The organism is Cohnella fermenti, assembly GCF_004801405.1.
In the GTDB taxonomy this organism is placed as follows: domain Bacteria; phylum Bacillota; class Bacilli; order Paenibacillales; family Paenibacillaceae; genus Cohnella; species Cohnella fermenti.
The window spans coordinates 57,672-115,342 of the sequence record NZ_SSOB01000011.1; the positions used below are offsets into that span (position 1 = coordinate 57,672).

Consider the following 57,671-nt stretch of genomic DNA (forward strand, 5'->3'; position numbering starts at 1 on the left):
GATCAAATCCCATCCCGGCATTGCTTCTTTATTTCTCCGTCTGTCGTTGGATGAGAACGCTTCCGCATCGATCAAGAACAATCCGGAGTGGGTTGCAACGACGCGCGATGCGATCGACGGCATTCACGGCCTCGACCCCCAGGTGTTCCAGCGGGTAACCGTAATAGGCCGATCCGGCGCCTATATCGGCACCGGCTTCAACAATCCCGACGTACCGCCGGAAACGATGCGCAAGCGGATCGACGCCCTGCAATCGTTCTGGTTCGACGATTCGTTTCGACTTGTGCGTTATCCGGCCGAAGATCTGCTGGAGCCGCAGCGGCCTCCGGTCGTTTCCCTCATCCGCAAAATCACGTATTCCGGACTGGCCCATTCCATTGTGGAAATTCAACTGTCGGGCGAGTTCTTCGCCAAGATGGCGGCTGTGGCGCTGCCCGCGAGCAATACGGTCGATCGCTCGTTATACGTATACAGCACGGATAACCGTTGGCACGCGATACAGGGCGATTCCTCCTCCCTCGATTCGCTTCCGCAGCAGCCATCCGATTTGCCGGACCTTTATTTCGCGAAGAAGCGCCATACGCTGCAATTCATCCAGCGTTCGAGCAATACCGGCTGGCTGTACGCGATGACGCTGCCGACTTCGCCGCTGAACGCGTCGCTGCGCGATCTGAGCGTTACCGTGCTTGCGCTGGGGATGCTCGTCTGCGCAATCGGCATGTCGCTCATCTACCTGCTGACGCGGCGCACCCTCCTCCCCCTTCACCGATTGCGCAAGGCGATGGCCCAGATCGACCCGGTCTCGCTCGAATCGAATGTCACCGATTCGCTGCTGCGGTTGCGTCCGGACCAGTTCCAGTTCGATGAGATCCGCGACCTGCACGCTTCGTTCCAGGACATGCTGCAGCGGCTGCAGCAATCGCAACGGGAGACGACGAACGCGAAGGAAGCGGAGCTGCGCGCGCGGCTGCTGGCCTTGCAGAAGCAGGTGGACCCGCATTTTCTGTACAACACGCTGTCGATTATCGGCATGCTGGGCTACGAGCAAGGCGACGAGCACATTCTCGATCTGTGCCGATCGCTCATCAACATGTTCAAATATGTGTCCTACGGGGACTCGTACACCGCCAACCTCGCGGACGAGCTCGACCACCTGCGAGATTACATGCGCATCATGAGCATTCGTTACGACGGCAAACTGACCTTCGATGTCGATGTGCCGGACGATATGCTCGGCCTGCAGGTGCCCAAGCTTCTGCTGCAGCCGCTTGCGGAGAATGCGATCAAGCACGGATTCACGGAACGGCAGGAATGCTGGAAAATTACGGTGCGCGGGGAATGGATGGCCACGGGATGGCGGATCGAGGTCGAAGACAACGGCCGCGGCTTCGGAGCCGACATTCAGGAGCGGCTCGCCGGCTATTGGGAAGCGCTCGACACGAACCTGTCGGCCGAAGCGAACCGCGGACTGATGAACACGATGACCCGGCTGAAGTATTTGTTCGGACCCGGCATGCGGTTCGATTGTACCGCAGGGCCCGCCGGCGGGGCGCTTCTTCGCATGAGCATGACCGTGGAATCGAAAGGAGAGGAACCTCACGTTGCGTATCGTATTGGTGGATGACGAGCCTTTGTTCTTATCGATGCTGGGGCGCATGATCGCGCAGATCGCTCCCGAGCACCGCGTCGTCGGCAGCTACACGGGGGCCGAGACCGCGCTGGCGGCGCTCGTCCGCGACAAGCCGGATTTGCTGATCAGCGACATCGCCATGCAAGGGATGGACGGCCTGCACCTGCTCGAACGGGCGCGCGAGGTTTGGCCGGACGCGCTTCGCGTCGTGCTGAGCGCCTATCCCGACTTCTCCTACGCGCAGCGGGCGCTGCAAAGCTCGACGCTGGACTATCTGCTCAAGCCGCCCAACCCCGGGCAGTTGCGGGAGCTGTTCGACAAAGCGGCAGCAATTGCCGAGCAGAGCAAGTCGGCCCGCCCGGCCGAATCGGGTGCCGCGTTAACGGCGGGTCCAGAGGAGTTGCGCCCGGAGTCGGAGCACCAACGCATCGTCAGGAATGTGACTCGATACCTGGAACAGCATTTTCGCGAATCGATCACCCATCAGACGCTGGAATCCGAATTCGGGCTCGTCGGCTCTTACATTAATAAGCTGTTCAAAAAACAAATGGGCTGCACACTCCTCGACTATCTGGCGCAATACCGGATCGAACAGGCCAAGCTGCTGCTGCGGGAACAGCCGACGATGCTGCTCAAGGTCGTATCGGCGCGTGTCGGCTTCGACGACCCGCTCTACTTCAGCCGCGTCTTCCGCAGAATTGCCGGAGTATCGCCGTCCGAGTTCGCGAAGCGGTAGCTTTCCCGTTATGCTTGGCGCAAATAAAAATCCCCCGCCTAAGCAGGGGAAACGCTCGAATCGTTTAATGCTGCTCTATTCGCCGGTCAGGTAGACGTCGTCGACGTACACGGTCGCCTCGCCCGTCTGTCCGGCGACAGGCTCGATTTTGATGCCGATCGACTGCACGGCGTCCAGATCGTCGATGCCGGCCAGCGGGATCGTCAGCGTCGCGAAGCCATCCGCTCCGATGGCGGAGATCCCGCTGTCGTGCCAGCTCCAGCTAGATCCCGTCTTGATGTACAGCCTCGCGTTCGCCGTCCCTTCCGACAGCTTCACCTTCACGCTGACCGCCTCGACGCCGGACAGATCGAGTGCCGACACCTTCGTGAGCTCGAAGCCCGTTCCCGCGAGGGAGAATGTCGACATCAGCGAATGCGTGCCTTCGGCTGCCGCGTCCTCCGTGATCGTCGGCGCGGTTGCGCCAGCTTCGTTCACCTCAAGCGTCCATCCCGAGACGTCGGACTCGAAGCCGTACAGCGTTCCCGGTTGCTCCTGTGAGCTGCCAGGACCGTCTCCTCCGTTCGCCACGCCGCCTGTTCCGTCATCGATCGCCTTGATGTCGTCGAAGAAGAGCGCGCTGCTTAACGCTGCTCCCTCCACCGAATTCACATAGACGGAGAACTCCTGCACGTTCTTCAGGCTGGTCTTGTTCAGCTTCTTGCCCGCGTTGCCGGTATCCCACGGAGCGACATTAAAGTCGTTGAAGTGAAGACTGACCGTGCCCCCCTCTTCTCCGGACAAGGAGGGATAGGCTTCATAGAAGATGCCGTCAACCTTGAGCTGAATGACGAGCTTCTGGTTCGAGCCGTCCGGAAGGAACCAGAAGCTGAGCCGGTTGAAGTCGGACCAATCGACGACGCCGAGCGTCCTCGTAATGCCCGCGTAGCCGGAGCCGCCGAGCGTGTAATTCAGCTTCATGCCATACGTTCCGCCGCTCTTGTTCTCTCCGTCGAGAACGACGCTCGTCGCATCCCCTCCGGCGTGAATGAACTTCGCGGCGAGCGCCGCATCGCTGCCCTGATAGGACTCGAAGTCATCCACAAGCGCCGGGTCTTGAGGCGCCTCGGCATAGGTGCTATAGAGACGAATGTTGTCCACGTAGATCGTCCCGTCCAGCTCCAGCCCGCTGCCGACGAGGGAGAGCGCCAGCGCCGTCGCCTCCGCCGACTTCGCAGAATCGTTCAGATCGATCGTCGCCGAATACTTCGCATACTCGATGCCGTCGATGGTCTGCCGCTCGAGATCGGCCAGCTTAAGCTGCGAGGTCATGCCGTACTTCGCGCTCCAGTCCGGAGGCAGCATCGCGACGCCGGTCAGGCTGGCGTTGTCGCTCTCGCTTCCGGCGGAAGCCGGCACCCATGCATCGAAGCGAATCCGCTTCACATCCGCGATCGCGACATCCTCCCAGGTCGGGAATTGCAGCTTGAATTCCTGCCAGGTGTCCGTGTAGACGGCGTCCTGAACGCTCAGCCTCAGCGCTCCCTCATCTCCGATCGTCCCGTGATCGATCGACAGGAACATCGTCTCCGGGTACACCCCGTTGTTCTGCATCCCTTCCGTATCCGCATCGAACGTGAGCCGCTTCATGAGAATCTCCGAGACTTTCACAAAGACGGTTGTGTGCTCCTCCAGAACGGTGCCGTTCGGAAGATACGCCTTCACCGTCAGCTCCGCCGTCTTGCCGTTGAGCGACGCCGCCGGTGCCCAATCCGCCGTGTAGTAGAAGCCGGATTCGTCAAGCGCCATCGGCAGCTCCGTCTCCGAACCCTGGACTGTGTAAACAACCTGTGTCGGAGCCGCATCCAGAATCCGAGCCCGAATCGTCGCTGACGCTTCGCGAACCGTTCCGTTATCGGATGGCGTCGCGATGTGCAGGAACGGCGTCTCCGCCGCAGTTGCGATGGGCTCGTCGTACGCGCCGTCGACTTCCCCGAGGAAGGCGGTGTACGGATCGTCGTAATAATCGACGAAGTCCGGAAGCAGCTCATGATCGCCGAGACCGCTCGGCGCGTCCTTGTAAGGAACGAACAGATTGTTCGAATTGACGCCGAAGTTCGCCCAGGTGAGCATATAGGCAATTCGCTTCGCGTCCGGATCGGACTTGATCGCGTCAAGCACATCCGTGAACCAAGTCAAATCTCCGTTGCCTGAAGCAAGCATCCCTTGCGGGCTATAGCCGAACTCGGAGAAGGTGGCGATCTTCCCCTTCGCGTCCGCCAGCTTCGAGATCATCGCCAGGTCGGAGACGAGATTGCCGAGGAAGCCTGCCGTGCCGGGCGTCGCTTGATTGTCGTACTGATCCATGCCGAGAACGTCGACGTACTCGTCGCCCGGATACGTCGTCAGGTAGCTGTTCTCGCTGCCGCCGAACGTGCCGTTCGGGGAGAACACATACAGGAAGTTGTGAACGCCGCGCACGTCCCGCAGATATTCAACCGTATATCGGTAAATCTCCACGTATTCGCTCGCCGTCGTAGTCTGCGCCCCCCACCAGAACCAGCCTCCGTTCTGCTCGTGGAACGGCCGGAACAGAATCGGGATCGCCTCGCCTCCCTCGCCCTTCGCGTTGTTCGCGAAGTCGGCAATGAGGTCGAGAAAGGCGTTGTAGTCCCCGTTCTTGTCTCCGCCCGGAAGAATGTGCTGCACGACGGAGCCCTCCGTGTCGTTGAAGCTCCCTCCCGTTACGAAGTTCGGCATGTGGGCGCTGAGCGTCACGATGCCTCCCAGCTCGTATGCCTCGCGCACGGAAGAGATCAGATTCGCTGCGCTCTGCTCCGTATCTCCCGCCACGCCGGGCTTCTCCTTGCCCTCGAGGCTCAGCGTATCCCAGCCGAATACGGCAGGGAAGTCGCCGACGGAATTGTTCACTTCGGACTCAAGCTCGCCCGAGCCGGTCAACGTGATCCCCTCGTCCGTCGCGTGCTGGTGCCCGAACAGCACCTCTTGACCGCGCACCGTATTCAGGTAGTTGAATAACGCCCGTGTCTCTGCCGTCGCTCCGGCATCGACCAGATCGAAGCTATCCTCGTTCGTGCCGTCCGTACCATTGTCCGTGCCGTTATCCGTACCGTTGTTGCCAGTGCCGCCATTCGTGCCCGCCCCTCCGCTTGTGCTGCCGGAGCCGCTGCTATCGTCGCTGCCGGATAGAGCCGCCACGATTCCGCCCGAGATGTTGTAGCTTCCCGGCTCTACCTTTTGGCCGTTCACCAGAACCCCCTTGACTTCTATCGTCAGCTTCGTCACGTCGCCTTCGATCGTCAAGCTCGACCCGGCCGCATCGCTTGCGACGACAAGCTCGCCAACCGACGCTCCCGCTCTCACGACAATAGTTGCCCCGACCACTACCTCGATTCGGCCCGCCGTCGTCCCTTCTTCGGCCAGAACGCGCACTCTGCCGTCCCTCCGATCCACCGTCACCGCCTGAAGCGAAGAACCTGTTGCGCTAACCGTATGCTCGCCGCCACCGGCCACGATGGTTGCTCCGCGCACCGTCACATCGATGAGCGCCGCGTCTCCGTCTCCGATTCCGGGAGCCAGATACAAATTCCCGGCTATCTCAAGACCCTCGAGCTGAACGCCGCTGCGGTTCACGATTACGTTGCCGTTCGCCGTCCGCTCCGGGAAATCTCCCGCTTCCGGGTTGTAGCCGACGATCAGCTTGTCGAGAATGCCGACCAGCTCCGAGCGGACGATCGGCTGCAGAGGCTTTAACGTGCCATCCGGATAGCCCGTAATCACACCCGATAAAGCGCTTATGGAAGGTTTGGCGTAAGCCGAGATGCTTGCGGCATCTTTGTAGTTCGGCGTTGCCGCCAAGGTTAAGCTGTCATCTGCTCCTCCACTCAAAGCGAATGCGCGCGCGAGCAAGGTCATCGCGTCCTGGCGCGTGATCGGCAGCTCGCCTTCTGCCTTGTTGCCGGGCAAGCCCACGTAGTAACCGGCCGCCCGAGCGATCTCCATCTCGCCGGCATACCATGACGAAGCCGGCACGTCGGCGAACGCCTTCTCCGACTTCGCCGAGAATCCGAACACCTTGTTCAGCACCTTGACAAACTCCGCTCTCGTCAGCTCGCCGTTCGGACGGAACGTGCCGTCCGGATAACCGCTGACGATTCCGCGCTCCTGCCATCTCCCGATCGCCGCCTGCGCCCAATTGCCTTCGATGTCGTTCAGCGTTGGTTGCGCGGCTTGCACGGTTTGCAAGACCTGCTCGGCTTGCATAGTCTCCGCAGCCTGTGCGCCCGCAGCCGCCGAGAATGGGGACAGCGCGAGCACGCACGCCAGCGTCCCTATCGTCCATCTCCGAATTCCCCTCATGCTTGGCCTCCTTGTTTGCCCCTTTGACTTATTCACGACAACTAACAAATCAGATTTCCGAATAACAAATAAATCGCCATGAATCAATAGACTGCCTGCTTTATCAATGCTCCGCCCCCTTCCCCCTTGTCGAGAACCCTCATATTCCGCACATTCATGAATGTAAGCGTTTAATTTCAATTATAATGCTCTGGGGGAATTTGTTAATTTATTGGATTGTTTTTTATTGTCTTAATTTTGTTATATAATTAGCATTATTGTTAGCCATTGCAGATATCTCATAAATTAGGTTGCCTAGGTTCAATGAGGCTCTGCTCGAAGATTCGGCAAGGAAGTGAAGCCAGAGGCTTCCCCGCACCGCAAACAGCCGCCCGGGCAACTCGCCCAAGCGGCTGATCTTGTCTATGAATTCCCTCCGAAGAAGCAGGCTCCGCATCACAGGCTCGCGTGCTCATTCATTAGAGATAAACAAACGGCTCCTTGGCATCGACGAACGTAACCTTGACATCGCCCGCGATCGGCAGCAGCCACTCGGCCAGATGCTTCATTCCCCATTCTTCCGTGCGTTCATGGCCGACCACGATCATTGCCTTGTTCATGCCAAGCATGGAGGCGTCGTTGACGTACGCGCACAGCGTCCATTCCGTGATGTCGCCGCATACCATGACATCAAGCTCCTTGTCTCTCATCAGCTCCATCGGCATCTCCTCCCGGCCGAGGCCGAGACTTCCGCCGCCGACGAGGATGCCGATTCGCGAGCAAGGCGATTCTGGCTTACCCACAATTCTGACATTCGACATACCCAGTCGGCTCTTGAAGAATGCCGCCAGTTCGCCGACCGTCGTCGGTTCGATCCCGTACGCCCACGGCGAAGCCGAATCGAGCTTCTTGTCCCCCCAGCCGAGCTCCTTCGCGAGTCCGTCGTAAATAAGGTCGCTCTTGGCCATATGCATATGATCGTGGAAGCGCCATACCACGATGCCGTGCTCGTCGAGCAGCTTCTTCTTGCCCGCGTACACCGGATCGTTCGTCAGCCAATCCACCCCGTCCCGGCCGGTAAAGTATGTCGGCTCGTGGGTGACGATCAGGTTGGCCCCTAGCGCGATCGCCTCGCGGATAACGTCGACGGTCGCCGTAAATGTCGTTACGATGCCCGTCACCTCCGTCTCGTAGCTTCCGCTCGCCAGCACGTCGCATGTTTGCTCCAGCCTGCGCTCCCCGCAGCTTCGCTCCAGAATCCGTTCGACGATGTCTTGCACCTTCATTGTCCGGTCAGCTCCTTCCATATTAACGCCCCTGTTCATTAACCTTGCATGCTCAACCCTTCACGGCCCCGATGACGACGCCGCGGGTCAAGTACTTCTGCAGCGGCGGCAGCACAACCAGGATCGGCACGATGCCGAGAACGGCCATCGCCATCCGCACGGCGCTGCTCGGCAGCTCGACGGCTCCCGCGCCAATCGCACTGCCGGCTTGTCCCGAATTGAGGTATTGAATATTGTTCATCAATTGCACAAGCAAGTTCTGAATTCCGTAATACTGCGGCTTGCTCACGTAATACAGGGCGTTGATCCAGTCGTTCCAGTACGCGAGTCCCATGAACAGGCCGACGGTCGCCAGAACGGGAACGGAGAGCGGCAGCATGATTCGGAAGAACGTCTTCGTCTCGGTCGCCCCGTCGATCTGCGCCGATTCGATCAAGTCCAGCGGCACGTTGCTCTTGAAGTAGTTGCGGACGAGCAGCACATTGAAGCCGTTAGCGAGCAGATTCGGCACGATAAGCGCCGCCAGCGAGTCCTTGATATGGAAGTATTGCGTCCACATGATGTACGAAGGGACAACCCCCCCGCTGAACAGCATCGTGAAGAAAACAACGAATGCGAGCGTGTTGTGATACTTGAAGTCGCGACGCGACATCGGATAAGCAAGCATGCTCGTGATGAGCAAGCCGACGGCCGTTCCAATAATGGTCACGAGGAACGATACGCCGTAAGCTCTCAGGAATGTATAGGCCGAAGCCTTAAGGTAAATATAAGCGGCCAGGCTGAATTGCTTCGGGAAGAAGCTGTAGCCGTCGTTGATCAGGCTCGCTTCCTTCGTGAAGGAGGCGATAACGATAAGAATGAACGGCAGGAACGCGGCCAGCGCGACAAGTCCCATCACGATGGCGGAGAACAGGGCGAAGGCTCGCTCCCCTCTCGTCTGAATCATGGTCTAGCCTCCTCTAGAACAAAGCATTCTCCGAATTGACCCGCTTGACGATCGCATTGACGACAAGGACGAGCACGAAGCCCACCAACGACTGGTACAAGCCTGCGGCCGCCGACATCCCAATATCGTTGAGCTGCATAAGCGCCCGATACACGTAAGTGTCGATCGTCTGAGTCGTGCTGTACAGAGCTCCCGCATTCAGCGGAACCTGATAGAACAGGCCGAAGTCGGAATTGAAGATTCGTCCGATCGACATGAGGCAGAGCACGATGACCGTCGGCTTGAGGAGCGGCAGCGTGATCGTCCGGATCTGCCGCAGCTTGCCTGCGCCGTCAATCTTGGCGGCCTCGTAGATGCTCTTGTCGATGCCCGCGATCGAGGCGAAGTAGACGATGGAGCCGTAGCCGGCCGTCTTCCACATCTGAATGAAGATCAACAGGTACGGCCAGTACTTGGCCTCCGAATACCAACTGATCTCGGGAAGACCGAGCGGCGCCAGAATAGACTTGTTGACGAAGCCGCTGTCCGCGTTCAGAAAGGCGTAGACGAGCATCGAGAGCACGACCATCGAGATCAGGCTCGGCAGCACGAGGCCGGACAGGTACAGCTTCGAATACAGCTTCGCCAGCAGCTCCGACATCAGAATGGCGATGAAGATCGAGCAGATCGTCCCGATGACGATGAAGGCAAGGTTGTAGAGCAGCGTGTTCCTCGTCATGATCCACGCGTCCGTCGTCTTGAACAGGAACTGGAAGTTGTCCAGGCCGATCCAGTCGCTGCCGAAGATGCCCTTGGCGTAATTGATGTCCTTGAAGGCGATAAAGACGCCGAACATCGGAATATAGCTATTGATCAGGAAGTAGAGCAAGCCCGGTCCGGCCAGCGCGAGCAGAGGCGTCGTCTTGCGAAGCGCGCTTGAAGCTCCAGTCGTTCGTCTCATTCGGTTAACTCCTCCATTACGGAAAATGGAACCTTGAGAAGGCTCCATTCTCCTTAATGCCTTGCGGTATTATTGGCCTTGCGCCGCAATCCACGCGTCCAGTTGTTCCTGCTTGCTCTTGATGACGTCCGCGGCTCCCGCGTCGTTCAGTGCCTTGACGAACTTCGGAATCGTCGTCTCCGGATCAAGCGATCCCGTCACCAGGCCGGGGAGGTACTGATTGACGACGTTGGTGACCGCGCTGATCTGTGTCTTCACCTTGTTCTGATCGAAGATAAAGCCGAAGTACGGCGAGCGTTCCGTCTCCTTGTTCTCCGTTAGCTTAACTTCGATATCAGACCAGTTGATGCCTTCGAATTGATATTGAAGCGACTCGGAGCCGACTATGCCCGTACTGAGCATGGCGGTGTACGAGACTGTATTCGCATCCTTGCCGTCCGGGAACTTGACATGATGCTCGTCGACCTTCACGTAATCCTCGCCCTCGACGCCGTACAGCACCGTATTGATCAATTGTTCGTCCGTGTAAAGCAGGTTCAGGAACTTGACCGCAGCTTCCGGTACCTTGGACGTGCTTGATACCATCCAACTGACGGAGTTGACCGCGCTTGTATCGAAATAGAATGGAGCGATCCGCTTCGTCTCGACGTTCCTGCCGGTCTGAGCGCTGATCGTCTTGCCGACCTCCAGACCGCCGTAGCCGCCGAGAAAGGAGAACTCGCGCCCGGAGGAGACCATCTCGCTCGACGTAACCGTCGTCGTCGCTGCGTCCTTCTGCAGATATCCCTTGTTGTACCATTCCCTCATCATCTGCACACCGTTCTTGAACAGGTCCGTCTCGTAGAAGTTGACGACCTTGCCGCTGTCTCCCTCGACGACGCCTACTCCCGTTGAATCCGTCAGGAAGTCGACCTGGCCGGTACCTTTGAGCAGGTTGAGCAGACCGGTGTCGCTCGGGTTGACGTTGATCGGGCCAAACGGAACGACGTCGGAATTTGCACCCAGCACCGCATCGAAGATGTCCGGCAGGTCTTCGACCGACTCAATATCGTTCGCCGTGAAGCCTGTCTCCTTCAGCATGTCCGCGTTATAGACGAAGTTGATCGGCAACGCCATGCCTTTGTTCACTGGAATCCCGTAAATCCGGCCGTCGATCGTGGTCGCCTTGAGCATGTCGGAGCCGAAGTCCTTCTCGAGTATCGCCGTCAGCTCCTTGCCGTACTCCGCGAGCATATCGTCGAGAGGAGCGACCTGACTCTTCGAGACATAGTTCGAGAACTGGCCAAGCGTCGTGAACACGTCCATTTTCTCTCCGCTCTGGAGCGCCAGGTTCACCTTCTGGGCGTAATCGGCCGGGCCGTATACGCGGAAGTCGACCTTGACGCCGATCTTGTCGACCGTAATGGCGTTGATTGCATCCGTTACCTTGCTTAAATCGTCCGGAATCCGGTTAAACGACGGCATCGCGAAGACGATCTCCTCCACCTTGGATGCGCCGCTTCCGTCAGACGAAGACTCCGCATTGTTGCTGCTGCAGCCCGCAAGAACCGTCCCGCCAAGCGCGACCGACATCAGAAGCGCCGCCATCCCCTTTTTTCTATTCATGATGATGCCTCCCTCGTACAGTTCGTTGTTTACGTTATCAGTTTACCCGCTGCGGATGGGGATCGGCTTTCAATAAGACGATCTGTTTTTGCGAAAAGAAGTTCAGAAAGTCGCGGCAAGAAACAAGTGAGCCCCAATCCCGCAAGCGGGACGGAGCTCGTTCATGATCGTCCCTGATGGCGGGAACGGTAAGCGTTCGGAGTTTCTCCCGTCAGCTTCTTGAAGACAGTGGAGAAGTAGGACAGCGTATCGAAGCCGGAGTCCAGGGCGATGTCGCCGACGCTCGCCTTGCTCTCGAGAAGCTCCCGCTTGGCCGATTGAATTCGGCATTCGTTCAAGTATTCCTTGATCGTGCAGCCTGTCTCGGACTTAAACACCTTGGCCAGGTAATCGCCGGTGAGGAAGACGTGAGCCGCCACGTCCTCCCGGCTCAGTTCTTGCTTGTAATGATCGTGGATGAACCGCTTCGCTTTCTCTACGACGCCTTCGGACTCCAGAGCGTCCCGCACGGAATCAATCGTCTTGCCAGTCACCGCCTGGGCCCACTTCATGAAGTCGAAGACACCGCCGTCGGCCTGTTGGGCGAGCCGTTGAATCGCTTCGTCGGCGAACAGGACGTGCGCCTGGATATGATTGCGCAGAAGGAAGGAATAGACGACTTGAAGAAAGTCTTCGCGAATGGAATGCAGCGTAGCCGGGTCCAGCATGTTCCTCTCGGCAAGCGTCTCCAGCTCCTTCTTCAGCCCGTTGACGATCTGCGCCTTCTCCTTCTGGACAAACAACAGGCCGAACCGCTCCATATCGAGCGCATAGCGCTCCGTCGTATCGTAAGCAAGCGGCTCGTTCTGCCGATGAACCTTGCCGCGGAACAACAGATTCGCGGCGTCGAGCCGCTCCAGCTCCTCCCTGGCGCGAGACATTCCCGCGATCGGCACTCGCTCGCTGATGTAACACGTCAATGTGCACTTCAGGTAGTCGTCGCACAGCCTAATCAACCGTCCGCCCCGTTCCCGCAGCTCTTCCTCCTCAAGCGGAGCTTCCAAAAGAGCGACGACATAGAAGGAGGATTCCGTCTGGTAAGGAATGATCCGGTCGTGGTTAACCTGCCCGAAGAGCGATTCGGAGACGAGGTTGGACAGGGCGTATTGGAAAATACTGCTCTCCCAGCGCTCCCCGATTCTCGATCTGGGAACGCCTGCGAGCAGCAGCCTGTATTCGCGGCGAGCGTCCAACGCAAGCTCCCGCTTGCGGAGCTCGCTTCCGATCAGGTCCTCGCGCGGCGAGATCGCTTCCGTCAGAACGTCTCTCCAGAAGTTTTTCTCCACCCATTCCCGATTCTTGATCCAGGCCAGTCCGAGCTTGCTGTACTCCCCGAGCAACCGATTCTGCCTAAGGGCATCCACCGCCTTGCGCAGCGTCCCCTCCAGCTTGGCCTTGTCTAGAGGCTTGACCAGATAGGCGTCGGCGCTGTAGGAGATGGCCGCCGAGGCGAACTCGAAGCTCTCATGGCAGGTGAAGAAGATGAAGCCGCCATCGTACTCCTGCTCCCGCACCCAACGAATCATGTCGAGCCCGGTGCCCCGAGGCATCTCGATATCGCATATAATGAGGTCGGGGCGGGCAGCCTCGAACAGCCGCTTGGCGTCCTGAATGTTGTAGGCGGTCGCCAACTCGCGTATTCCATGCTCCTCCCAGTTAACGATGCGAAGCAGCGCCTCGACCGTCGGAATGTCGTCGTCGATCAGCAAACAGCGCATATCCTATCCCTCCCTACTCGTCCGTTCCGCTCTCGTCCGTCGTTGACGGAATCCAAACCTCGACCCGCGCCCCGGAGGGCTCCACATTCGACAACCGCAGCAGATCGTCCCTCTTGTACAAGAGCTGCAGCGTCCTTCGCACATTCAGGAGGCCGATATGGTCGCCGTTCTCCGCCTCGTTCCCCGTCGGGAAGCCGCGCAGCCACTCGTCCGGGAACCCTCCGCCGTTGTCTTCGACAACAATCTTGGTGAATGGCTCTCCGCCACGGAAGTCCAGACTTGCCCGGATATACAGCGAGAGCATCTCCCCGAAGAACATGGCGTGCTTAAACGCATTCTCGACGAACGTCTGGATCATGAACTGAGGCACCAGGCAGCGGCCGGATTCGCCCTGGAGCTCCGTCATGTAGAAAATCTGGTCGGGATAGCGGATCTCCTGCATTCGAATGTAGTTGATCGCATGCTCAACCTCTTCTTCCAGCGGAACGGCAACGAGGCCGACTTTGAACATGTATCGAAGATGCTCCGACAGGTGGTGGATCAGGCTGCGGATCTCCTCGTTCTTGTTCCGGTACGTCAGGCTCGTGACGGTGGATATCGCGTTCAGGAAGAAGTGGGGCCGGATCTGCATCTGCAGGTACCTGATCTCCGCCCGCCCTCGTTCAAGTTGCTCCTCGTAGGATTGAATCTTCAGGTCCGTAATCTCCCGGACCATCGATTGCAGCGAATGGAACAGCTTCATGAACTCCATGGAATAAGGCGAGCCATCCGGAATCTGCAGCTCCGGCTGCCCCTTCTCTACCTCCTTGGCCGCCTTCGCCAGCTCGAGCACCGGCTTGAGGATGTCCCTCGCCAGCCTGCGCAGCACGAGCGGGACAACAACGACGGAGAGAAGGGCAAGCGACACGATAATCCACTGGATCATCTTCAGCTTCGAGAAGACGCTGCGCTTGGCGACCAGGTTCGTGATCTGGCCGAACTCGGGAATCGGCTCGGCAATCATCAGGTAACGATCTCCGTATACGTCCCGCAGTTCGTCCATCGTTCGCACGTCCTCCAGACCTTCCTTGCTGAGCGTAAGAATATTGCCGTCCCGATCGCTCAGCGCGTAGCGATTCTGGTCGCTTCCTCCCCGGTTCACCATCGATAGCAGCGTATCCGCGCTGACGAACGAACCGAATGTAATGCCCGAGTAGGTAATATATTTGAACAGGTAGCGGTCGTCTCCGACGGACAGCACGGTCCATTCGTCGACTTCGCCGCCGGAGTCGGACAGCCACTCGCGCTGTCCAAGATAATCGATCAGCGCAATCTTCCGCCCGGAATCGATCCGACCGCTGACCTGCGCAAGCAGCGAATCCGCAGACAGCCGAATGAAGAACCCGTCATTCGAATCGTTGCCGCTCATCTTCGCCGTCAGCGCCTTCTTGAGCAGCATGGACCGGAAGTAGCGTCCGCTCTCGTCCAGCGCATGGAAGCCGGCAGCTTCGTCGATGTGGCTCTCGAACACCTCGGTCAGATCCTTCGAGGAGCTGTCAAGATCGTTCCGGATATTAGCCTGGTAAAGCGAGAGCGTATTGCGAGCGCTGTCCAAGGTGTTGCTCCGGACGACCTCAAGCGAATATACGTTGCTGAGAACGAGAACAGCGAAGAGGATCGCAACGATGATGGTCAATTGCACGGCGAATTTGAATACGATGCTGTTCGTTCTCATCCCGTCGATTCCCCTCTCCGAGTCCGTTCCTGTCTCTATAGGAAGCCGACAAACCCCCGGCTTCGATTCGAAGAACCGAAGCCCAGGGGCGATGACGCTGCTCATAGCCTATTTATCGTCATGGATGAGCCGGCGGTTCTCCCAGAGCCCATGTCAACCCATCCGCAATTGTCCGATTCCAGAAGCTCCAGTCGTGCACGCCGGAGCTCTCCCGATAATCGTGCTCGACCTTCTCCCGTTCCAGGAATTCGTGGAAGCGGCGGTTCACATCCAGCAGGAAGTCCTCCGTTCCGCAAGCCATGTAAAGCGCCGGCAGCGGAGTCCCGCTCTCCTTCAGCCGCCGAACAAGTGCTTCCGGGTCCTTATCGCTCCCGAGCAGCCGGCTCAGATCGCCGAATACGCTGCGGTAATAGCCGTAGTCGGCGATGCCGTCCTTGAAGCCCGGCTCTATATTAGCGATTTTATACGGAATAAGGGCGGACGACAATGCGACGATCCGACCGAACCGGTCGGCGTACCTGTAGCCGTTCCGTATCGCCCCATAGCCTCCCATGGACAGGCCGCCAATCCACGTGTCCTCGCGCGATGCAGAGAGCGGGAACATCCGGCGGGTGAAGTCGATCAGCTCTCTTCCGAGGTATTCCCCGTACAGCGCCCCTCTATCCTCGTCATCCAAGTAGAAGTGATTTTCCCCAGCGGGCATGAACACGGCAATCCCGTAGCGATCGGCCAGCTCGCGAATGCGCGAGAAGTCGGTCCAGTCCGTGTGCGTGCCGGAGTAGCCGTGAAGCAGATACAGCGACTTGAGCGGCCGAGCCTCGGGCTCGTCCCCGGCGAGACGGAAGGGAGAATCGAGCGGAATCAACGCGGTGAGCGGCACCTGTCGCTTCAGGCATTGCGAATAGAACTGAATGTTTAGAATCGCCATGACGGCCGCCTCCTATAAAGTTGTTCGCGTATTATACCTCATATGCGACAATCTGTCCGTTCTCGTCCGCATAGACAATGGTCGCCAGAGAACGGCTCAGATCCACCTGCAGCTCGCAGCTTAGGTTCATCTTGCTCCAGCGAAGCTTGATTTCATCCTGCGCCATCTCCGGAATGGAGAACTCTCCGGCGAAGGCGCCGTATTCATTGCGGAACCTCATCAGCTTCATCAGCCGCTGCACGACCGGCCGCTCAAGCTCCCGCTCAACTTCCTCCACCGTATAGTTGCGGCGATTGATCTCGCGTCCTTCGCCGGTCCGCTTCACGCCCTCGAAGTCATTCTCTCCGGCCAGCAAGCCGACATAATACACCTGGGGGATGCCTGGGACGAAGAACTGAATCGCCCGCGCGGCCAAGTACGCGTCATCATCGCTGTTAAGCGCGCTGTAGTAGGTGCAGCGAATCTGATGAACGTCGAAGCCGTCCGGGGACTTGTGCTCGTCCGACAGAATGAGGCTCAGATTGGCGCCTCTCTCCACGCATAGATCGACCAGCCGCTTCGCCTCGGACGTGTCTATCAGGCCGTCCATATCCGGCTTGACGGGGATGCCGTCGTGGCAATCGAGCATCGTGAACTGCTTGTCCGGACGAACCCGGAGGTAGTCGATCAGTTCCCGGCCCGAGCGATTGACGAGCGCCTCCAGAATCCGGTACGGAAGAATGAAGTCGTAAATCCAGCAACCATGCTCGGCCAGCTTGAACTGTGTGCTGTAATGAGCGTGAACCTCCGGCAGCAATTCGATGTCCAGCGAGTCGGCCAGTTCCTTGACCTCGTCCAGGAATTCGTAAATATCCGGCTCCACGAAGAAGCAGCTTGTCCCAAGCTTCTTGATCACGTATCCGACAGCGTCAAGCCGCACGATCTTCACGTTATTTCGCTTGAAGTTCTCGAAGAACCCGCGAAGAAGCTTCTTCGTCAACGGCGAGCGGATATCGAGATCGACCTGCTCGGACGGATCGGTCTTCCCGAATGTTGTCCATACCGTCGCTGTCTCTCCCTCTTCCCCTACCGGGTAAGTCGAGTAGGGCAGGGGCCTCCTGAGGAACATTTTGTCAATATCCGCTTGAACAGGAACCCCGTCCTCCCAGATCTTGTTCAGCGGAAGGAACAGGTCGGCGTGCTCGGAATCCCGCCCCTTGGCCAGGAATTCCCGGAAGTAGGGCGACTGCCTCGAGATGTGGTTCACCATCAGATCGACAAGAATGTCGAACGACTCCCCGATCTCGCGCATGTCGTCCCACGTCCCGAAAGCCGGATCGATCTCCAGGTATGTCAGCGGAGCGAAGCCTCTGTCGCCAGACGACGGGAATGGCGGCAAGATGTGCACGCCGCCCGCGAACACGTCCGCAAAGTGCTTGCGAAGCAACTTATTAAGAGTGCCCAGATCGCCCCCCAAGGAGTCGGGGTAAGTGATTAATTGAATCTTATTCTGTACGGGCATCGCCGTTGTCCTCCTATAAGACGAATTGGCTCTTGATGTCTTCAAGCTTCGGCAGTGGGACGATTGCGCCGGCGAAGCGAAGCTTGTACGCGCTGACCGCGAAGCCGAGCTTCAGCGCCTTCTCCAGCGGATACCCCTTGATCGCCGCCGAATAGAAGCCGGACCAGAACGCATCGCCGGCCCCGGTCGTATCGGCGACATCCGTCGCCATTGTCGGGAACTCCCTCGTCTCCTTACCGTTGGAGACAAGCGCTCCGTCCTTGCCCAGCGTCAGGATGACAAGCTTCGCTCCGTAATTCAGGAACTTGGTCAGTTGGTTCTCCGGCGTATCCGGACCGAACAGTCGCTCCGCATCGTCCTCCGACGGCTTGACGAAGTCCGCCTTGGCGAGAATCGACTTGACGTAAGCTACGCCGTCCTCGCCTCGCTGCCAGATCATCGGGTGGTAATTCGGATCGAACCCGATTCTCACGCCGCTTGCTCTCGCAGCGTCGATAACTCGCTCGACCACACGGCGGGACGGCAGCCGCGAGATCGGCCAGCAGGAGAAGTGAATCGCCTTGGAATTGAGCACGGCCCCCTCGAGCGGAGGAGAGAAGACGAGCTGACAGTCGGCTCCCCGGTAGAAGATCGGAACCGGCGTCGAACGGCTTCTGGAGACGGCGACCAGGCTGGTCGGCTCCTCCGAACGCTGGATGAAGCCCGTGCTCATCCCTTCCTCCCGCAGCCTGGCCAGCAGATAGTCGCCGAAGCCGTCCTCGCCGACGCACGACGCCATCTGCGTGCGGATGCCGAGCTTGCGCGCATTGATCGCGATATTGGAAGGCGCGCCTCCCGGATACTTCGTATAGCTATCCGTCATGAACGTATCGTCGTATTCGTCGGAGATCAGATCGATCAGCAGCTCGCCGATTGTCAACAGGTCGTTCGGTTTCTCCTCGAAGAGGAGCCTGTCGTGGAATTCCATCTTGTTCGTCGCCCCCTCTTCCGTCGCCGACGCGACAGAATGATGCCAATAATGCTTTCAGTTTAACGATAGTCGGCAGGCTTCGCTTCCAAAAACAAGACGTGTTTTTATAAAATCAAGGGGAGTCGGGCAATCCCGGCGAATGAAGCGGCATGTCCCGATTCCCCTGCTGCGCCAAAGAGAGTATGATCAAGTTACACAAGGAGGGGATGGACGATGGCAGCGGGGTTTGACATCGAGCGTTACCGGCTTGACCGCAAGGAGAAAGTGGACCTTGCCGATTACGATCCGGGGGATAAAGGGAGCTTCAAGCAGAAGGAAGACGTCGAGGAAGCGATGGAGCGGATGAAGCGGCAACTGGAAGAGATGCAGGAGATGCTGTACGCGAGCAAGACGCATGGCGTGCTGATCCTGTTCCAGGGGATGGATTGCAGCGGCAAGGACGGGGTCGTCGCCAAGGTGCTGTCCGGCCTGAATCCGCACGGCTTCCGTGCAGAGAGCTTCAAGCAGCCGACCGGCGAAGAAGCCGCCCACGACTTTCTCTGGCGCGCGCACAAGGTAGGGCCGGCCCGGGGCATGATCACCTCGTTTAATCGTTCCTATTATGAGGATGTGCTGATTACCCGCGTGCACGGAACGATCGACAAGAAGGAAGCGAACAAGCGGCTGAAGCATATCCAGCAGTTCGAGAAGCATCTGGCGGACAGCGGGATTTTGGTTGTGAAAATTTTCCTCCACATCTCGCAGGACTTCCAGCTTGGCAAACTTAAAGAGCGGCTCGAGAATCCGAAGAAGCTGTGGAAGTTCGATCCGAGCGATCTGGCCGAACGCAAGCATTGGGACGCCTATATGCAAGCCTACGAGGCGGCGTTCAAGGCGACCGGCACGAAGACGAATCCGTGGCACATCGTGCCGGCCAACCATCGCTGGTACCGCGATTATGTGACGCTCGGCATCATCGTGGATGCGATGAGCAGGCTGAAGCTGATCTACCCGGTCGTCGAGATCGACCGCAGCAGCATCGAGGCGGTGGCAGCGGCGGACGAATAAGGGGAATGCATGGCAAGCGATGTCACACTTCGCCCCAGTACACTTCCGTCACGTAATCCATGGATACCGTGCCGCCTTGCTCGTTGCGATCGAACAGCTCGCGCAGTGCCTTCATCATCGGCGCGAAGCCGGCCGTGTCCGGAGCCGGGCTGTACGACGACGAACGAAGCCGACCGGAGAGGCCGTCGAAGTCGAACCGCTGGCTGATCGCGAAGCGCGCCTCCCGGACGTTGCCGTCCCGGAAGAAGGCTTCGAGGTGCTCGCGCGTCACGTTGCGATGATTCACCTTGGCGTAGTCGGTGCCAAGACCTAGCAAGAGCTGCTCGTACTCCTCGAGGAACGCCGTCCCGGTTGTCACCCGGTTGTTCCAGATGAGCGCCGCCCGGCCGCCCGGCTTCAAGATGCGCCTGAACTCGGCGCGCGTCGCCTCCCGGTCGAACCAATGGAACGACTGGGCGCACGTGATGCCGTCGACCGAAGCGTCCGGGAGACCTGTCGCCTCCGCCGAGCCGGATGCCGCCTCGAAGCGATCGCCCCCTTGCGCGGCAAGGCGGCCCACCGCTTCCGCACGCATTGCCTCGTTCGGCTCGACGGCGATGACGTGTGCGCCGCGCTCGAGCAACAGCGCGGAGAAGATGCCCGTGCCTGCCCCGACGTCCGCCACAACCGAGCCCGGTCCGAAGCCGACTTCGCCGAACAGATAATCGAGCGCTTCCTTCGGATAGCTCGGCCGATACTTCACATACGTATCCACCCTGTTGGAGAATCTTTGTTTGCTGTTCACTGCCATCGCTCCTCTCGCTTCTCAGACGAATTTACGATAATGCTCATACTCCGGGCTTCGCCCCTATCTTGCCAAAAAAACGAAGAGAGCTTTAGGCGTCTCTTCGTTCGTATAATAGCGAGATTAGCGGTTCTTCAGGCGCTCAACGTCCATCTCCACATCGGCAATCCGATGGTTGAGCAGCCGAATGTCCCCGCGCAATTCCAACACTTCGCTGTCGATCTTCTTCTCCAACCGCAAGAAACTTCCTTCAAGCTTCCGCACATCCAGCGTCAATCCGTCCAGCTTGGCGTTCGTCAGTTCTTGTCCGTGCTTCAACGCGCTTACCATCTGGAAGAGCTCAGCCTGTCCGGCAAGCAAGCTGACGTTGTCCTTCTTCAAGCTGTCGATGTCAGCCTTCATCTCGGCATTGTCCTTCTTCAAGATGGCGATGTCGGCCTTCATCTCGGCATTGTCCTTCTTCAAGATGGCGATGTCGGCCTTCATCTCGGCATTGTCCTTCTTCAAGATGGCAATGTCGGCCTTCATCTCGGCATTGTCCTTCTTCAAGATGGCAATGTCGGCCTTCATCTCGGCATTGTCCTTCTTCAAGATGGCAATGTCGGCCTTCATGTCGACGATGTCCGCTTCCATTCGATCGACCTTAGCTTCAAGTCGATCAAATCGTCCGTTTAAGCCCACTACCTCTTCCAGAATGCGATTCATCAATAGTTCGCTCATTGCCAGTCCCCTCCGACTTAAGTATTAGATTACTTGCCGTCGGATTGTTCCAGGGACCGATATGGGGGCGGAATCGGTTTGGAACTTCTGTTCCTTGAGAAGATTATAACAAGAAGTAGCGTTTGGGCTCAATGGGAACATCGGAGGTGGCCGCTGAGTAGAGTGATCTTCTCTTCTAATTCCGCGATTCCTTAACCAGCCCCTCCGCCGTCCGGAATGCCAGCGCCATAATCGTCAGCACCGGATTGACGCCGCCGTTCGTCACATGGACGGAGCCGTCGGCGACCCACAGATTGTCGTAACCGTGAACCCGGCCCGCCGGGTCGGTGACGGACATCTCCGGGCTTACGCCCATGCGCAGTGTGCCCGCTTGGTGCTGCCCGCCGCTCAGGCCGCCCCATGGACCGGTTCGCCACGTGCGCCGAGCCCCTGCCGCCTGCAGCCATTCCTCCGCGCGTTCCCCGAGGCAGACCGCTCCCCGGAGAGTCTCCGCGTGGACGTTGCCCGACAGCATCGCAACCGGAAGGCCGGAACGGTCCTTGACCGTTCGCGAGAGGCGCACCCGTGCTTCCGGCGTCGGAATCTCCTGCATCGGCCCCTGGATCTGGCTCGTTCGCGAATACGACAGGCGCATCATCTCCTTGCCGGCCGCCCCCCATCTCGGCGCATCCGGCGCCATCGCGCGGTACCAGTGGATAAGCGGCAGCCGGGTGAACTCGTTCGCGAGCAGGCCGCCGCCGATGATCCCGTCCGAATTGCCATGGGAGAAGCGCAGCGTGGCGATGGCTACCCCGGGACCGAGACCGTCCTGCACCGGCTCGTCGAACAGGCCGCACGCTCCCGCGTACACATGCCCTTGCAGGTTCCTGCCGACTTGCCCGAACCGGTTGCCGATGCCGTCCGGCTCCGCCTCGCCCGCGGAGTTAAGCAGCAGCCGCGCGCTCTCGATGGCTCCGGCGGCGACGATCACATGCCCGGCGCGAATGTCTCGACGCCGGAGCGAGCCGCCCGCTTCCTGCGCCAGCACGATGCCGACAGCGCGCTGGCCTGCGGCGGTGAGGATGCGCTCCGCAATCGTGTCGCAGACGAGATCGCAGTTGCCCGTCGCGAGGGCGCGTACAAGCATCGTGTTGTGTCCGCCGTTCTTGCTGTCCGTCGGGCAAGCGAACCCGACGCACTGCCCGCAGCGACCGCACGCGGGTCGGCCGTCGCGCTCCACGGAGTTGATGAGCAGCGGCACCGGGCCAGCCTCCCAGCCGAGCTTGGCGGCTCCCTTCGCGAGCAGCTCCGCCTCCTTCGTGCGAGACAGGGGAGGCATCGGATAGTCGCGGCGGCGGAAGCCGCATTCCGAATGAGCCGCTCCGTCGCCCGCGACGCCGATCTCCCACTCGGCGCGCTCGTAATACGGCTCGAGGTCGGCGTAGCCGATCGGCCAGTCGGCGAGCGAGCTGCCGTCCGGAATGCCGTAACGCGTCGCCATGCGGAAGTCGTCCGGATGGAACCGCCACGCCTGCGCCCCGTACACCCGCGTGCCGCCGCCGACCGTCATCGCATTGTTGTGGTAATCCCCCTCGAACGGAAGCGTGATTCTCTCCTCCCCGTTCTCCGTCAGGAATGTGCGCGGATGGCCCGCCGGCTCCGGTCCGGTGTTGTGCCCGTACTTGCTTAAGCGATGGTTCCTCAGATGATCCTGCCCAACGTCTCCGTAACGAAGCCGGCTTCCCCGTTCGACAACGAGCACGCTCATCCCGGCTTCCGCCAGCACGGCGGCCGCGACCGAGCCGCCTGCTCCTGCGCCGACGACGACCGCGTCGTATCGATCCCTAAGCTCGTCAAGCCCGCGAACGGGCAGCTCCGCCTCGGCGACAGGCGCGTCCGTCCCCGGCAGGACACCCGGCCGGAAACCGATCATCTCCCACGCCTTCCGCTCGGGAACCACCCCCGCCTCCGAACTGCCTTCTGGACTGCCGTAATACCCTTCGGCGACGAGATTCAGCAGCGACTCGAAGAACCCGCTCGGCGAGACCGAGACCGGCCACCCTTCCGCCGCCCCCTTCTCCGCCTCCCGAAGCAACTCGTCCTTCTCGTCGTCCGGCAATTGCTCGAACGGTTTGTTTTGCCGCTGGAGCGCTATCGTCCTCAAGGTCCGCAGCCCGGGTTCGACGAGGCTCCGCCACGTGTCCGGGTCCTCCTCCGCCCGCCGCTTCAGATATGCCGGAACGCCGCCCTCCGTCGCCGATGGCCACTCATCCCCGGGCAACAGCCGATCGACAACGGCCGCCAATGTCGGAAGCAATCCGTTAGTCCAATCAACACTATCGTTAGGTCGCATATACACACCCCGCCATAACGTTTGTCTTCCCTCTTATCCTAACAGACTCCCTGCGCGAATGGGAGCCCTTGCAGCGACCGTTCGCGACAAGCTTTCCGCCGAATGGTGCAAGGATGCCGCATACTTTCGTTTACCGCGACGATTGAGGGACATGCTGGCTTGGCGGCAGGTGGGTGGGAGGATTGCGATGCATGCCCAGTACTCCGTATCGAAAGAAATTAATGGTAAAGATACAGCCAGCCGGTATATTCAATAAAAAGATATGAGGGACTGGCGATGGAAAAAAGATGGGTAGTTGAATTGAGCCACGAAGAACGCGAACAATTAGAACAACTGATCCATAAAGGAAATGTGGCCGGTTACACAATCAAACATGCGCAAATGTTGCTGAAAGCCGACGAAGGCGAACAGGGAACATCGTGGTCAGATACTCGGATTGCAGAAGCCTACAATGTGAGTGAAAGCACTATCCGGAAGCTGACCGGATTGTTCTCGTCATGGATAATTTAAACACGCATAGCGTCGGTTCGCTTTATGAAGCATTTGAAGCGGCTGAAGCCAAGCGATTGGCGGACAAATCTGCTTGCGTCCGCAGTGAGCGCAACAGCCCGTCTCCGCGCGGTGCTCCGCGGTCCGGGACCGAGGCAGGGAAATGTCAACTTCCTGGCGTCGTTCGAAGCCTCGGAGCGCCTTTCTTGCCGCCTTTTGTGCGCAGGTTCACCGGCTTGCGATACCCATCGCTAGAAGGAGGCTTGCTGCTGTTCCGGCTATTTTGATCCAATTGGCGCTCCAACTCATGAACACGGGCTTCCAGTTTCTTAATTTGGGACGCTTGCGCTTCGATTAGGGCAGCTTGGGCTTCGATCGTGTGGAGGAGGGAGTGAATGAATGCAGCAATCTCCGTATCGCCTTTACTAATCGCCAGGACTTGCTCAGGGGACAACTTCGTCTGCTCCATTTGCGCTCACTCCTCTGTCCGTCATAACTTCTTTCTACTTTGTCGGCTGTTGATAGGGCAATTGTTACAGCTGAGCTAAATATTCCGTTAGGGGGAGTAGTAACGTTAGGGGGAGTAGTAACGATTTTTAGCATGTGAACAAAAAAACACATTCCGCAGATGATCCGCCTCTGCAGGAATGTGTTCTTTGTTTTACGCTTTGAGCATTCTTAGAATAACGGCAACCGCCTCCGCTCGGGTGGCGGGTGCATTGGGGGCAAATTGATTCTGCGTATTCCCTAGCATAATGCCCAGCCCCACTGCCGTCTTCACAGACGGAATGGCCCATGCGGGTATCTGATCAAGATCGGCGAATTGCAATTGAGTAGCGGAGCTTGCTTCTTTGGCAAGTGCCCGTACAAGGATGGCTGACATCTCTGACCGAGTAATCCATTGGTTCGCACCGAACGTATTATCCGTGTAACCGGCCATCAGCTTTGCTTCAACCGCTGTTTGAATATAAGCTCTTGCCCATACGGGAATCTCTTTATTGTCTTTGAATGTCAGACCTTGGCCATCGCTTGTCTCCAACTGCAAAGCTCGAACGATCATCGCCGCGAACTCGGCCCTTGTCACTTCAAGATTCGGCTTGAAGGAGGCATCCGCATAGCCGGTAACGAAGCCCCGTCCGGCTGCTTCATAAATCGAAGCTTCCGCCCAATGCCCCTTAACGTCGTTGAATAGCAACGGTTTGGTATTATCGACGACCGTTGCCGTTACGTCGGGCTCTAAGGAGGTCATGTCCAGCTTGGAATCAACCAGCTTAACATTGCCGAGCGTAATCCGTGTTGTCCCGGATGCGATGCGTTTGAAGGTTATCGCGGACAACTCCACATCCCCCTTCTCGCCATCGATCTCGCCCATCTTCGTATGGGCAATCCGGACCGTATCGGCGCTAAGGATAGGATTTACCGAGAAACCATCGATGGAAGTTTCCGCCTTGCCGAAGGAAAGGATGTTGTCATCGTACGACAACTCAATATCATAAGCGTACAGATCCGTAAGCCCATGCCCCACAATGGTCAGTTTAACATCCTTGTCCGAATAGCCAAGCTTTAATTCGAATGAGGCATTCGCTTCTTTAGCTGCTGCAATTCCCTGCGGCACACCAATAAGCAGGATGACGATCGACAATAGCATGACAAGTTGGCGTTTCAACATGCGATTCATCCTTTCATTAAAGTTGAGGAGGAAGGCGCCGAAGCGCCCCTCCCCTGTATTCCGCTGTCGCCGACTGTTTATTGCTGCAACCAATTCCCCACAATCATGCGTGCCACTGCCGCCAATTCGAGAATCGTAATCTCGTAATGATCGAACAAATCGGCCTTCTCTACTTTATCCCAGCCCTGCTCATCCTTCTTAACGCCGTAATATTTGGCAATGATCGACAGATCCATGATCGTAATCGACGTCGCTCCAGGTACAAGCGATACAATCTGCGAAGCGAATGCCGCTTCGGCATCGTTCAATGCGCTCACCGCCGCATCCACCTGCGACTGCGAGGCTCCGCCGTTGCTCTTCACGTTGTTCGCCGCTGTGATGGCCGCTTGAAGATTGGCGATCGCAGAGGCCGGATATTGGCCGATTTTGTCCCCCGCCGTCGCCTTGGACACCTTAGCTTGAGCCGCAGCAGTCGCTTGATTCAGTGCGCCAAAGTCAGCCGGAGGCGCGGTCGTTGTATTCACGCTTGCTCTGAATGCGCTCAATGCTGTTGTCAATGTCGACGCGGCTGCGTCCACATCGGCTTGCGTTGCCGCAGTATGATCGCGAACGCCGATTGCGGCATCGATCGCAGCTTGAAGCGCAGCCTTTGCCCCCGTCGGATATTGGCCCGGCGCCGCTCCTTCCACTGCATTGCTCCATGCTTGCTGAGCATCGGCAATTGCAGTATTCAATGCTGCTTTATTGATCGGGATAATCGAGCCGCTGAAGCTGGTTACGGCATCATCCAACGCGGCGAATGCGTTCGCAACATCGGTTGGTGTTGCCGCTCCATCATTCGCCACTGCCGATGCGCTATCAATCGCGGCTTGCAAGATTGCTTTGGAACCGCTTGGATATTGCCCGCCTTGATCTCCTTCAACTGCCGCATCGAGAAGTTCTTGAGCGGCTTCAATGGACGCAAGCAAGGCCGTCTTATCCACTTGCGCAACTTGTATGCCTGCCGCAGCCAGAGAGGTATCGAGCAATGAATAATGGCCCTCGTCGCCGACCATCTCCTGTTTGGTTACAGCAACAGTCGTCGTGCCGGGTATGGCGTCCGCCTTGGCTTTGCCGTGAAGAACGAACAATTCGCCGTCGCCGGTTAAGAATGTTCCGGTGAGTCCCATAATAATCAGGATTTCTCCCGTGTCCGGCTTCAACGCTGTCTCAAGAACCTGGAGCCCCGTCCGCGAGGAAGTCACGGAATCCTCATCCAAGACGTTGACGCCATCATCCAGCGATGCAGCAAACTCAATCATCGTCGGATCGTACTTTAACTCCACACTTAGCATATTAAAGTCGTGAGTCAATCCCGTAACGCCGACCGCAAGGTCAAACGACTGGCCGACGAACACCGGCGATGAAGGGCCGCTTATGCTGGCCTGCGCTTCGTTCTGCCCTTCCGGAATGACAACCTCCTTATCGGGGCTGGCATTCAGAGAACTCGTCTGCATATACCGGACAAAATACGTGCCGGCGCTGAGGCCCGTAACCTCCGTTCCCGTAATTGCGGTATACGTCTCCGTGCCTTCCTTCCTGTACTCCATTGCCGATGTCACGCCAATGAGCTGGCCGTCAGTCCCGTTGCTTGCCGTCGGCATAACCCCTGTCGGCGTTGTCGGCGCCGCCTGATCCTGTTTGGATGCCGGTTGGTAGACCTCCCATTCCCATAAACCGACGCCCTCGCTGTTCTTTGCTTGCTTGGTTATCGTAACGCGCAGCGCTTTAACCTCCAGAATCGGGTCAAATGCATAGATGTTGGCGGTGTCCACCGGAGTCTGTTTAGCCACGATGCCGCTGGTCACGGTTCCCGCCGTTACCCATGCATTCGTGCTGCTGTTCATCGGGATGTACGAATATGTGAGCTTCGTAGGCGCAGTTATGCCGCTTACGCCGTCTCCGTCTATCCATAGCACCAGATTCGTGCTCGCGATTGAGGCCCCTTGCGGCCAATCGTATTGCACCCATTCCTCGGTGCTGTTATTTCCCCACGTGCCCCAGTGCGTGTTGCTCGGGCTATCCTTTTTCCCGTCGTTAACTGCGGAGAGATTCTCCCACGACGAAGTGTAGCTGGCCGAGACACTGGCTGCAAACGCCAGATTGTTATCGAGCGGAGTGAGCAGCCGCAGATCCGCCAGCAGATTGGCAACGGCCTGCGCAACATCCTCTTCTGTAGCATTCTTGTTCGCTATCACGGCGGATGCGGCCGCCTTGGAATCCGCAATCGGCGCCAGACCCTGACCGGCGAAGTTCGCCGCTTTTAATGAGTTGGCAAAGTTGTAGACCTGTGTCAGCGCCGTCTTGTCTACCGCCTCCGTATATCCATTTACCTTCCATTCCAGAATGCCGACACCAAGGGCAACCGGCTTCATATCAATACGAGCGCCTGTAATATAGGCAGGTTCGAAGGCAGTCGTATTGTATTTATTCAATGAATTTCCAAGTCCCGCTACCGCTCTGGGCGTGTACCAGTTGCCGTTCTCATCGCGAAGCTGGAGCGTCATATCCTTCGGTTGGAAATTCCCGGAGCCGTCGCGGAACACATAGACATCCATCGAGGAGGCCAGGAAAGCTTCGCTCCATGTATACATGATCCATGCAGGACCGCCCTGGTCCCCTTGCCAGTTATGCCACGCACCGTGGCTGGTATCGCTCGAGCTGGCGGGATCAAATCCATCATTTAAACCTTTTACCCCGCCCAAGTCGCTAACGGTGTTGATAATGGCAGTCGGCGTTGCAGCCAGCGCATTATTTTGCGGTTGCGAACTCACGACATAGACGGTGACACGCGCCTTCAGATCGCTGTCTTGGACATTGCCCCTGACCTCGAATTGACCGTTATTCGCATATCGGGTTGGGTCGACTGCATCCCACACGACATCGCTCTGCACATACCCCTGGTCCGTCAGAACATCTACCTGGCCAGGAAGCGTCGGAGCTGTGCCCTTTTGTGTCACAACGCTAATGGCCCGGTAGGAGTCATCGGCGTCTTCCGCGATAGTAATCGTTACGTCCTTGCTGGCCGCCTTGCCTTCATCGGCCGCTGTAAAGGTAAACACATAGGTGCCTGCCTTGCTGACACGGGCGATTGCATTGGCTTGGTCGCCATCGACAATCGTAACGTCCGCCGCGCCATCCGGCTTCTGCTTGACAGTCCATCCATACGTCCATTCGGGAGCGAATACCGCGCTGTACACCGGATCTGGAGTCGCCGTGCCGGATAACATCAGAATACTGCTATTCGAAGTATCCTGAACCGCAGTCACATCGCCGATTACCGGAGGCTGCTTCTCCGGCGGCGCGGCCAGCGTGAAGGTCAGTTCGTCGGAACCGCTCTCTTGCCCGTCATTCGCGGTGAGTCTGACCGTATACGAGCCTCCTTTGGTGCCGTTTGCCCGTGTGGTTGTGGACTTGGGATTGGTGAAGCTCAGTTGGCCGCCTGCCGGAGTGCTGACAACTTCCCATTGATAGGTCAACGCGCCGTTCGGTGCGCCGTCATCGGTCACGCTTCCGTTGATCACGAACGGAATCATCGCCTGCGGGTCGGCCGTTGCCAGCTCTGCAGTAACCTGCGGAGGCTGATTCTCCCCCGTATCCGACTTCTCAATGGTCAATTCGGCCGTCGACGCACTGCTCATCTGGAACATCGCAGTCCCTTTGTTGTTCTGTACATAGAACTGTCCGGCATCGTTATCATCCAGCTTAATTGTGTAATAGCCGTTCTCTACGCCTGCCCCGTCGATAGTAATCTTTGAAGCGTGCTCGCCTTGGGCAAGATTCGAGAGCTGCAGGGTAAAGGCCTTGCCGTCCTTTTGAATGTTCGCGCTTTCAATTTTATCGCTTTCCGAGACTACGTATATTTTCTCATCGATCAGGTTGATCCGCTTGCCGAAGCCGTCCTTCGGCGTAATATGGTACGCGCCGCTCTCGTCGGTGACCTCGGCCCCATACCCGAAGAGACCAAATACCGGATCGGTGACGATATCGGAACTGATGCGCAATAACGAGCCGTAGAGCCCTTCCTCCGATTCGCCGGAAAAGTCCTGCCAGCCGTTGTTCATCACGCGAGTGCCGCCATCGTTTACGTTCTTGGTGCCCGTTCCTCCCTTCTGGGCGTTATATCTCCAAGAGATGCCGCCTACGGAGCTTGACGAGATCTGCCCCATATTGACGGCGTTGAAGTTGGAGATCTTCGCCGCATAGTTGCGTTGCTGCGCGACTGCCGTCTGCTCCTGGGACCTCCCGTTATCCTCATAGCGGAGCCAGTCGTCCATAATGGAGCCTGCCAGGGAAGCGGTATATTGGAAGTTCCACCAGCCTTCGCCGGCGCGGAATACCGGTACGGAATAGTAATACCAGGTCGGCTGGATGCCTCGCATGGCGCGAGTCTTCAAGTCATCCAGTCCCATGCTCTTCAGAGCCGCGCTTGCCTTCGTGTCTGCAGGGTAGTATGTGCGCAGCGCCTTGGCTGCGGAATAAGCCCCTTCTTCGCCGGTATTGTCATATTCAAATTCCGATCCGTAAGGGTAAGAGGCGTTTGTCACGCTCGTTCCTTTGTCTTTGGCGAACTTCTTCTTCAGATTCTCGTATTCGGTCAACATTCCCTCTTCTTTTAATGCCTCGATCATATCCGGGATCTGCTGCTCGCCGTAGAATCCGGTTGCTCCGCTGGAGACGCGGTTGTAGTATATCCCGTAGGCCTTCTCCAGATAGTATTGCGGCGTTTCGCGATACTCTACCAAATTCGGATATGCCTTCTGAATCCGATACATGTTGAAGTAGCCGGTGGATTCCATCACTTCGGAGAACGTCCGTGTATAAGGGGTTGCCGAACTGGCGTTAATGCCTGAACCGCTGAGATAGTTCGCAACCGTAAAGGTCGTCTGCGTATTCTTCATATAATTGTTCCACATGAAGTCGATCAAGTAGTTCTCAATCGAGCGAATCTCATCAGGGTCCGGATCGAGATAATTTTTCATCGTCATGAAGTTGATGTTATCATGGCTCCAGTCGTCTCCCCAATGGCTGTCCGCCGTATCCACTCCCGTTGTCAGATACCAGTCGCGGTAGATGCCGAAGGTGGGACTTTCCGGGTTCTTGTCCTGCGTTTGGTCTACCATGAATTCGGAGTGGGCTTCCGATGTTTTGTCGAGCTCGGCCATAACATTGAATTCAACCTGGGTGAATTTATCCGTCGCTTCTCCGCCGGCTTCCAGCTGATAATCCACACGAACGCTGTTATTGCCGAGGGTGTCAAAAGTAAGCGAGTAAATATGGTGCTGTTCTCCGTTGATGATCTTGGTCTCGACGTACTGCACGGACTCTGAATAATCCGGATTCCCCCCGGGAATTCCGCCTCCGGCACGGGTGTTGTTGACCATCGCAGCTCTGGTCTGGCCGGACTTGATCGTCGGGATATGCGCTTCGTCAAACGGATCATTCTCGCCGACGGACTGAATCTGTACGGACACATTTTTGATTTTGCTGTCGTCGTAATGCAAATCCAGCTTGACAGGCATATTGATCGCAGTCTGGAAGCCCGGCAACGCAACCGCATCGATCATCCCTGAATTGTACAGGATGGAACGAAGGTTAGCCTCGCGGTCTTCCATGGAAGCAGACGCATTATTGGGACTTTGGGCATTTTCTTGCGGATCGTTGTCGCCTGCGCGTACCGCCGAGAATTTAAACTTGTACGTTTTTTGCTCATCCGGCGCCAACACCAGACTGGTGGCATCGGTAAAATAGCCGCGGCCGGTCTTCGATATATCCTTGGAATGAATATACAGAACATTCAGGCCCGGGAACCAGCCGCCGCTGTCGCCGACCCAGTTGGAGTAAAGGCTTCCGTTGCGCAGCTCGCCCGTGTCGCCCAACCAGTAATCGACATATTCGATGCGGGCGCCGCTCTCCGGCACCGGGGTGAACATCATGAAGTTCCCTTCGCCGCTCGTGCGGATCGCATAGGCATACCCGCTGTCGGCGCCTGCAAAATTATGCACAGTAACCCGATTGTCATAGGTATCCGATGTCGATAAATATTTGTTATTCCAGGGCATCGGCAAGCCGATATCGCCGAATTCAATATATTTGCTGCTTTTGTTTTTGACCGTGATCTCCCACAGCATGGAGCCGTCTTCGGTATCCATATCAAATACGGACTTCACGTCAAAGCCTTTCATCGTCCGAGCCGTTGCAGAGTCAAGGTCCTGTCCGATAAAGTCGACTTCCACTTTCTTGCCGTCTGCCGAAGCCTGCTTCGTAAAATAAGGGTTGGCCGAATTGATGGTCGTGTACTTGGTTGATCCGCCAGCCGCCAATGTTTTGTTCGTATCAACTTCTACAAAGCCCGTCCTGTCGTCAGGAAATTGATCGCTGTCGCCGGTACGATAAGAAAAAATCATTTCGCCCATCCATTGGTGCTGAACGTCGTTCTGCGGCGACGTATTGTTGGGCAACACAAAATTAATGGATTTGCCGCTTTTGTTGGTCGGGTTATTCTGGATATACAATTCTTCAATCTGTCCCAAATCCCCGATCTTGGCAGAAAGACTATCATTGGAGATGCCGTTCGCTGCTGCGGCTGCCGAAGGCACCGCGTTAATCCCCAAGGGCAGCACTTCGAAGAACAACGCAAATGCAGTAGCCAGCGACATCCACTTTTTAGTCGTCTTTTTCATCTTAACCTCCCATTGGCATTCGTAATTGATTGCAAGAAAGCGCTTCAATGGAAGCATAACCGAAATTTCTAAGGAAAAAAATCAGTATATTCAACCTATTCTTTCATATTTTCAACCTTCTCAGGATGTACGCAGAACCGAAACAAATATAGAAACAACAACATTTTCAAACTGCTTTTTAATAATTACAACCTATCTAAGCTGAACGAATCGAGCGAATAAGCAAACAATTCCGACTACCTTCCGCGGCCAGCCGCAATTCCGCCGAATGGATGTGAAATTTCGCATTCGTTGCCCGAAGCCTGCGTCCACATTGCGCGGGGCATCGAAACAGGGGGAGTCCATCAAGCTCCCTAGTTCAGCTTATAGATCTATCGAAAGTGCCTGCGAACCCGGCCATTGTTCACGTTATCTCCCCCGGCCCCTGCTTCGCGGACTGGTCGGTATGCGTGATGCGAAGCAGAATATCCCGGTTATAATTGCCGAATCCGGCTCCGTAAAGCGTCAATCCGCCAACATGCCTTGCATTCTCCTCTACGGAGAAGCGCAGCGTCCAGAACTTCTCATCCAATTGCAGATCTGCCAGCACAGTGTCTGATATCCGCTCGCCGTCCATATAAGTGCCGGTGGCGTCAACCCGAAGCGTCTTCCACAGCCCATACTGGTTCACATGGCTGTTCCACCAATCCGGAGTGAATTTGCCACGCGAATCTTTACCGAAATCCCCGGGGCTTGTCCAAGTTCCAAGCGAAACCGCATTGAAGCAGATGTGGATATCGGAAGGCCAGTTGTCACTTACACCGGGGGCTTCCGATGCCAGCTCCATCGAAATCTCCAGCTTCGTCGCCAATTGATTCGGCAACAGATAATTGGGTGTCTTGTATTCGACAAACCCGCTTTTAAACCAGAGAATTGCAGCATTGACGCGCTCAGGGTCGAGAAAATATCTGGGATCGTCATAGAAGCCGATCAGCTTCTCCTTGGTGGCAAGACCGCATGTCGGGTGCACTTCAAAGGCCGTATAATGTCCCACCGGGATCGATTGCTCACGAACCGTCCCCGCAGCATTCGCGGAGAGCAGCTCGATTGCGATTGAGGTCTCTTGCAGCATACACATCTTATGCGTTCCTCCATCCTTGCGAATTCGTCGCGTACCAATGATCCCGGCTTCCTCCAGCTTACGAACGTGCATCGTCACAATGGCCGGACTTAGGCGCAGCCGGGCGGCGATATCCTTCACATTCAATTCACGATCTGCCAGCAATTCGATGATCGTTAATCTAACCTCGCTGGCCATCGCTTCAAACAACGGCAAATAACTTCGAGCGGTTGTGGCATGAATCGTCATATCGGTTCCTCCAATGTTCCTATTCGAGATTGAATTTACATTTATATAATTTCAATAAAATAGAAAAAAATTGCATAAATCGTATTGCGAACTCAATATTAACAATGTTACATTGATCGTAGATCAAGTCAATAATATTAAATTAATATAAACATAAATTCTGGAGGAATACTTAATGAGCCTTCAAGCAACCATGATCGTGGATAAGGATTTTACTATTGGCAAAATTGACGACCGGCTTTACGGTTCCTTCATTGAACACTTGGGACGAGCCGTCTACGGCGGCATATACGAACCCGGCCATCCCGCCGCCGACAAGCAGGGATTTCGCCAGGACGTCTTGGAGCTGGTCCGGAAGCTGCGTATCCCCATCGTTCGCTATCCCGGCGGCAACTTTGTATCCGGTTACGATTGGAAGGACGGCATCGGCCCGATCGGCGAACGGCCAAGCAAGCTTGATTTAGCCTGGAGGACCGTCGAGCCCAATCAGTTCGGCATGAACGAATTCGTGGAATGGTCGACAGCGGCAGGCAGCGATGTGATGTGGGCGATCAATCTGGGCACGCAAGGCGCGGACGATGCGCGTCAGGTTGTAGAATATGCCAATCACCCGTCCGGCAGCTACTGGAGCGATTTGCGCATCCGTCATGGCTACAAGAATCCTCACCGGATTAAAACGTGGTGTCTGGGCAATGAGATGGACGGGCCTTGGCAGATTGGCCACAAAACAGCGGCGGAATACGGCAGGGTCGCCCTGGAAGCCGCTAAAGTCATGAAGTGGACCGATCCTTCGATTGAATTGGTCGCTTGCGGCAGCTCCTTCTTAAACATGCCGACGTTTGCCGATTGGGAAGCGACCGTACTCGACCATACCTACGAGCATGTAGAATACTTGTCGCTGCACCAATACTACGGCAATCACGAGAATGACACTGCGACCTTCCTGGCCCGCTCGCTGCAAATGGATGAATTTATCCATAGCGTCGCGGCAATTTGCGATTACGTAAAAGCCAAGAAACGAAGCAAGAAGCGGATGTATTTGTCCTTCGACGAATGGAACGTCTGGTTCCACAGCAACGCTGCGGACAATAAACTCGAACCTTGGCAGATCGCGCCTCCGCAGCTTGAAGATGTCTATACGATGGAGGATGCTCTGGTCGTCGGCTGCTTGCTGATCAGCTTGCTCAAGCATGCGGATCGGGTAAAGATGGCTTGTCTGGCGCAGCTTGTCAACGTCATCGCCCCGATCATGACGCAGAACGGCGGTGCCGCTTGGGCGCAAACAATCTACTATCCCTTCATGCACGCCTCGCTGTATGGACGCGGTCATTCGCTGGTTCCGCTCGTTCAATCGCCGAAATATGATACGAAGGAAATGACAGACGTCCCTTATTTGGAATCGATCGCCGTACACAATGAAGAGAACGGAGAAATAACGATCTTCGCGGTCAATCGTCATTTGGACGAGGCATTGTCGTTCAAAGCGGACTTGCGCAGCTTCGGGGATTGTACGCTGATTGAACATCTTGTGCTGGAAAATGCCGATCTGAAAGCCGTCAATACGGCTGCGCAGCCCGGCCGGGTTCAACCGCATAATCATGGCAACGCCGCAATCGGCGGCTCGAGCGTTGCGGCGCGCCTGGGCAAGGCTTCGTGGAATGTCATTCGTCTGCGCACAGTTCAACCATAGCTCAAGAGCGGGCTTGCCACAAGAGCGGGCTATCTTCTCGATAACCCGCTCTTGTCCTTAATCTATGAACCTAATCTTTAAATTCGGTTAATCGACCAGGGGAGCTACGGACTCTCGCTCGATTAAGACGCATAATGGCACCTGCTCCGCAGCGTGCTCTTCGTCACCGCCGATAATACGCAGCAAAGACCTCATCGAGGAGTATCCCATCTCATGGAGCGGAAGGTTCATCGTCGTGATTCGGGGGTTCAAATAATCGCTGAATTCCCGGTTGTCGAAGCCGACAAGGGACAAATCCTCCGGCACCCGAACCCCCATCGATCTGGCTGCTCTCAGGGAGCCTGCAGCCATGACGTCGTTCATGACGAGCAATGCCGTCGGAGGATCGGCCAGCTCCAACAACTCCTTGGTCAGCTTCAGTCCGGACTCCAGGCCCCAATTCCCAACCTTGATTAATTGCGGCTCGAAGGGCAATTCGAAGTCGGTAACGGCTTTGAAGTAACCGTTAAACCGCAGCCGCGACGGAATGGAATCCATTAAGCCGGTTATAACCGCAATCCGATGATGTCCCTTCTTGTACAAATATTCGATCGCGTCATACGAAGCTTGTTCATCGTTGTACTGAATGGACAACTCGTTCTTGGTATAGCAATATGTGTATACGATCGGCGTGTCTCCCGGATCGATCAGCCCCGTCACGTCGCGAGGATGTATTCCAATATAAATAATACCGTCAACTTGTTTCGCCAATAAGTCGGACACGGCGTTCTCCGCGTACTTGCGAAAGGCGCCGATGTTCGAATAATTATGACCGACCCGCTTGTGGAGCCGCAGGTTTGTCAAGACGATATGAAGATCGTACCGATCCGCATATTCGTTTATTCCGTCGATTATTTCGGGTACGTTAAATACGGTTATGTCCTCGGCAATGACACCAATCGTATTCGTTTTTTTGCTTTTTAAACTTTTGGCGATATTGTTTGGTTTGTATTTAAGCTCTTCGATAACCTTCAGTACCCGCTCCTTCGTTTGAGGCCTTACATTTCTGGTGCCGTTTAACACATAGGAGACGGTGGCAATGGATACATTTGCTTTGGCCGCTATTTCTTTTATTCCGACTTTGTCCATTCACGAACACCGCCTTCCCCTTATAAACGTTTCCATAGATGGTTATATCATTCAATCGTGCAAGCGGTAAAGAAGCAGCCCAAGTCCAATGAAGTATGAACCAAGACTGCTTGACAAACCAATTCCATTCAGTTGATGCCCGCTTTTTGTTCTACGCCTTGTTATTTAACAATCGCGAATCCACACGGCCATCTCGCCAACGCTGCGATTGGCCCAGGCGAAGTACGGGATAAAGCTCCCTGTCAACGGCTCGCTGTTAAGTGCCGCCAGGGAGTTCTCCCGGTACAGATCGTCCTGCCATTCCTCGGAGGCCCTGCGAATGACGGTCGTCTCGATAACGTTCACTCCTCCGAGCAGATCGGGATTAAATCGCACGGCGAACTTGCCGCCGCTCGGCAAGCATAATTGGTGCAGGTTGGGGCCGTTGTCCGCTTCCTCCATGCAATAGACGAACGGGCCGTATTGCAAAGCCGTTTTGCCGAATGCGTCTCGCACATGCGGATGCCCCTTCATCCGCCTCACCTGCATATCGAACATGATCTCCAGCGTATCTCCATCCGACCAGACGCGGTCAATCCCGGCATAACCGGCTTCAAGGTCCGCATCTTCGTACGCATACGGTTGTCCGTTCAGCAGCAGAGTCTCCCGCCCGCCGCACCAGGACGGCAAACGAAGCGCCAGCTTGAAGCGTGTCGGAATGTCCGTATGGACGACCATGCGCGTCTTGCCCTCCCAAGCATAGGCCGATTGCTGCTCGATGCGCACCGCCTGGCCGTCCAGCTCGAATACGGCTTGCCCGCCAATGTACAAATGCGCGTATACCGTCCGGTCCCGCACCGTGTAAATGTATTCGCCCAACGAGGCCAGCAATCTCGCGATGTTGGGCGGACAGCACGCACAACCGAACCAGCCTTGACGCTCCGGCTTCACATGATCGTAGATATGGTTCTTGCCGCATGCGTCCGGATGAACTTCCAGCGGGTTCACGTAGAAGAACTTCTTGCCGTCCCGCGACATGCCGCTCACAACCGTGTTGTACAAGGCGCGCTCCATGACGTCGGCATATTCGCCGATCGGCTCGATCTCGAGCATCCGCCGGGCGAAGAAGATAAGTCCGATGGAGGCGCATGTCTCCGCGTATGCCGTGTCTCCCGGCAGGTCGTAATCGAACGAGAACGCCTCTCCGTGAGCCATCGAACCGATGCCGCCCGTGATATACATCTGCTTCGAGACAATATTGCGCCACAGCTTGCGGCAGGCCTGCAACAGCTCCGCGTCTCCGGTCTGAGCTGCCACATCGGCCATCGCCGTCGTCATGTAGACGACACGGACCGCATGCCCCTCCGCTTTATCCTGCTGCCGGACCGGCCGATGCGATTGGCTGTAAGCATGGTCATGGGCAATATCCAATTGGGGGAAGTGGACGGCCCCATCCCGCTTCTCCAATTCTTCCAGGTAAAAGTGAGGTTGCGAGCCGCGTTGATCGAGAAAATACCGGCTAAGCTTGAGGTACCTGTCATTCCCCGTCGTGCGGTACAGCTTTACCAGAGCAAGCTCGATTTCCTGATGGCCGTCATACCCCTGCAGCTTGCCGGGCTCCGTCCCGAATACGGTATCGATATAATCCGCAAACTTGCAGACGACATCGAGAATCTTCCGTTTGCCGGTCGCATTATAATAGGAGACGGCCGCTTCGATCATATGCCCCGCGCAATAGAGCTCGTGGCATTCCGCCAGGTTGCTCCAACGGCGATCCGGTTCTTTTAATGTAAAATAAGTGTTCAGATAGCCGTCTTCCTGCTGGGCTCTTGCGATCAGATCAACGACGCCGTCCGCCACTCTCTCAAGCTCGGGGTCCGGGCCGGTCGCAAGCAAATAGCCGACGGCCTCGAGCCACTTCGCCACGTCGCTGTCCTGGAACACCATGCCCCCGAACTCGCCCTGCTCCTCGCCTGCCGCAATCTTGAAGTTGCGCACCGCATAGCTTGGTTCGGCTTCCGGAATACGGTCGTTTAACGCTTCCCATTGATAAGGAACAATGACGTCCCGGACCAAGCGAATATATTCGGACCAATAGGGGTCTTCAATGCGTACTTTGTTTAGCTGCAAGACGTACGAATTTGTGTTTGACTGTTCCTCAGGTCTGACTTGCACTTCAATCACACTCCTAATTCTTCATTCCGGTCAGGGTGATGCCTTCTACGAAATACTTCTGACCAATCAGGTAGAAAATAACGCCCGGAGCAAAGGACATGCACGTGGCCGCCATTGTCAACGACCAATCCTGCTTCAGCTGGCCTTTAAAGTTGGTCAAGCCCAACGCTATGGTGTACTTCTCGCTCGAGTTGATGTAGATCATCTGTTGGAGCAGATCGTTCCAAAGCCCTATGAAGATAAACAAGGCGACGACGATCATGGCCGGTCTGATGGCGGGCATAATGATGTTGAACAAGATGCGGAAGTACCCGGCTCCGTCGATCGTTGCCGCTTGGTCCAATTCTCGCGGGATGGACATAATAAACTGCCGAATCAGAAAGATATTAAAAGCGCCGCCGCCGCAGAAATAAGGCAGAATCAATGGCAGATAGCTGTCATGGAGCCCCAAGCCCCGCGTCCAACCGATGTAGAGCGGAATAAGCGTAACCATGGCAGGCAGAAGCATTGAACCGACGCAGAGAGCCCAGATCAAATTTTTGCCTCTAAACCGCAGTCTTGCGAAGGCGTATCCGCACAGGGTGGCCGTGAAGGTTCCGGCCAAGCAGGAAGGAACGATAATCGTCATCGTGTTCAGCAGATACTTCCAGAACTTGAAAATCTGCAGCGTCTTCTCATAGTTGGAGAACAGCCAATCCGCCGGGATCAGCGACGGAGGATATCGGTAAATCTCGGCATTCGTCATTAGAGACGTGCGGAATATCCACCAGATCGGAAAGAGCACAAGCACCGCAAAAAAAACGACGACGACAAACGTGATTGTGCTGGCTATTCGTCTATTGCGTTTCCTGCTTCGGAGTTGTCCATATACGGCTCCGCTCATTTGTCGTCGCCTCCTTCGTTGTAGATCCATCGATTGGACGTCTTGAACAATACGATGGTAAAGGCCGCAAGAATGGCAAAAATAATAAAGGTAGTCGCGCAGGCATAACCCAGCTTGTAATTCACGAAGGCCTGATCATACATCAGATAAGTCATGAATCGGGAAGCGTTGCCCGGGCCGCCATTGGTCAGAGCAAGCGCCGGGGTAACGACCTGGAGGTTGGCAATCAAGCTCATCAACAAGTTGTAGAAGATGATCGGGGACATGCTGGGCAAGGTGATATGCAAGAAACGCTGCCACCCGTTCGCGCCGTCCATCTCGGCCGCTTCGTGGTACACAATCGGAACGTTCTGAAGCCCGGCCAGGAAAATAACGATCAAGTTCCCCGCCAGCCAGACCGAAATCAAGGATAAAGAAGGGACGACATAGCTGGAATCGGCGATAAAGAGAACTTTATGCAAGCCGACCTCGGAGAGAAGATAGTTAAAGAACCCGAAGTTCGCCTCGTAGAGCCAGGACCACCCTACGTATATGGCGACAGCCGGCAGCACGTAAGGAACATAAAACACCGCCCGAAAAAAACCTCTTGCCGGAATTTTGCGATTCAACAGCATTGCGATAAACAGCGAATAAATCATGCTGCCGATGACGGACAATATGGCAAAGTAGATTGTCGCTATAATGGAATCTTTAATGTAAGGATCGGTGGTAAATATTTTAATATAGTTATCGAAGCCGATAAATTCAGGCGTGGCCAGCCCCGTCCAATTCGTCAAGCTGATTCCGAGCACCCCGAGCAGAGGCACATAGGTCAGGAAGATCAGCCCGAGGAAAGCCGGAAGCAAACATAGATAAGCAACTCGCGCCTCCGCCAAAAAAAAGCGGGAACGGCGTCTCGGCGCTTTGCTGACGGTCTCCATCTCTCGCACCCATCCCTTTGTTTAAAGGATGACCGCCGCTAGCTTGGCGGTCATCCTTCTTATCTTTTAGTTGCTGCCTTCGTGAGCCGCTTTCAAAGCTTCAAGATTTTTGGAAATGGCGTCCTTGGCCGTTGTCTTGCCGGTCCACACATCCCCGAGGATCGATCCGAGCAAGGTGTTGAAGTCCGTCGTATGATTCGTGTAGAACCAGGATGCGGGTCTGGCGGCGGAGGATTGCGCATAATCGACGACCGCCGACTTGTATTCGTCATACGGAGGGAAGTTCGGATTGTCGACCCACTTGTGGGTGAGAGTCTCGTCCGTATACCACTTCTCGAGCGTCGGCATCCAGATGCCCGAGCTGATGAGTCCCCAGTTGTTCTCTTCGGAGTTGTACCACTTGAGCCATTCCATCGCTTCTTGCGGATGCTTGGTCTGGGAGAAGACAACATTGGCGCCGCCGGTGTTGAGGGTAACCTTCTCCTTCATGTACGGCAATACGGCAACGCCGTAGTTCAGTCCTTCTTCCTTGGCCGTATTCAGGCTGGTTCCCACGTTCCACGCGCCGTTCGTCGCCATGGCGACCGTTCCGGCGATGATGGTGCGCTGAATGCCGTCGTCGGTCTGGCCGACGGACAGCGGAGCGACATGATCCTTCAAGTAAAGATCCGCTACCTTCTGAATCGCTTCGATGCTGGCGTCTTCCCCGACTCTCACCTCAGTCCCGTCATCCGAATAGAATCCGCCGCCATTGCTAAGAACCCAGGTCTCCAGCTGCCAAGGCAGGTTCTCGATGGAAGCGCCATACTGAACGATGCCATCCGAGTTGAAGCCGTCCTCGTCGGGATGTTTGCCTTTCTTGTCGACCGTCAGCTTCTTGGCCGCCGCTACGAATTCGTCCCACGTCCATGCTTTATCCAGCGCGGAAGGCGGATAAGCGACGCCCGCCTTGTCGAACATGTCTTTGTTGTAGTAGAGGAGGAGAACTTCATTGGCGGCCGCATAAGCTACGGGTTTGCCTTGATACTTGTAGGCGAGACTGTCCAGCGGCTGGCTGTCGCTTCCCTCGTACATGGCGCTTACGTCGTTCAGCATGCCTTCGGAGGACCATTGAATGACGCCGTCTTCCTTCATCATCCCCGTATCCGGCAACTGTCCGCCCGCCGCCTGCGTATTCAGCTTCGTCATGTAATTCTCCCAAGGAATGGACACCACTTCGACTTCGATTCTGTCTTGGGAGGCATTGAACTTATCCGCTACCGCCTGCGTAGCGCTCCCTTCTTCCGCGCTCCCCCACATCGAGTAAGTAATCTTGACCTTCTCCGTCTTGGAAGACGACGTGTCAGGCGTCTTGGAAGCCTCTGCGCCCGATGATGCAGATGCAGACGCAGACGGAGATGCCGTATTGTCCTCGTTATTCCCGCAGCCCACAACACCAGATACCAGTAAAACCGAGAGAATACCTGCTCCGAGTGACTTTCCTGCTTTCATTGCCCCGCTCTCCCTTCAAAATGTACATTGGTTTATATGTCTAACCGTTCGACTCCCCCCGGAATCCCCCAGGTCTCTGAGTTAAACGTTTAGCACCAGACTCGCAAAGCGGCAATACCGTCCGATATCCGGCAGAATCGATTCGGAAAGCGCTTTATTTGTATTGTGCCATGAGTTCTTGCCAAGAAAAACAGCCTTTTCCAACCTCTTTTTTAATATTTCCAACCTGATCTTGCCTCGTTTGGAATTCGGATTAACGACGCGACGGACAGTTTTTATCCAGCGAAGAAACTCTTTTTATAATGAGGGGGATAGAGTATCATATCTTTTAGAAATAAATTGCGTCTGGACACAAGCGATTTAACCTTGGGAGGAACGAGAATGGATTCTGCGATTTTACACTTCATCTCTCCGCCAATACCCCATTTTGTGGACTGCGGTTATGCCTGCTACGAAGTGGGGGATTCCCATATTACCAGGAATTGCATACGAGTATTCGATCTTATTGTTGTTCGCAAGGGAATGCTCCCGATCGGCGAGAACGGCCGCTCCTGGGAGATCAAAGAGGGAGAAGGCTTTATCCTTCTCCCTGATGGCCATCATTACGGCAGCGCTCCCTGCACAACGGATACGGAGATCATCTGGATTCATTTTCAAACCTTCGGAAGCTGGCAGATGGGCACCGATATGAACCAATGCATGGGCAATCAGATGGAATTGATCGAGGAGCACAAGAGGCTGGCGTATCTCAATCACGCCGATGTGTGCTCCATCTTCATCCCCAAACACATGAAGCTGTCGCCCAAAGCGCTGGAGGTTCTGGAGACCTTCTTCGAGCAAGAACACGAGCCGCAATCCCTTCGCAATTGGAAGCGGCAAGCGTCCTTCCAATTGTTCCTTCAGCATCTGGATCGCGACCTCGCCTCTCCCTCGAACGAAACATCGATTCAACTCGCCGATCGGATCGAATTGTTTATTCGCCAGAACTATGCCAGCGACATCACGAATTCGGTCTTGCAGAAGAACATGAACTATCACCCCAATTACCTGGCGAAAGTAATGCTCAAGGTCTACGGCATGACGCCTATGACTTATCTCCAATATTACCGTCTCGAGCAGTCCAAGCGGCTGCTGCTGCAGACCCCCTGGTCCATTGCCCGGATTGCCGACGAGGTAGGCTTCCACCATGTCTCTCATTACTCCACCTGCTTCTCGAAGAAAGAAGGTCTCTCTCCCTCCGACTTCCGCAGGAAGTTCGCAAAGGCCCGTTAGAGAAGCAGAAGCCGCACAGACAGCCCCTCGTTCCGTTGCGAACGAGAGGCTGTCATTGCGATTCCCATCTGGGCGCTTCGTCCCCTTAGCTTACCGGCCCGAGTCCGGTCCCTCGCCGCCCCCGCAGCGACACCCCGAAGCACGCCAGCAGCACCAAGCCCGCGAGAACGTACGGATAGTTCACATCCAGGTCGAACAGCGCGCCGGCGACGACCGGGCCGATGATGTTGCCCAGGCTCGTGTAGGCCGAGTTAAGCCCCGCCACGTAGCCTTGCTGGTCCTTCGCCAGCATCGACATCTGCGTGCTGACGGTCGGCCGCAGAATGTCGCTGGCGAGGAACACGACGAACGTCACGGCGAAGATCAGCCAGTAGCTGTGAACGAGCAGCATAAGCAGGACGAAGACGCCCGCAACGAACAGACAGGCCGAGATGACCCGCTTCTCCCCGAACCGATTCAGAATCCAACTGAACGCCGTAAGCTGCACAACCGCGCCCGCAATCGAACCGAGTGTGATAACGAGAGCGATGTCCTTCGGATCGAAGCCGAACTTGTGATCGACGAACAGCGAGTAGATCGTCTCGAAGCTGGCCAGCCCGAACGACATGACGAAGACGATAATGAGGCTTGGAAAATAAGGCTCGCGATACGAATACCGAAGCTGGTTCAGCAGACTGCGGCGTTCGGCCGGGGCGGTGTCGGAGGAGGAATCCTCGGCCAGTCGGGCGACCGCTCCCGACTCCTTCAGGAACAGCAGGGAGACGAGCGCCGCGACGATTCCCGCGACTCCTGCGGCGTAGAAAGGCGCGCGAATGCCAAACTCGGCAATGAAGCCGCCGATGCCCGGCCCGATAATGAAGCCGGTCGTGATCGAGGCGTTGACGTAGCCCATGCCGGCCGCGCGCTCCTCGTTCGTCGTAAGATCGGCCGCGTACGCCATGACGGCGGGCATGATCATCGCAGCGCTGAGGCCGCCGAGCGCCCTTGCGGCGAACAGCAGAATCGGCGAACTGACGTACCCGAACAACCCTTCCGACAACGCGAAGATCAGCATGCCCAGCACAATCATTTTTTTCCGACCGAAGGAATCGGCCAGACGTCCCGCTAACGGGGAGAACAGCAGTTGGGTCAGCGAGAAGACGGCGACGAGCAAGCCCATCATGCTGCCGCCGATGCCCAGCTCGTTCATGAAACTCGGCATAATCGGAATAATAAGGCCGATCCCGGTGAATACCAGGAACAGGTTCAACATTAAGATGGGCAGCGCCCCGCGATGTCTGACAAAGATGGACATATCGATACAGCCTCCATAAAGTTCGATCCAATAATACTGAATATTTATTCTAGATTAAGCCATAAAAAATCAGGGCGACGACCGAGCGATTCCGTGCAGGAACACGTCGACCGCCAGCCGATAGGCCGCCAGCGACTGGCCCTTGTCCATGCTCTTGGAGTGTTGGCTGAGCCCGTAGAGCAAGCTGTCGAGAATAACCGCGAGCCCGGCTGCGTCCCCCCGCTTGAACTCGCCGCCGTCGATTCCCCGCTGCAAGAGCTGCTTGTTGAAGTTAACGTAACCTTGAACCATGTGCGCAATTCGTTCCTCAATCTCCGAGTCCTTCTCGGCACTCGTGAAGAACTCGTCAATCGCCTTGGTCAGCGGATGGTTGATCTGCTCGAGCGCCAGATGCTCCGCCATCCCGTACAGCTTGTCGGCGGTCGTCTTGTAGAGCGGCTCCTTGGCCAGCCACGTCTCCTCCCATTCCTTGTCCCACTCCTGGACGAGGTGCAGGAACAGCCCTTCCTTGCTCTTGAAGTGATAATAGATGTTGCCCGCACTGCAGCCGGTCGCCTTGACGATCTCCTCGATCGCGGTAGCCTTATAGCCCTTCTTGATAAAAAGCGCCTTCGACGCTTCGGCGATTTTCCTCTTCGTTTGTTCGGTTTGCTGCTGCTTCTTATTGATGGAGACCACCTCATCCCACTCGAATAATACTGAACATTTATTCAGTATTATAGTTGAGCGAGGTCGAAAAGGCAATCCGATCGGTTGATCGAAAGTCCGCCGTTGAGAAGTTAATTCTGGAAAGTTGACGTTGACGTGAAGGTTATTCGGTGGTATCTTACTTATCAGCAAATATCTTATTGGTAAGTCAAATGAGCGATAAACGAGGTGAGGGGATCGCTACCTACAAGATAGAGGAAGTTGCGAACAAGGTCGGGTTAACCAAACGAACGCTTCGGTATTATGAAGAGCTCGGTCTGATTCCTCCGCCCGATCGAAGCGAAGGCGGGTTCCGTCTGTATTCCGATCATCATGTCGAACGCCTCAACAAGATTATAACGGCGCGCGACGTTCTGGGCTTCTCGCTTCAGGAGCTGCAGCACTATGCGGCCATGATGGAGGATTACAGCAACGTACGCGAACGGCTGAAGCATACCGACGGCGAAGAGGAGCGGCTTCGGAAGCTTGAAGAAGTCGAACAGTTGGTTGCCGAGCAGATCGGGATGATCGATCGCAAGCTGGAGAAGATGGAGAAGGTCCGTTCGGAGCTTCTTCTCGTGCAGAACCGGGTCGCCGATGCCAAGCGGCAAGCGCTGGGCCGGCTGGGGCTGGGCCAAGATCAAATAGACAATCAGGAGTGATAGGAAACCGTGCAACCATCCCACCGTATGGAATCAACCAAAGCCAAGAACGAATCAAGCAAGGACAAAGGCGGCTCAGGGCAGAGCAAAAGCGAATCAAGCAGGTCCACGAACGGCGTTCTAAGCCAGCCGCGGGCCGTATGGGCCGTCTTCTTCGCCGGCATCATCGCATTCATGGGAATCGGCCTCGTCGATCCGATTCTTAAGGAGATCGCCGCGAAGCTGGAGGCGACTCCGAGCCAGGTCAGCCTGCTGTTCACCAGCTACAACGCCGTCATGGCCGTCGCCATGCTCATCACCGGCACCGTCACGACGCGCATCGGAATTAAACGGACTCTTCTGCTTGGCGTTGTCATCATCGCGATCTTCTCGCTGCTCGGCGGTCTGTCCAACGACATCTGGACGCTCGTCGGCCTGCGCGCCGGCTGGGGACTCGGCAATGCGTTCTTCGTCGCCACCGCGCTGACGGCGATCGTCTCGCTGTCTACGGGCGGCGTCGCCCGCTCCATCATTCTGTACGAAGCTGCTATCGGGCTCGGCATCTCGATCGGACCGCTGGTCGGCGGAGAGCTGGGCTCGATCTCCTGGAGAGGGCCATTCATCGGCGTCGCGGTTCTGATGGTTATCGCCTTTATTGCGATTGTTGCGCTTATGCCGAAGGAAGCCGGCAAGCCGGCAAACTCCGCTCCGGCGAAGAAGTCCTCGTTCCTGGACCCGTTCAGAGCCATGCGCCACCGCTCTCTCGTCGTGTTCGGGCTGACCGCTTGCTTCTATAATATGGGCTTCTTCACGCTGATGGCTTACGCGCCGTTCGTGATGGGCCTCGGCATCCACGGGCTCGGCTACGTCTTCCTGGGCTGGGGCATCCTGCTGGCGGCAACGTCCGTCTTCATGGCACCATGGCTCCAGCGCCGATTCGGAACGGTCAAATCCATGGCGTTCATGCTGACGCTGTTCGGGCTGACGCTGCTCGCCATGGCGATCTGGACCGATACGCAGTGGGTCATTATCGCGAGCGTCATCTTCGCCGGAGCGTTGCTTGGCAACAACAATACGCTCATTACGACAGGCGTCATGAACGCAGCCCCGGTGGAGCGCTCCACCGCATCCGCCGCCTACAGCTTCCTTCGCTTTATCGGCGGCGCAATCGCGCCTTACTTCGCAGGCAAGCTTGCGGAATGGTTCAATCCGCACATTCCGTTCTACGTCGGCTCCGGCTTCGTCCTGCTGTCCGTTGTCTTCATTCTGATGAACAACAAGCATATCAAGCACGTCGACCACGCGGGCGGGCATTAACGAACGCCAAGCCGGACCGGACACATTGGCCCCGATGACCCCGCTGGCCGGACCGGCCTCACCGGCTCATGCGATTTATGCGATTTTTCACATTCATCGCCCGGGATTCCGCATGAATCAAGGGTTTTATGTGGTTTTTAACATAAATCAGAGCATCTCGGCCCGGAATCCCCCTACGAATGTGATTTATCGCATAAAATCGTCCAAACATCCCGTTATCGGGCAGCACGAATGTGAAATTTCGCATAAATTCACGGATTCGCCGATTCCGCCAAGAGAGGCTAACCGACTGCTTGCAGCCGATTAGCCTCTCCCTATCCAACCCGTTATCGTTTCGCTTGCCTCGTGCTTGCCTCAGCTCACTTACCGCTTCTCGCTTGCTCGCCTCTCACCTACTGCTTCTCAACTACCGCTTCTCACTTACTCGCATCTCACTTACCGCGTCTCACTTACTCGCATCCCGCTTCCCCGCGTCCCACCGCAAAGGTTCAATACCGGAACCAGTTCACGTCCGCCACGCTGCCGCTGGCCGGCTTGCTGAATACCAGATACAGGTTCTGAACGCCTGTCGCCCCGGTAACGGGCACGCTTACCGTGCTGTAATCGCCCCAGCCGCCGGTGGCGGGCAGCAGCAGCGAGCCGAGCAGCGTACCGGTCGGGCTGCCGATGCGGAATTCGATCGTGGCATTCGTATTCGGCGTCGCGTACCTCACCTGAATGGCGGATACGCCGGACGAGCCGAAGTTAACATTATTGTATACTGCATAGTCGCCATTATCCGTGGAGCCGAGCTTGTTGCCTCCGCCCTCCGGATCGGCCGTCGCGGATACGCTCAGGCCGTGCTGGCTGGAGAAGCTCTCCGCCTCGATCGTCGTATAGGTCGTGTAGCTGAACCAGTTGATATCGGCGACGCTGCCGGAGGACGCCTTCTTGAACACCATGTACACGTTCTTGATCCCGCTCGCTCCGGTGACGGGAATCGTCGCCGTCGCGTAGGTCGACCAGCTTCCGGTGGACGGCAGCAGCAGCGAGCCGAGCAGCGGCCCGGTCGGACTGTCCGTTCTGAATTCCACCGTGCCGTCCGTGTTCGGCGTCGCGTACCTCAGCTGGAACGCATTCGTTCCGGTTCCCATGTTCAGGTTCGTGTAGTAGACGTAGTCGTTGTTGTCCGTGGAGCGGACCATGAGACCGCCGCCTTCGTCCACCGTTGCGGCCGTGCTGATCTTGTAGCCTCCGGAGTAGCTCTCGGCTTCGATCTTCGCATAGCCCGGCCCCGGAATGACGGGGATGTCGGTCCGCAGCAACGTCGGGTACACCCAGGCGAAGTGGTGATAGTTCACGCCGTTCAGCACGCCTTCGACCGGACGATATTGCGTCACGTAAATCTCATAGTCGGTATTCTGGTAGATCTCGGCCAGCCCTTCGTACATGTTAAGCGGGTATTGATTCGAGTTGAGCGCCGCAGGGAATCCCGTATTGCTGCTGTAAGGCCACTCGCCGATATGGCCGTTCACGTAGTAGAACAGCTTGTCCGCCGCCAGCTTGATGCTCTTGCCGCTCGGCGACACCCAGTTGAACAGATCCTCGCCCGTCGTGTTGCGCACAACCTCCGCCGCGGCTGTCATCGGCGACAGCGCGAAGTAATGATACCAGAGCGAGTTGGTGCCGCGCGTCGCTTCTTCGGGCAGGAAGCCGTTCGCGTCGATCGACGTGTCGATCTGCGTCTTCAGGTTGGCGACCTCCGCCGCGAACGCGGTCGCATCGTCGGTGAATTGATAATACGACAATTGCGCGTACAGGCTCCAGTCCCACCAGTTGTTGCGGCTGCTCATGCCGTCCCACTTCGGCAGCCATACCGAGGCGATCCAGTTCTTGAACTGGGTCTGGTCGGCTGTGCTCCAGCCGCTGTATCCCTTGATCAGGTCCGCCGCTTGAACGAGACCTACGCCCAGATAAGCGGAGGCGAGCGGACCGTCCGTACCCGTGACCGACGTGTTCGTGTACGCCCAGCCGTTGAGCAGCTCCTTCGCCTTGTCCGCATAGGCCGTATTGCCGGTGAATTGATAGGCCAGCGCCGTCGCATAGGCCGCCTTGGCATCCTCTTCGATCAATCCCTTGGCGGCATTGTGGCCGGCGGCGTCCGCGTAATAACCGGGAATATTCCAGACGGCGACGGCATGGCTGGTCACGGACAGCCCGGCGTTCGCGTCGACCATCATCAGATCGTAGGCTTCCTTCCAGGGCGACTGATTCGCGCTCACCTTCGCCTTGATCGCGGCAAGCTCGCCGGAGGTCACGCTGCTTGCCGGATGGGAATACGCCGAGGCGGCGGCCGCGAAGGCCAGCAGCATCGACAGGGACAGCAGCGCGCATACCGCCGTTTGGACTCTCCTTAACCGACTCGTTCTTTTCCCATAATGGTTTGTTAGGTCATGGTTTGTTCTGGCATCGTTCGTTCTGATCGTCAATCTCATCATCGTCCCTCCATCGGAGTAATAAAGCGCTTGCAAGGCGCCGCGATCATGATCACCTCGTATTATACCGAACCGCGGCCGGCGCGCCAGCGAATTCGTGCAACTCGCGGCAAAGATTCGTGTCGGACGAGATAATGCAAGTGCCGATGACGAGATTGTTCAAGTTTCGCGAATCTTTACTATAGCCCGTCTCCCCTTGCCCCGCCTAGACTGAAGTCACCCGAACGGGCCAACCGGACGCCTCCGCAACCCCGGACGAACCCCGGACGCCAAGCAACAAAGCAAAGGAGTGGAGCTTGCCTTGATCAAAAGAAATACGTTCCTGCGGGAGATCGTCACCAACCGGATGCTGTTCCTGATGCTGATCCCGACCCTCTTGTTCTTCGTGATCAACAATTATTTGCCGATGGTAGGCATCTACTATGCGTTCACGAGATTCGACTTCAGCAAGAGCCTGTTCGACAGCGACTTCGTCGGCTTCGAGAACTTCGAATTCCTGTGGAGGTCCGGCATCCTGACGCGTCTGACGCTCAACACGCTCGGCTACAACGCGGCCTTCATCCTGCTCGGCAACGTCGGGGCGATCGCGCTTGCGGTGCTCGTCAGCGAGCTGAAGCTGAAGTGGTTCAAGAAGCTGAGCCAGTCGGTCATGTTCCTGCCCTACTTCATCTCGTTCGTCATCCTGAGCGTTATCGTGTACAACATCTTCAACTACGAGAGCGGGTTCCTGAACACGCTGCTGAAGGGCTGGGGCTTGAATCCGGTCGACGTCTACAGCACTCCCTGGGTGTGGGTGCCGCTCATCATCTTCTTCTATCTGTGGAAAAACCTCGGCTACAGCATGGTCATCTACTTGGCTGCGATCACGGGAATCAGCGACGAATACTACGAAGCGGCCAAGATCGACGGCGCCCACATTTTCCAACGTGTCCGCTATATTACGATCCCGATGCTGAAGTCGACCTTCGTCGTCCTGCTGCTCTTCGCGCTGGGCAGCATCATGAAGGGCCAATTCGACCTGTTCTATCAGCTGATCGGCAACAACGGGATGCTCTACAACGCCACCGACATTCTCGACACCTACGTCTATCGTTCGCTGAAGGTGACGTTCGACATCGGCATGGCCTCGGCGGCGGGCGTCTACCAATCGCTGTTCGGATTCGCGCTCGTCATGATCGTCAACACGATCATCCGCAAGATCAACGAAGATTACGCCTTATTCTAGGAGGACCGCGGTTGTGAAAATAAAAGAAGAGAAGTATTCGGGGTTGTTCAAATGGATCGCCTACATCTCCGTTGCCTTGACGACGCTGCTATGTCTGCTGCCCTTCCTGCTCATCGTCTCCGCTTCGCTCACCCGCAACGAGGCGCTCGTTCGGGAAGGCTACCGGCTGTGGCCGCAGGAGTTCTCCCTGGAAGGCTACAGGATGATCTTCAAGTTCCCCGAGCGAGTGCTTCATGCCTACGGCGTTACGGGCCTGACGACCGTCGTCGGCACGCTGCTCGGCCTGTTCTTCATCACGATGGCAGGCTACGTGCTCCAGCGCAAGGACTTCCGTTACCGCAACGTCTTCGCCTTCCTCATCTACTTCACCACGCTGTTCGGCGGAGGGCTTGTTCCCTGGTACATCCTGTTCACCAAGTATTTGAAGCTGACCGACACGTACGCCGTCCTGATCTTCCCGGGACTCATGACGCCGTTCCTCATCATTCTGATGAAGAACTTCATTCGCTCCGCCGTGCCCGAGGAAGTCAACGAATCCGCCAAGATCGACGGCGCCGGCGACTTCCGGATCTACAGCCGCATCGTGCTGCCCTTGTCGCTGCCGGGCATCGCCACCGTCGGCCTGTTCCTGGCGCTCGGCTATTGGAACGACTGGCTGCTGTCCTCGCTGTTCATTAACGATACCGACATGTACCAGCTTCAATATTACTTGTACAACGTCATCAATACCGTATCGTTCATGGCGTCCATGGGCGGCAACGGCGTCTCGCTCGGCGGCAGCATCCCGACCGAGTCGATGAAGATGGCGATGGCGATCATCGCGACGGGGCCGATTCTGCTGCTGTATCCGTTCGTGCAGCGCTACTTCGTCAAGGGACTCACGATCGGCGCCGTCAAAGGCTGAATACCGGTTAGAACCGCCGCGGGTATCGCCCCGCGGACGGCTAACATATATACTATGAAGAATAAGGGAGGATTCACATGTCTTACAGAAAGAATGCGCTTACGCTGTCGGCAGGCGCGCTGGCCCTGGTTACGGTCTTGTCCGCTTGCGGCAATAACAACGACGATACCTCGTCGCCGGCGACGTCCCCGTCTTCGTCTCCGTCCGCTTCCGCCGCATCGTCGTCCGCATCCGCGGCCCCTGCCGGCCTCGACACGTCGAAGCACGTCACGCTGCAGTTCTACATGCTCGGAGATGCGCCGAAGGATCTGGATCTGATTCAGGACGAGATCAACAAGATGGCCGAGGAAGAGCTGAACGCGACGGTCAAGTTCAACTTCACGACGTGGACCGATTGGGACCAGAAGTACAAGCTGCTGCTCTCCTCGGGCCAGCAGGTCGACCTTCTGTTCACCGCCGATTGGACGCAGTACCAGGCGTATGCCAACAGCGGCGCCTTCCTGCCGCTCGACGATCTGCTGCCGACGGCGGCCCCCAAGCTGCAGGAGTTCGTGCCGGAAGACATGTGGGAAGCGGTGAAGGTCAAGGGCAAAATCTATACGGTTCCGGCAACCTATAAGGAATATGTCACCAACGGCTTCGTCTACCGCGAGGACCTGCGCGAGAAGTACAACCTGCCCGTGCCGAAGGACCTCGCGACCATGGAGGCGTACCTGGAGGGCATCAAGCAGAACGAACCCGGCATGACGCCGCTCGCCATCGACAACGTGACGGACAACCTCATCAACCCGCTGCGCGAGCTGACGGACCATTCGGTCGGCGCCAAGCTCCCGTACGGCATCGGCATCAAGTATGAATCGCCGAACGACGTCTACTCGTACTGGGGCTCGGAGGAGCAGCTCTCCGACTTGAACCTGGTCCGCAGTTGGGCCGAGAAGGGACTGTTCGCCAAGAACGTGCTCAACCAGAAGGAGCTCTCGGGCGATCTGATCACCAGCGGCAAGGCGGCGGCGATGCTCGGCGACAACCCGACAAGGTATAACGACAATAACATGAAGATGCAATCGCTGCATCCGGACTGGAAGCTCGGCTATACGCCGTATGCGGAGATTCTCGGCTACGCCACGCCGGTGCATCCGATCCACAACGGCTTCGCCATTCCGAAGAACAGCGCGAATCCGGAGCGCGCGCTGGCGTTCTACGAGAAGCTGGTGACCGACAAGCGCTACAACCTGCTGACGCAATACGGCATCGAAGGCAAGCATTACACCGTGGAGAACGGTTATTACACGATGATCGGCGACAGCTCGTCGAACGGCTTCCCGCGCGAGGGCATGCAAGGCTGGGCTTGGCGCAATCCGGAATACATGCTGTTCGATCAAGGCTACGACGGCGTCAAAGCCATCTTCGACGAGCTCGACAAGGTGGCCAAGCCCGACCTGTTCACCGGCTTCACGGAGGATTATACATCGTACCAGCCGGAGCGCGCCGCGCTGGAGCAGGTAGAGAAGCAATACTTCTATCCGTTGTACGCAGGGCTTCTGTCCGATGTTCAAGCGGGCATCGACACGGCGATGGCCAAGGCCAAGCAAGCCGGGCTGGAGAAAATCCAGGAATCGTACAAGCAGCAATGGCTGGCGTATACGGCGGAGGCGGGCATCCAGTAATCCCGCGATAGTCCCGCAGGCGGCAGCGCAGCCGCGGGAGAGCCGCGCCGGGAACAACCGGCAGGCTCTCTTGCGGCGATCATGCATCCAGAAGAAGGAGAGGTTCCTTTGCGATTGTTGACCGCGTTTCGCCGGATGAACCTTTATATGAAGCTGCTGCTCGGCATCGTGCTCGTGACCGTCGTCACGCTGGCCGTCGCTTCGGCCATTTTGTTTTTTTATTTTACCCGGATCGCCCTCGGGCAAGTGTACCGCACCGACCTCGACAGCCTCGAGCAGACAAGCCGGGAAGTCAGGCGGTTGACCGAGAGCGCCCAGACGCTGACATTCCAGATGTACCGCAATACGACGATCACCCAACTGCTCTATTACGGCACGCCGAACGTATACGAGACGGTGGCCGCATTGACCGAGATGAACAATTACCTGCTCACGATGCCTTATATCGACTCCATCTACGCTTACAACCCGCGAACCGCGAACGTCTACATCGCGGCCGATTACGGACAGAACGGCCCGTACGCCAAGAGCGAGCTGGCCGATAACGATATATTGACGCTTCTGGACAACTATACGGATTACAAACCGCTTGTCCCGATTCCCCGGTACGTGTGGACGGACGAATCGCGCACGGAGCGCAAAGCGGTGTACACCTACTTGTTCTACGACGCGATCGGCTCCCCCGACAACTCGCTCAACTCGGCGATCGTCGTCAACATCGACGCCGACTGGATTCACAAGGATATCGGCGGAAGCGGCAGCGACAAGATCGGACGCACGTTTATCATCGACAACTCGGGCAAGCTGCAATTCGGCGGCGAGGAGCGACTCGAAGCGGAGGCGCGCGACCTTGTCGAGCGAATCGATCGGCGCCAGGGAGCCGGCTACCTCGTCGGCCGCTATGCGGGCGAACGATCGCTCATCTCCTATACGCAAGCCGACGACATGGACTGGCGGTATGTTCGCGTCAGCTCCTATGCCGCCGTCACCGGCAAGGTCGAGGATATGCGCCGGACAACGATCCTCATCACGCTCGCGATCGTCGCCTTCGGCCTGCTGCTGTCCTGGCTTCAGACGCGCAGGCTGTATGCGCCGATCGACCATATGGCAAGCCGGGTCAGCATGCTCGAGGTGGATCGGCGCAACAATCTGTTCACGGTCCGGCAGACGTACTTGCGCAGCCTCGTGTTCGGGCGTGAGCCCGTCAACCCGAAGGCGCTGCGCGAACGGTTCGCCGCGCTCGGGATCGGCTTCGACATTCAGGGGGAATACCGGATCGCGCTGCTCGGCATCGACGGCTTCCCGGCGTTCGCCGAAGCGCGCGGGGCGGATGTGCACGTCTACAAATACGCGATCATGAACATCGCGTCGGAGCTGGCGAACCAGGCTTATCAGGCGGAGACGGTCGATCTCGAGGAAGGGCTTGTGCTGCTTCTGCTCGGCTCGTCCTCCCTCTCGTCCACCCCTGCGGCTTCGCCCGAGCAATCGGACGAGAGGTACATTCGCTCGATGCTTATGCAGATCCAGAATGCGACGCGCGAGCATCTCGGGCTCGGCTTGTCGATCGCCTACACCGCCCCCGACCGTCAATTCCTGCATCTCGGCGCGCTGTACCGCCAATCGGCCGAAGCGCTGAAGTACCGCTTCCACGCCGGCCGCGGCGCAATTCTGTATGCGCCCGATACCATCGTGCCTCCGTCCAACGAATACCGCTATCCGGCGGATCGCGAGCGCCGGCTGAACGAAGCGATCATGGCCGGCAAGACGGACGAAGCCCGCGCGATCTGCGACGAGCTGCTGGACGAGACCCGGCGCTATCCGATCCAGGCGGCCGAGGACCTGCTGGCGCGGCTCAAGACGGCGCTCGCCCAATCGCTGACGATGCTCGAACGCAACCACGGCATCGAGTTCGCCGCTCATCCGGACAGGCATTGGCCGCCGGCGTCCCGGATCGAGACTCGCGCGGAGGCGGAACGGCTGATCGAGGAGCTGCTGGCGGAAGCCAGGGACAAGGTGGAAGGCAAGCGCAAGCACCGCCTGGAAGATCTGATCGGCCAGATCAACGAGCTGATCGAGCGGCAGTACGGCGATCCCGCGCTGTCGCTGAACCTTGTCGCCGAGCTGCTCAGCATGTCCCCGAGCTATGTCGGGCGGCTGTACAAGCAGCATACGATGAACACGATCGTCGACGCGATCCAGAAGGTGCGGCTGGAACGGGCGATGGAGCTGCTCGCCCGGACCCATCTTCCGATCGCCGAGATTGCGGAGCAATGCGGCTTCACCAGCACGTCCTACTTCAACCGATTATTCAAGAAGCACTACGGGCTGACGCCGACGGACTGCCGGAAGGGCGGCGAGCGGAGCATCGGCGAAGATCTTCTGACCTAGCCGACCGAGCCGTGAAGAAGGAAGCGCGCACAGCCCCGGCAGACCGAATACGGCAGCGCAGAGAGAGGATGGGAGTTCCATGAACGACAGTCATTCATACGCAGAGACGGCGGAGCAGCACATTCCCGCACTGAGGAGGACCCGGATCGAGCCGAAGCGGCTTGTGCGGGTCTTGCCGGATGAGCAAGCATTCCAAGGCTGGCGAACGGAGCACGGCGGCACGATCGACGCCTTCGCCTCCGGCGACTACGCCAAGGGAGACAGCATCGTGCTCGACTTCGGCATCCATTGCGTCGGTTATCTGACCGTGCGAATCGGCGCGGCGGTCGGCCCTGCGGACGCTCCGGTGCGGCTTAAGCTCATCTTCGGAGAGATGCCGTGCGAGATCGGCGAAGACTTCGACAGCTACGACGGCTCGCTCAGCCGCGCCTGGCTGCAGGAAGAGATCGTCAACCTCGATACCGTTCCCGGAACGTACACACTGCCCAGGCGCTATACCTTCCGCTACCTCAGAATCGTTGTGCTGGAGCCTTCGCGCAAGTTCCGTATAACGTTCCCGGACATTTATGTCACGCATGTCACTTCGGGAGACCCGGGCCGGGTCGAGCCGCTGCCGGAATCGCTGCCGGCGGATCTGCGGGAGATGGATCGAATCGCCGTCAAGACGCTGGAGGATTGCATGCAGACCGTGTTCGAGGACGGGCCGAAGCGCGACCGTCGGCTGTGGCTCGGCGATCTGCGGCTGCAGGCGCTCGCGAGCTGCCGGACGTTCGGCAGTCACTCGCTTGTGAAGCGGTGCCTGTATCTTTTTGCCGGCCTTCGGCTGGAGGGCGGGAAGGTGCCGGCTTGCGTCTACGAGAAGCCCGAGCCGCACCCCGACGATATTTATTTATACGACTATGCGTTGTTCTTCGCCGCCGCGCTGCACGATTATTACCGGGAGACCGGCGACGGGCAGACGTTGGCGGAGCTGTATCCGGTCGCTTGCGACCAGATCCGCATCGGCCTGGAGCGGCTCGACGAGCGCGGCATCGTGCAGGACGACGAGACCTGGTACTGCTTCACCGATTGGCGGGACGAGCTGAACAAGCAGGCGTCCGCACAGGCCGTGCTGATCTATTGCATGAAGCGAGCGCTTGCGCTTGCCCGGGCGCTGAACCGGAATGACGATTGCAACTGGCTGGAGACGGAGATCGAGCGTGCCTCGAAGGCGGCGCTTGCGGAGCTGTGGCGTGCCGATGCGGGGTTCTTCGTCAGCGGAGCGGAAGAGCAGGTGTCTTGGGCGTCCCAGATCTGGATGGCGCTGGCCGGAGTGCTGGACCCCGTCGAGACGACCGCATTGATGGACCGCCTGTTCGAACGCCCGCCCGGCGTCGGCATGACGACGCCCTACATGCATCACCACCTGATCGAGGCGCTGTTCGAATGCGGCCGCCGCGAGCGGGCGATCGCGGAGATGCGCCGCTATTGGGGCGGCATGATGGCGGACGGGGCGGACACGTTCTGGGAGCTGTACGACCCGGCGGACAAGCTGAGCTCTCCGTACGGCAGCAACCTCGTCAACAGCTATTGCCATGCCTGGAGCTGCACGCCGGCCTACTTCATCCGGACGTACCTGATCTGAGTCGTTGCCGCCGATGACCTTCCGAAGCCGCTGGCCGCTGATTTTTTATGCGAAAAATCACATTGGCGAGGCACGATAACAGGCAGTTTGAGCAATTGTATGCGAAAAAACGCATTCGTGGAGGAATTTCCGGCCCGAGGTGCCGCATATATGCTAAAAATCGCATAAAAGCGGCACCAATGAGCCTCGAACCTCCGAGTGTATGCTAAAAACCGCATAAAACGGCGCGCTTGCCTGCGAGCAGCCTGGCGAGTGCGCCGGCAAGTGCGCGAGTTGCGGCAGGAGTGCGGTTATTTCGCCTGCATCTCCCGCGTCGGTCCGAGCACGCCGGGCACCGGCAGGCCCGCTTGGCGAAGCAGCACGGTCATCTGGCCGCGATGGTGCGTCTGGTGGTCGATCAGCTTGCGGAGGAATTGGCCGCGCGGCATCTTGCCTCCGAACACGGAGATC

At 57.2% G+C, this 57,671-nt stretch carries 39 protein-coding genes and 1 pseudogene (2 of these 40 cut by a window edge); 14 read left to right on the forward strand and 26 right to left on the reverse strand.

Annotated features, from left to right (window positions below):
* Window positions 1–1,624 carry the 3' portion of a sensor histidine kinase gene (locus E6C55_RS10495; protein WP_168735569.1) on the forward strand. Its footprint begins 209 nt before the window's first position, so the window shows 1,624 of its 1,833 coding nt (coding positions 210–1,833); the start codon falls outside the window, past its left edge; the stop codon is at window positions 1,622–1,624.
* On the forward strand, window positions 1,602–2,366 hold the full coding sequence (locus E6C55_RS10500; protein ID WP_136369746.1) for a response regulator: 765 nt from the start codon (window positions 1,602–1,604) through the stop codon (window positions 2,364–2,366). The genes E6C55_RS10495 and E6C55_RS10500 overlap by 23 nt, the downstream gene beginning before the upstream one ends.
* Window positions 2,367–2,441: 75 nt before the next feature.
* Here the strand turns inward: E6C55_RS10500 and E6C55_RS10505 are convergent, their stop codons facing one another.
* The 10 genes from E6C55_RS10505 to E6C55_RS10550 all read right to left on the reverse strand — a co-directional run bounded on the left by E6C55_RS10505 (window position 2,442) and on the right by E6C55_RS10550 (window position 18,348).
* Entirely contained in the window at window positions 2,442–6,725 is a 4,284-nt protein-coding gene (locus E6C55_RS10505) for a glycosyl hydrolase (protein ID WP_136369747.1), read from the reverse strand.
* Between the two features lie 458 nt (window positions 6,726–7,183).
* Complete coding sequence (locus E6C55_RS10510; RefSeq protein ID WP_136369748.1) at window positions 7,184–7,990, reverse strand: Nif3-like dinuclear metal center hexameric protein; 807 nt, start codon at window positions 7,988–7,990, stop codon at window positions 7,184–7,186.
* A gap of 52 nt (window positions 7,991–8,042) precedes the next feature.
* Window positions 8,043–8,936, reverse strand: coding sequence for a carbohydrate ABC transporter permease (locus tag E6C55_RS10515; protein WP_136369749.1), 894 nt, complete (start codon window positions 8,934–8,936; stop codon window positions 8,043–8,045).
* 13 nt (window positions 8,937–8,949) lie between these two features.
* Window positions 8,950–9,876 carry an ABC transporter permease gene (locus tag E6C55_RS10520; RefSeq protein ID WP_136369750.1) on the reverse strand — a complete coding sequence of 309 codons (927 nt, stop codon included), beginning with the start codon at window positions 9,874–9,876 and terminating at the stop codon, window positions 8,950–8,952.
* Window positions 9,877–9,945: 69 nt separating this feature from the next.
* Complete coding sequence (locus tag E6C55_RS10525) at window positions 9,946–11,481, reverse strand: ABC transporter substrate-binding protein (protein WP_136369751.1); 1,536 nt, start codon at window positions 11,479–11,481, stop codon at window positions 9,946–9,948.
* Between the two features lie 161 nt (window positions 11,482–11,642).
* Window positions 11,643–13,238: a helix-turn-helix domain-containing protein gene (locus tag E6C55_RS10530; protein ID WP_136369752.1), complete on the reverse strand. Its 1,596-nt coding sequence runs from the start codon at window positions 13,236–13,238 to the stop codon at window positions 11,643–11,645.
* 13 nt (window positions 13,239–13,251) lie between these two features.
* Window positions 13,252–14,952, reverse strand: coding sequence for a sensor histidine kinase (locus E6C55_RS10535; RefSeq protein ID WP_136369753.1), 1,701 nt, complete (start codon window positions 14,950–14,952; stop codon window positions 13,252–13,254).
* A gap of 118 nt (window positions 14,953–15,070) precedes the next feature.
* A complete protein-coding gene (locus tag E6C55_RS10540) occupies window positions 15,071–15,880 on the reverse strand; it encodes an alpha/beta hydrolase (protein ID WP_136369754.1) in 810 nt (269 codons plus the stop codon).
* Between the two features lie 31 nt (window positions 15,881–15,911).
* On the reverse strand, window positions 15,912–17,381 hold the full coding sequence (gene gtfA / locus E6C55_RS10545; protein ID WP_136369755.1) for a sucrose phosphorylase: 1,470 nt from the start codon (window positions 17,379–17,381) through the stop codon (window positions 15,912–15,914).
* Between the two features lie 13 nt (window positions 17,382–17,394).
* On the reverse strand, window positions 17,395–18,348 hold the full coding sequence (locus tag E6C55_RS10550; protein ID WP_136369756.1) for a carbohydrate kinase family protein: 954 nt from the start codon (window positions 18,346–18,348) through the stop codon (window positions 17,395–17,397).
* 216 nt (window positions 18,349–18,564) lie between these two features.
* Here E6C55_RS10550 and E6C55_RS10555 point away from each other — a divergent pair, with 216 nt between their 5' ends.
* Entirely contained in the window at window positions 18,565–19,398 is an 834-nt protein-coding gene (locus E6C55_RS10555) for a PPK2 family polyphosphate kinase (RefSeq protein WP_136369757.1), read from the forward strand.
* A 22-nt stretch (window positions 19,399–19,420) separates the two neighbouring features.
* Here E6C55_RS10555 and E6C55_RS10560 read toward each other — a convergent pair whose 3' ends face one another.
* The 3 genes from E6C55_RS10560 to E6C55_RS10570 form a co-directional block, all read right to left on the reverse strand.
* Window positions 19,421–20,182: a class I SAM-dependent methyltransferase gene (locus E6C55_RS10560; protein WP_407923711.1), complete on the reverse strand. Its 762-nt coding sequence runs from the start codon at window positions 20,180–20,182 to the stop codon at window positions 19,421–19,423.
* Window positions 20,183–20,305: 123 nt separating this feature from the next.
* A complete protein-coding gene (locus tag E6C55_RS10565; protein ID WP_136369759.1) occupies window positions 20,306–20,902 on the reverse strand; it encodes a hypothetical protein in 597 nt (198 codons plus the stop codon).
* Between the two features lie 175 nt (window positions 20,903–21,077).
* Window positions 21,078–23,234 carry a GMC family oxidoreductase gene (locus tag E6C55_RS10570; protein WP_136369760.1) on the reverse strand — a complete coding sequence of 719 codons (2,157 nt, stop codon included), beginning with the start codon at window positions 23,232–23,234 and terminating at the stop codon, window positions 21,078–21,080.
* A gap of 276 nt (window positions 23,235–23,510) precedes the next feature.
* Here E6C55_RS10570 and E6C55_RS10575 point away from each other — a divergent pair, with 276 nt between their 5' ends.
* Window positions 23,511–23,744: a helix-turn-helix domain-containing protein gene (locus E6C55_RS10575; protein ID WP_136369761.1), complete on the forward strand. Its 234-nt coding sequence runs from the start codon at window positions 23,511–23,513 to the stop codon at window positions 23,742–23,744.
* A pseudogene (locus E6C55_RS35365) lies at window positions 23,702–23,812 on the forward strand (IS630 family transposase); the annotation flags it as partial. The gene E6C55_RS10575 and the pseudogene E6C55_RS35365, both read left to right, overlap by 43 nt.
* A 77-nt stretch (window positions 23,813–23,889) precedes the next feature.
* Here the strand turns inward: E6C55_RS35365 and E6C55_RS35370 are convergent.
* The 4 genes from E6C55_RS35370 to E6C55_RS10595 all read right to left on the reverse strand — a co-directional run bounded on the left by E6C55_RS35370 (window position 23,890) and on the right by E6C55_RS10595 (window position 33,462).
* Window positions 23,890–24,192 carry a DUF6444 domain-containing protein gene (locus E6C55_RS35370; protein ID WP_136369762.1) on the reverse strand — a complete coding sequence of 101 codons (303 nt, stop codon included), beginning with the start codon at window positions 24,190–24,192 and terminating at the stop codon, window positions 23,890–23,892.
* Between the two features lie 192 nt (window positions 24,193–24,384).
* Window positions 24,385–25,392, reverse strand: a complete 1,008-nt coding sequence (locus E6C55_RS10585) for an S-layer homology domain-containing protein (RefSeq protein ID WP_168735570.1) — start codon at window positions 25,390–25,392, stop codon at window positions 24,385–24,387.
* Between the two features lie 77 nt (window positions 25,393–25,469).
* Entirely contained in the window at window positions 25,470–32,114 is a 6,645-nt protein-coding gene (locus E6C55_RS10590) for a DUF5695 domain-containing protein (RefSeq protein WP_168735571.1), read from the reverse strand.
* Between the two features lie 403 nt (window positions 32,115–32,517).
* Complete coding sequence (locus E6C55_RS10595) at window positions 32,518–33,462, reverse strand: ArsR/SmtB family transcription factor (RefSeq protein ID WP_136369765.1); 945 nt, start codon at window positions 33,460–33,462, stop codon at window positions 32,518–32,520.
* A 175-nt stretch (window positions 33,463–33,637) separates the two neighbouring features.
* Here E6C55_RS10595 and arfA point away from each other — a divergent pair, with 175 nt between their 5' ends.
* Window positions 33,638–35,152, forward strand: a complete 1,515-nt coding sequence (gene arfA / locus E6C55_RS10600) for an arabinosylfuranosidase ArfA (RefSeq protein WP_136369766.1) — start codon at window positions 33,638–33,640, stop codon at window positions 35,150–35,152.
* Window positions 35,153–35,239: 87 nt separating this feature from the next.
* Here the strand turns inward: arfA and E6C55_RS10605 are convergent, their stop codons facing one another.
* The 5 genes from E6C55_RS10605 to E6C55_RS10625 all read right to left on the reverse strand — a co-directional run bounded on the left by E6C55_RS10605 (window position 35,240) and on the right by E6C55_RS10625 (window position 41,728).
* Window positions 35,240–36,280, reverse strand: a complete 1,041-nt coding sequence (locus E6C55_RS10605) for a LacI family DNA-binding transcriptional regulator (protein ID WP_136369767.1) — start codon at window positions 36,278–36,280, stop codon at window positions 35,240–35,242.
* Window positions 36,281–36,445: 165 nt separating this feature from the next.
* Window positions 36,446–38,434: a glycoside hydrolase family 127 protein gene (locus tag E6C55_RS10610; RefSeq protein WP_230986638.1), complete on the reverse strand. Its 1,989-nt coding sequence runs from the start codon at window positions 38,432–38,434 to the stop codon at window positions 36,446–36,448.
* A gap of 13 nt (window positions 38,435–38,447) precedes the next feature.
* Window positions 38,448–39,317 carry a carbohydrate ABC transporter permease gene (locus E6C55_RS10615; RefSeq protein WP_136369768.1) on the reverse strand — a complete coding sequence of 290 codons (870 nt, stop codon included), beginning with the start codon at window positions 39,315–39,317 and terminating at the stop codon, window positions 38,448–38,450.
* Window positions 39,314–40,162 carry a carbohydrate ABC transporter permease gene (locus tag E6C55_RS10620; RefSeq protein WP_230986639.1) on the reverse strand — a complete coding sequence of 283 codons (849 nt, stop codon included), beginning with the start codon at window positions 40,160–40,162 and terminating at the stop codon, window positions 39,314–39,316. The genes E6C55_RS10615 and E6C55_RS10620 overlap by 4 nt, the downstream gene beginning before the upstream one ends.
* Before the next feature lie 141 nt (window positions 40,163–40,303).
* Complete coding sequence (locus E6C55_RS10625; RefSeq protein WP_136369770.1) at window positions 40,304–41,728, reverse strand: ABC transporter substrate-binding protein; 1,425 nt, start codon at window positions 41,726–41,728, stop codon at window positions 40,304–40,306.
* A 522-nt stretch (window positions 41,729–42,250) separates the two neighbouring features.
* Between E6C55_RS10625 and E6C55_RS10630 the strand changes: the two genes are divergently transcribed.
* A complete protein-coding gene (locus E6C55_RS10630; RefSeq protein WP_230986640.1) occupies window positions 42,251–43,000 on the forward strand; it encodes a helix-turn-helix transcriptional regulator in 750 nt (249 codons plus the stop codon).
* 85 nt (window positions 43,001–43,085) lie between these two features.
* Here E6C55_RS10630 and E6C55_RS10635 read toward each other — a convergent pair whose 3' ends face one another.
* Both E6C55_RS10635 and E6C55_RS10640 read right to left on the reverse strand, forming a co-directional pair.
* Window positions 43,086–44,294 (reverse strand): MFS transporter, encoded by a 1,209-nt coding sequence (locus E6C55_RS10635; protein WP_136369772.1) that lies wholly within the window; start codon window positions 44,292–44,294, stop codon window positions 43,086–43,088.
* Between the two features lie 69 nt (window positions 44,295–44,363).
* Complete coding sequence (locus tag E6C55_RS10640) at window positions 44,364–44,963, reverse strand: TetR/AcrR family transcriptional regulator (protein ID WP_136369830.1); 600 nt, start codon at window positions 44,961–44,963, stop codon at window positions 44,364–44,366.
* Between the two features lie 191 nt (window positions 44,964–45,154).
* Between E6C55_RS10640 and E6C55_RS10645 the strand changes: the two genes are divergently transcribed.
* Both E6C55_RS10645 and E6C55_RS10650 read left to right on the forward strand, forming a co-directional pair.
* Window positions 45,155–45,643: a MerR family transcriptional regulator gene (locus tag E6C55_RS10645; RefSeq protein WP_230986641.1), complete on the forward strand. Its 489-nt coding sequence runs from the start codon at window positions 45,155–45,157 to the stop codon at window positions 45,641–45,643.
* 9 nt (window positions 45,644–45,652) lie between these two features.
* Window positions 45,653–46,939: an MFS transporter gene (locus E6C55_RS10650; protein WP_230986642.1), complete on the forward strand. Its 1,287-nt coding sequence runs from the start codon at window positions 45,653–45,655 to the stop codon at window positions 46,937–46,939.
* Between the two features lie 488 nt (window positions 46,940–47,427).
* Here the strand turns inward: E6C55_RS10650 and E6C55_RS10655 are convergent, their stop codons facing one another.
* Window positions 47,428–49,413, reverse strand: a complete 1,986-nt coding sequence (locus E6C55_RS10655; protein ID WP_168735572.1) for a carbohydrate-binding protein — start codon at window positions 49,411–49,413, stop codon at window positions 47,428–47,430.
* 346 nt (window positions 49,414–49,759) lie between these two features.
* Between E6C55_RS10655 and E6C55_RS10660 the strand changes: the two genes are divergently transcribed.
* The 5 genes from E6C55_RS10660 to E6C55_RS10680 all read left to right on the forward strand — a co-directional run bounded on the left by E6C55_RS10660 (window position 49,760) and on the right by E6C55_RS10680 (window position 57,221).
* Window positions 49,760–50,638, forward strand: a complete 879-nt coding sequence (locus E6C55_RS10660; protein WP_136369833.1) for an ABC transporter permease — start codon at window positions 49,760–49,762, stop codon at window positions 50,636–50,638.
* A 13-nt stretch (window positions 50,639–50,651) separates the two neighbouring features.
* Window positions 50,652–51,542 carry a carbohydrate ABC transporter permease gene (locus E6C55_RS10665; RefSeq protein ID WP_136369774.1) on the forward strand — a complete coding sequence of 297 codons (891 nt, stop codon included), beginning with the start codon at window positions 50,652–50,654 and terminating at the stop codon, window positions 51,540–51,542.
* 77 nt (window positions 51,543–51,619) lie between these two features.
* Window positions 51,620–53,209 carry an extracellular solute-binding protein gene (locus E6C55_RS10670; RefSeq protein WP_136369775.1) on the forward strand — a complete coding sequence of 530 codons (1,590 nt, stop codon included), beginning with the start codon at window positions 51,620–51,622 and terminating at the stop codon, window positions 53,207–53,209.
* A 108-nt stretch (window positions 53,210–53,317) separates the two neighbouring features.
* Window positions 53,318–55,597: an AraC family transcriptional regulator gene (locus E6C55_RS10675; RefSeq protein ID WP_168735573.1), complete on the forward strand. Its 2,280-nt coding sequence runs from the start codon at window positions 53,318–53,320 to the stop codon at window positions 55,595–55,597.
* A 79-nt stretch (window positions 55,598–55,676) separates the two neighbouring features.
* Window positions 55,677–57,221, forward strand: a complete 1,545-nt coding sequence (locus tag E6C55_RS10680) for an alpha-L-rhamnosidase-related protein (protein WP_136369777.1) — start codon at window positions 55,677–55,679, stop codon at window positions 57,219–57,221.
* Window positions 57,222–57,511: 290 nt separating this feature from the next.
* On the opposite strand, the gene E6C55_RS10685 is transcribed toward E6C55_RS10680, so the two are convergent.
* Window positions 57,512–57,671 carry the 3' end of a DinB family protein gene (locus E6C55_RS10685; RefSeq protein ID WP_136369778.1) on the reverse strand. Its footprint extends 314 nt past the window's final position, so only the last 160 of its 474 coding nucleotides appear in the window; its start codon lies beyond the right edge, outside the window; the stop codon is at window positions 57,512–57,514.

Coding starts and splice junctions, on each gene's coding strand:
- E6C55_RS10505 (WP_136369747.1), bottom strand. CDS start 6,725: ATGAGGGGAATTCGGAGATGGACGATAGGGACGCTGGCGTGCGTGCTC.
- E6C55_RS10510 (WP_136369748.1), bottom strand. CDS start 7,990: ATGAAGGTGCAAGACATCGTCGAACGGATTCTGGAGCGAAGCTGCGGG.
- E6C55_RS10515 (WP_136369749.1), bottom strand. CDS start 8,936: ATGATTCAGACGAGAGGGGAGCGAGCCTTCGCCCTGTTCTCCGCCATC.
- E6C55_RS10520 (WP_136369750.1), bottom strand. CDS start 9,876: ATGAGACGAACGACTGGAGCTTCAAGCGCGCTTCGCAAGACGACGCCT.
- E6C55_RS10525 (WP_136369751.1), bottom strand. CDS start 11,481: ATGAATAGAAAAAAGGGGATGGCGGCGCTTCTGATGTCGGTCGCGCTT.
- E6C55_RS10530 (WP_136369752.1), bottom strand. CDS start 13,238: ATGCGCTGTTTGCTGATCGACGACGACATTCCGACGGTCGAGGCGCTG.
- E6C55_RS10535 (WP_136369753.1), bottom strand. CDS start 14,952: ATGAGAACGAACAGCATCGTATTCAAATTCGCCGTGCAATTGACCATC.
- E6C55_RS10540 (WP_136369754.1), bottom strand. CDS start 15,880: ATGGCGATTCTAAACATTCAGTTCTATTCGCAATGCCTGAAGCGACAG.
- gtfA (WP_136369755.1), bottom strand. CDS start 17,381: ATGCCCGTACAGAATAAGATTCAATTAATCACTTACCCCGACTCCTTG.
- E6C55_RS10550 (WP_136369756.1), bottom strand. CDS start 18,348: ATGGAATTCCACGACAGGCTCCTCTTCGAGGAGAAACCGAACGACCTG.
- E6C55_RS10555 (WP_136369757.1), top strand. CDS start 18,565: ATGGCAGCGGGGTTTGACATCGAGCGTTACCGGCTTGACCGCAAGGAG.
- E6C55_RS10565 (WP_136369759.1), bottom strand. CDS start 20,902: ATGAGCGAACTATTGATGAATCGCATTCTGGAAGAGGTAGTGGGCTTA.
- E6C55_RS10570 (WP_136369760.1), bottom strand. CDS start 23,234: ATGCGACCTAACGATAGTGTTGATTGGACTAACGGATTGCTTCCGACA.
- E6C55_RS10575 (WP_136369761.1), top strand. CDS start 23,511: ATGGAAAAAAGATGGGTAGTTGAATTGAGCCACGAAGAACGCGAACAA.
- E6C55_RS35370 (WP_136369762.1), bottom strand. CDS start 24,192: ATGGAGCAGACGAAGTTGTCCCCTGAGCAAGTCCTGGCGATTAGTAAA.
- E6C55_RS10585 (WP_168735570.1), bottom strand. CDS start 25,392: ATGTTGAAACGCCAACTTGTCATGCTATTGTCGATCGTCATCCTGCTT.
- E6C55_RS10590 (WP_168735571.1), bottom strand. CDS start 32,114: ATGAAAAAGACGACTAAAAAGTGGATGTCGCTGGCTACTGCATTTGCG.
- E6C55_RS10595 (WP_136369765.1), bottom strand. CDS start 33,462: ATGACGATTCATGCCACAACCGCTCGAAGTTATTTGCCGTTGTTTGAA.
- arfA (WP_136369766.1), top strand. CDS start 33,638: ATGAGCCTTCAAGCAACCATGATCGTGGATAAGGATTTTACTATTGGC.
- E6C55_RS10605 (WP_136369767.1), bottom strand. CDS start 36,280: ATGGACAAAGTCGGAATAAAAGAAATAGCGGCCAAAGCAAATGTATCC.
- E6C55_RS10615 (WP_136369768.1), bottom strand. CDS start 39,317: ATGAGCGGAGCCGTATATGGACAACTCCGAAGCAGGAAACGCAATAGA.
- E6C55_RS10625 (WP_136369770.1), bottom strand. CDS start 41,728: ATGAAAGCAGGAAAGTCACTCGGAGCAGGTATTCTCTCGGTTTTACTG.
- E6C55_RS10630 (WP_230986640.1), top strand. CDS start 42,251: ATGCTCCCGATCGGCGAGAACGGCCGCTCCTGGGAGATCAAAGAGGGA.
- E6C55_RS10635 (WP_136369772.1), bottom strand. CDS start 44,294: ATGTCCATCTTTGTCAGACATCGCGGGGCGCTGCCCATCTTAATGTTG.
- E6C55_RS10645 (WP_230986641.1), top strand. CDS start 45,155: ATGAGCGATAAACGAGGTGAGGGGATCGCTACCTACAAGATAGAGGAA.
- E6C55_RS10655 (WP_168735572.1), bottom strand. CDS start 49,413: ATGAGATTGACGATCAGAACGAACGATGCCAGAACAAACCATGACCTA.
- E6C55_RS10660 (WP_136369833.1), top strand. CDS start 49,760: ATGCTGTTCCTGATGCTGATCCCGACCCTCTTGTTCTTCGTGATCAAC.
- E6C55_RS10670 (WP_136369775.1), top strand. CDS start 51,620: ATGTCTTACAGAAAGAATGCGCTTACGCTGTCGGCAGGCGCGCTGGCC.
- E6C55_RS10680 (WP_136369777.1), top strand. CDS start 55,677: ATGAACGACAGTCATTCATACGCAGAGACGGCGGAGCAGCACATTCCC.